Genomic DNA, 56416 nt, shown 5'->3' with positions numbered 1-56416 from the left:
CCACGATGCCGACGCGCCCCGGCTTGTAGATCGAGGGCGGCATCAGCCCGGCGAAGGCCTGTCCGGGCGTGATGATCCCCGCGCAGTTGGGGCCAATGAGGCGCATCCGTTTCTCGGCCTTGTAGCGCCGCATGTAGCGTTTCACGTCGATCATGTCCTGCGCTGGGATGCCGTCGGCGATGCAGACGCAGGTCTTGATGCCCGCATCCGCCGCTTCCATGATCGAATCCGCGGCAAAGGGCGGGGGCACGAAGCTGACGACCAGTTCGGCATCCGTCTCGGCCACGGCACCCTTCACCGTGTTGAACACCGGCAGGCCCAGATGCTTGGTGCCGCCCTTGCCGGGCGTCACGCCGCCCACGACGTTGGTGCCGTGGTTGATCATGTCCTGGGCGTGAAAACTGCCGATCCTGCCGGTGATCCCGGTGACCAGAACGCGGGTATCCTTGTCGATGATGATCGCCATCAGCTTGCCTCCGCATATGCGCTGTCGGTGGAGCGCCACGCGGCCACCACCTTGTCCGCCGCCTCCGCAAGAGAAGAGGCCGTTTCGATGTCCAGCCCGCTGTCGGCCAGAAGCTTCATGCCTTCATCGACATTGGTACCCGAAAGGCGCACCACCAGCGGCATCTTCAGGTCCAGTTCCTTGACCGCCAGGATCACGCCCTCGGCGATCCAGTCGCAGCGGTTGATGCCGGCGAAGATGTTCACCAGGATCGCCTCTACATTAGGGTCGTTCAGCACCGACTTGAATGATTGCAACACTCGCTCGGGACTGGCGCCGCCGCCCACGTCGAGGAAGTTCGCGGGCTCGCCGCCGGCCATCTTGATCATGTCGAGCGTCGCCATGGCGAGGCCGGCGCCGTTGACGATACAGCCGATCTGTCCGTCGAGGCCGATATAGCTGAGGCCACGGTCGCCCGCGTATGTCTCGCGCGGGTCCTCTTGGCTCTTGTCGCGCAGCTCGGAAATATGCGGGTGCCGGAACAACGCGTTCTCGTCAAAGCTGACCTTGGCATCCAGCGCCACGATCTCGTTCGAACCGGTCACCACGAGCGGGTTGATCTCGACCATGTTGGCGTCGGTCTCCCACATCATCCGGTAGCAGCCCATGATCGTCTTGGCCGCCTGGTTGATCAGCGCGGGATCAAGGCCCAGCGAGAAGGCGATCTCGCGTGCCTGGAAGTTCTGCATACCCACCGCGGGGTCGACCACCGAGCGGATGATCGAGTCGGGTTCGCTTTCCGAGATCTCCTCGATCTCCATGCCGCCCTGGGCCGAGGCGACGACCACCACGCGCTCCAGCTTGCGGTCCATCACGAAGCCCAGGTAGATTTCCTGCGCGATGTCGGTGGCTTCTTCCACGTACAGACGGCTGACCAGCTTGCCGTTCGGGCCTGTCTGGTGGGTCACGAGCTTGCGGCCCAGCATCCACGAGGCTGCATCCCAGACCTCTTCCTCGGATTTGCAGACGCGCACGCCACCGGCCTTGCCACGGGCGCCGGAATGGATTTGCGCCTTGACGACCCAGCTTTTGCCCGACAGTTCCGAACAGCGATAGACCGCCTGTTCCGGGCTGTAGGCGATGCCACCCCGCGGTATGTTCACGCCGAAGCCGCTCAGCAGCTCCTTGGCCTGGAATTCATGGATGTCCATGCACATGCCCTCCTCGCATCGTGTTGGGTCCGACTGTGCCGGGAAAGAGGGGCGTGCGATACTTTCGCCCGGGTAGCAATGTGCACCCCGGGTTGGGGGACGGGCCGGAACGGGTAGGGCGGGCTACCCGTGGCGGGCGCTGCGGAATGCGGCGGGATGCCGTCAGGGCGCTCGTGTGAAGGTCGAGGCAACCGGAATTTTCGAAAATTCCGGATTGGAAAATAGCATTTTCCAATCCGATTTTTTGCAAAAAATCGGCTCAGAGCACCCGGCGAACCGGTTCTCGATTGCAGAAGATCACAAGCTGACCGGCGTTTTCCATCGCCTGGAAACCTCGTCTTTCGAGTTCGGAAAGAAATGCGGCGCGACCTACATATCGGTCGATATCGCGCAGACGCCGGCGGATGATGCATCCGTCTCTGGCAGCTTTCGCGCGAAAGACATCCGCCATCCACGCATCGGGGGTGATCGGGCCATTCTGACTCATGGCCCGATCCTTTGCACACCTTGGTTAAGGCGCGGTAAACGTCATTTCGGCGTCACGAGGTCGCCGGGCGTGTCGCCCTTGAGAAATGCTTCGAGGTTGTCGATCGCGCGAAAGCCCATGGCCTCGCGCGTGCCGTCCGTGGCGCTGCCCAGGTGCGGGGCCAGAACGATGTTGTCGTATTTCAGGAAACGCGGGGCGAGCGCCGGTTCGTTGTGGTACACATCAAGCCCCGCTGCCGCCAGTTTGCCGGAATCGAGCGCATCGAAAAGCGCGTCTTCGTCCACCACGTCACCGCGCGCCGAGTTCACCAGGATCGCGCCGGGTTTCATGGCGCCGAAGATGATAGCGTTGATCATCTTGTAGGTGTCTGCGCCACCGGGGCAATGCAGCGACAGGAAATCGGCCTCTGCCGCGACCTCGACCATGCTGGGCAGCTGTTCGGCGTTGCCGTTGGCGCTCTTGATGTCCTCGGGCACCTCCCAGGCGTCCTGGAACACGACCCGCATCCCGAACCCGTTATGGGCCCGGCGCGCCATCGCCTGGCCGATGCGGCCGAAACCGATGATGCCCAGCGTGGCCCCCGTGACCTTCTTGCCGATCATGTGCGTCGGCCGCCAGCCTTCCCAGTCGCCCGCGCGGGTCTCGCGTTCGCCTTCGCCGATGCGGCGCGCGGCCGCCAGCAAGAGGCCCATCGCCAGGTCGGCGGTACAGTCGGTCAGCACGTCCGGCGTGTTGGTCACCGTGATGTCGTTCTCCGCCGCCGCGTCGATGTCGATATGGTTGAAGCCGACGCCATAGTTGGCAAAGATCTTCACCTTGCCCTTGGCCGCCGGATAGAACTCCGCCGGGATCTTGTCGGACACGGTGGGCATGATCACGTCATAGGTCTTGGCCGCGTCCATCCACTCGTCATGGCTCATCGGCGTGTCGGGGTGGCGCAGCGTCACCTCGCCCAGCCCGGCATTGGTCAAACGGTCCTCGGTCGCCTTCGGCCAGGCGCGCGTTACCAGAATTTTCATGATGTCTCTTCCCTTGTCGTGATCCGCCCTTGGCGCAGAATGGGCCAAGGGCAGGGCAGTTGCAATCAACCCTTTGGGATCACGCCGCCTTGGCGGGGCTGGCCTTGGCATTGTCGGGTGTCGTGTCGCGGTAATGCGCCTGCGCGGCGGCCACGCCAGAGCCGGGCTCGATCTTGGCGCCGGCATCGACCAGCGCCATTTCGGCGGCCGAGATCGCCCCGCACAGCATCACCGGGTTCAGCGAGCCGAGGTGCCCGATGCGGAACGCCTTGCCCGCCAGCTTGTTCAGGCCGGTGCCAAGCGAGGTCTGGTACTTGTTGTAGGCCGTCGAGATCACGTCGCGGGCATCCACGCCTTCGGGCGCATAGATGGCCGAGACCGTGTCGGATTCCCATTCGGGTCCGCGTGCCACCAGTTCGCAGCCGTCCCAGGCCTCGACCGCGGCGCGCACGCCCTGTGCCAGCCGCTTGTGACGTGCCCAGATGCACTCCATTCCGGTCTCAAGGATCATGTCCAGCGAACAGCGCAGCCCGCGCAGAAGCTGGGTGGCGGGCGTGTAGGGGAAATAGCCCGTGTCGTTCAGCTTGATCATGTCCTCGAAGCTGAAATAGCAGCGCGACATACCGGAATTGGCCAGCCGCTTGTTGGCCTCAAGCGCCTTGTCGCTGACACCGAGAAAGCCAAGGCCCGCCGGCAGCATGAAGCCTTTTTGCGAGCCGGAAACAGCCAGGTCGACGCCCCATTTTTCCATCTCGAACTCGATCGAGGCGATGGAACTGACGCCATCGACGAACAGCATCGCCGGATGGCCCGCATCGTCGAGAACCTTGCGCACGCCCTCGATATCCGAGGTCACGCCGGTCGCGGTTTCGTTCTGGGTGGCGAAGACCGCCTTGATCTCGTGGTTGGTGTCCGCCTTTAGGTGTTTGGCGTATTCCTCCAACGGCACGCCCTTGCCCCACTCCACCTCGCACAGCACCACGTCCAGGCCCAGGCGCTCGGCCATGTCCACCCAGAGCAGCGAGAACTGACCGAAGCGCGACATCAGGACCTTGTCGCCGGGTTGCAACGTGTTCTGGATGGCACTTTCCCACGCCCCCGTGCCCGAGGACGGGAAGATGAAGACCCGGCCATTCTCCAGCCGGTAGGCCTTTTTCATGTCGGTCAGCAGGCCGGTCACCAGGTCGGGGAAGTCGGGTGCGCGCATGTCCTCCATCGGCACGTTCATGGCCTGCCGCACGGGTTCCGGCACATTGGTGGGGCCGGGGATGTAAAGATGCTGGTAACCGTTCATGATGTTCTCGCTCCCTGTCACATGACTTGACGCAGGGTCGTAGCACGCAATTCGTGTCTGTGAAGACCCGTTCGCGGCAAAACAGGGAGGAAACCGCCCATTGGGTGGGTAATTCCTACCCGCCCGGGTGACATATCGGGCGGTATGGCGCCTCGGCATACACCGGCATACAGAAATTTCCTTTGATTTCAGTCATTTCTACTGGTGTTATGACTGAACGAGGTCCGTCTGTTGGGGAGCTGACGGTGAGGAGGAACAAGGAGCCGGCGCATGAAAGCTGCCCCCGGAACGATCATGACATCAGCTGAAAAAACAAGTCATACCACGGCCTTGCCGCAGGTTATCGTCGCCGACCGGCAGCTGATCGTCTGCCAGGGAATCGGGTCGCTGGTGACGCAGATTCCCGAGGTCGAGCTGGGGCATTACGCGACCGACAAGGCCAGCCTGCGCAAGCACCTCGCCCATGCCACCGGCAAGACCATCCTGATCCTCGGGGTGCGGCTGGCCGATGGCGATTTGACGCAGGTCCTGTCGATCGTGCGCAAGGATTACCCCGATGTGATGGTCGTCGTCGTGGCCGAGGAAACCGAGTTTGCCTTCATCCGCACGGCGATCAAGGCCGGGGCCAACTCGGTCTGCATGATGGGTCAGATCCTGACCAGCCTGCCGCGCATTCTGGGTAAGCTGATCGAGGGGCATTCCATTGTCCCGACCGAGATCCTGCGCCGCCTCACGTCCGAGAACACCGACGCCCTGTCGCGACGCGAGCACGAGATCCTGGCGCTTCTGGGCGACGGGCTGACCAATTTCCAGATCTCCGCCCGGCTGGGCCTCAGCGAGAACACGGTCAAATATTACCTCAAGGCGATCTACCAGAAACTGTCGGTCAACTCGCGCGGTGCGGCCATCGCCAAATACGTGGCCGGGAATTACTGATACCGCCCAAAATGATATCTTGCGAGCCTCCGCGTGCCGTATGACCCGGCTGTCCGGCGGATGACCCGCGACCAAGGACAGCGGGTCGCATCGCCGGGGAGGTGTCGCGGTGATCGAGGCGGCCCGTCGCCCAGGCAGGCACAGCCGAGGTCACCAACTGCCCAAAATCCGGGCTAACAGGGCTTCCAGCTTGAACAAACTGTGCTGTGCCGCTTTCATCGAGCCGGCTGATATGCTCAATACGGGGGCGGACCCGGCCCGATACCGCCGGGCCCGCGGGACAAGGTCAGGGGAACATCCGGGCGTGCACCAGGAACACAAATTGCTGAACGCGCGGCTGCGCGAGCTTCTGTCCCGAATCTATCCCGACGAGTCCGCACCGGACCTTGCGCGCGCCATCATCGCCGCGTTCTGGCCCGAAGGCTCGGTACCCCGCAAACGCGCCCGCACGCCCAGCAACCGGCTCTGGTCGGAAAAGGACGCCTTCCTGATTACCTATGGCGACAGCATCATTGACGGCGCGCACAAACCGCTCGACCTGCTGGAGGATTTCCTGTCGCGCTACATGGGCGGCGTGGTCGATGGCGTTCATGTCCTGCCGTTCTTTCCGTTCAGTTCGGATGACGGGTTCGCCGTGACGGATTACTGCGCCGTCAATCCGCGCCTGGGGGAATGGAGCGATATCAGCCGCATCGCCTCGAATTTTCACCTGGTGTCGGACCTCGTGCTCAATCACGTCTCCAGCCAGGGCAACTGGTTCAACCAGTACCGGCAGGGCAACGCGCCCTATGACAAGTTCTTTTACGAGGCGGACCCCGACCAGGACCTGAGCGCGGTCGTGCGTCCGCGCACCACGCCGCTATTGCAGAAGATCGAGACGCGGAACGGCGACCGCCATGTCTGGTGCACCTTCAGTCACGACCAGATCGACCTGGACTTTTCCAACCCCGAGGTGCTGCTGGAGATGCTGCGCATCATCCGGATGCATATAGACAAGGGCGTGCGCACCCTGCGGCTGGATGCCGTGGCCTTCATCTGGAAGGAGCCGGGCACCTCCTGCATCCACCTGCCGCAGACCCACGCCATCGTGCAACTGATCCGCCTGTTGGTGGATTACACGTTTGAAACCGTGGTGCTGCTGACCGAAACCAACGTGCCGCGCAGCGAGAACCTCAGCTATTTCGGCAATCGCAACGAGGCGCACGCCGTTTACAATTTCCCCCTGCCGCCGCTGATCCTGCACGCGATGCAGTCGGGCTCGGCGGAATACCTCAACCGGTGGCAGGCCACGATGCCGCCCGCGCAGCTGGGCTGCGCCTACCTGAACTTCACCGCCAGCCATGACGGGATCGGGATGCGCCCGGCCGAGGGCGTTCTGCCCCTGGACGAAAAGACCCGCATGATCGAAACCGCCCAGGCGGCGGGCGCGCTGGTGTCAATGCGCACCATGCCCGACGGCACCGAACAGGCCTACGAGTTGAACTGCTCGCTGTTCGACGCAATGCGCACGACCTTCAAGGGCGAGGATGACCACCATTTCGACCGCTTCATCTGCTCACAGACGATCCCGATGTCGCTCGAGGGCATTCCGGCCTTCTATATCCATTCCTTCCTTGCCACGCCCAGTGATCACGAGGCTGTGGACCGTCGCGGCATGAACCGCGCGATCAACAGGCATCGCTGGCATTACCCTGACCTGCTGGAACGGATGGAGGACGAAGGTTCGGACCAGGCGCGGGTGATGAAGGCCCTGTCGGAGCGTCTGCGCATTCGCGCCCGCCAGCCGGGGTTTCATCCAAACGCCACGCAGTTCACCCTGCGCCTTGATCCGCGGCTCTTCGGGGTCTGGCGGCAAAGCCTCGACCGCTACCAGTCGATCTTTGCCATCCACAATGTCAGCGACGAGGCGGTGACCGTAGACCCTGCGGACCTCAACATGATCGAGGATGACACCTGGCGCGACCTGTTGTCCGGCGACGTGATCGACTTTGACGCCGAAACGGTCTCCTTCGCGCCTTACCAGTGCCGCTGGATTTCCAATCGCCGCGGAGCGGCAGAGCGCGACGCCCTCAGCTGAATTCCTCGGTGTCCTGAAACGCCGCCGCCTTGAGATCCGACAGGAATTCCGGATCGGCGGCATGGACACGGCTCCATGTCGGGATGAAGGGCGTCGCCTGCGGGTTTTCCAGGAACACGGTACCGGCGCGGATGATGTTCTCGGCGAAAAGCTCGACCGATTTCTCTTCCTTGTGGCGGTCCACGTTCAGGCCGTTCATCTTGGCATCGGCGTAGTAGCTTTCCAGTAGGTCCAGCGCGATGCGGTAATAGGTGGCCTTCAGCGTGCGGAAGAGGTTGGGGGTGAACACCGTCCCGTCCGAGGCCAGCTTGCGGAAGATGGCCTTGCAGATATCCGTCGACATCCGGCTCAGGCCTTTCGAGGCGTCCTCGGGCGACAGGTCCTGGTGCTTGTGGTCGTAGGCATCCGAAATCTCGACCTGGCAGACCGATTGCGGCGCCAGGTTGCGCCACGCTTCGGACAGCACGCCGATCTCAAGCCCCCAGTCCGAGGGCACCCGCAGGTCGGGAAGCATCGGCGTACGCATGGCAAACTCGCCCGACAAGGGATAGCGGAAACTGCGCAGGTAATCGAGGTAATCGCGATCCCCGATCACCTTCTTCAGCGCGATCAGGAGAGGGCTGACCAACAGGCGCGTCACGCGCCCGTTCAGCTTGGTGCCGTCGACGCGCGGGTAGTATCCCTTGACCATCTGGTAGCGAAAGCCGGGGTGGGCGGCGGGATAGACCAGCCGCGCCAGCAACTCGCGGTCATAGGTCAGTATATCGCAATCATGCAGCGCCATGACGGAGGTATCGGCACAGGCGATCAGGTACCCCATGCAGGTCCAGACGTTCTTGCCCTTGCCCGGCTCTTCGGGGGCGATGCCCTTGTCCTCCAGCCGGGCGCCAAGCGCCTTCATCCGGGGGCTGTCGTTCCACAGAACCATGTGCTGCTGCGGCAGGCGGCCGAAGAACTCGATGGCGTGGCGGTACTGCGCCTCGTCGGCCTGGTCGAGCCCTATGATGATCCGGTGCAGATAGGGCACCTCGCGCAACTCGTTGATGATGTGGTGCAGCGCGGGACCTTCCAGTTCGGAATACAAGCTGGGCAGGATCAGCGAGATCTTCCGCGTCTCGGCAAACGCCGTCAGCTCGTAGGTCAGGTCGTCCAGACTGCGGGTGCGCAGGTTGTGCAGCGTCGTGATATTTCCGTTCTGATGAAAATCGGCCATGTGGTCAGGGATCTTTCGTGGTGGTTAACTCGTCCAGAAGCGCGGTCATGGCCTCGGCCCAGCCTTGGGGGCCGGGCAGGCGGGTGCGCCGGATGCGGCCCGCGTCCTCTCCGGGCAGGGGCGGGATGCCGGGCGCGGCCGGGTTGGCCACCACGACGCCGAAATCGGCCCGGTTCAGCATCTCGACATCGTTCGGCGCATCGCCCAAGGCCACCGTTCTGGCCGGGCGATAGCGGGCGATCAACGCATCCATGCGATCGGCCTTGGTGCCGCCGAAGGACAGGGTCAGAAACCGCCCGCCCTGTTGCGCCGCCAAGCCGGCTTGTCGCGCCTTGTCGATGAAAATCTCTCGGTCCGCGTCGTTGCCTGACCATAGCCCCGGCTCGCTGAATTGCCGCGCCCGCGCCAGTTCGGCAGCCTTGGCCGACAGCCCGGTATGCGCCGCGATGTCCTGAGATGTCATGTCGCCAAACCCGGTAAACCCTGTCGGCAAACGCGCGATTGCGGCACGAAGTTCCCGGTAGGCGGCGTCGTCGCCCGTGCCGTCCGCGCCCGGATCCAGCACGCCGCTGCCGTTTTCCACGATGGCAGGCCAGGCGCGCAGACCCATTGCGTCGCGCAGGGGGGCGATCTCGGCCGCGGTCTTGCTGCTGGCCAGGATCACGCCGCAACCCGCAAGCTCCAGCCGCCTCAGAACCCCGGCTGCCGGCTGCCAGGAATAGCTTGCGTGATCCAGAAGCGTTCCGTCGAGATCCGAGAAAACAAGAAGGCGCGGGCCAAGGGTCATGCCCCGACAGTAGAACACAAATTTCGGCATGGCGACCGCATAGCGCAGGACGGGCCCGCATAATCGCCACGGTGCCGCGAATTCAGGCGGGGCCTTTTCCCGGGCGGTTTTCGCGGGCAATCTTGCTTGGCGCACAGGCGGCGGTTGGGCCTGTGGCACACAAGTCCGCTTTGCCGCTGTGACCCGATGGCAAAGCCGACCGAGCGCCCATCAGCGAATGAACGCCAGTCATAAAAAAGTTGATTGAACTTGCATCTTACGGTTCTAGCCTTACACGTCAGGTGCTACGGCTTTATGCCGTCGTGCGGACACGGAATGACAACAAAGCGAGTGATTATGAAACGTATTCTCGGAACGACTTGCGCTATCGCGTTCAGCGTGGTCCTGCCGCTTCAAGCGGCGGCTCAACAAAGCGGTCCTCCGCTTCTTCCTGGTGAAACCGCCCAGGCATATGCCGTCCGCGTCAACGCATGTGGTGGCGCGGAACTGCTCGGCGCGCAATTCGGCGCGGGCGGCGACGTCGTGCAAGCACGCTGTGCCAGCGCCGGCATGGGCATGGGCCAAGGCCCGGCGGCAGCCGCGGCAGCTGCGGCCGGGGTCGGGGTTCTGCTCATCATTGCACTCGACGGGTCGAGCAGCACCACCACGTCGAACTGACGCGACCACGACCTACCCGGCCATCTGCGAAGGTTGGCCGGGCCCGCCATTGAACTGCCGACAAGAAAAGGCCACGTCCTGCCCGGACGTGGCCTTTTCTTATTGCTGCGCGGTTTCCGTGACGAAGGCTATTCGGCGGCTTCCACCGGCGTGTCGTCCGTCACCGGCAACGACGGCTCACCGTGATTGCCGGTCTCCAGCGCCTTGCGCACGCCTGCCTCATAGTCGGGATGCACCTTCCTCAGGACGGCCAGCCAGCGTTCCTTGACGTCCTCCGACACGGGCGCCATGCCGCCGGCCATGTTCTTGTGCAGGCGGTCGCGCTCTTCGTCGCTCAGCACCTCGGCATAAAGCGCGCGGGGTTGAACGTAATCGACGTCGCTTTCCTCCTGCTTGAACCGGCCCACCACGGCCTCGGGGTCGATCCGCAGGGGCGGCTCCTCGGCGCTTTCGTCGGCCACGGGACCGTCATACTGGTTCGGCTCGTAATAGGCGTTCGGATTGCCGAAATCGTTGCTGAAGAACCGCATCGCGCCGTCCTTGTGATAGTGGCGAACTTCCGCGTTCTTCGGCGCGTTCGCCGGTAGCATCTCGTAATGCGTGCCCAGCCGATAGCGATGCGCGTCGGCATAGGCAAAGAGCCGCGCCTGCAGCATCTTGTCGGGCGAAAACCCGATGCCTGGCACCACGTTGTTGGGGCTGTACGCGGCATTCTCGACCAGCTGGAAATAGTTCTCCGGGAAGGTGTGCATTTCCAGCTCGCCCACCTCGATCAGCGGAAACTCGTCATGCGGCCAGACCTTGGTCAGATCGAACGGGTTGAAGTCGGTCTCCAGAGCCTGCTCCTCGGTCATGACCTGAATGAACAGCGTCCACTTGGGATGGTTGCCGTCCTCGATCATGTGCCACAGCTCTTCCTGATAGCTTTCGCGCGTGTGCCCGATGATCTCGGCCGCCTTGTCGTCGGACAACGTCTCGTGGCCCTGATGCGTGCGGAAATGGAACTTCACCCAATGCCGCTCGCCCTTGTCGTTCCACATCGAGAATGTGTGGCTGCCATAGCCGTTCATATGCGCCGGGCTGCGCGGGATACCGCGGTCCGACATCAGGATCGTCACCTGGTGCACGCTTTCTGGCTGCGCCGACCAGAAATCGAACATCGCCTCGGGCGAGCGCAGGTTGGTTTTGGGGTGACGCTTCTGCGTGCGGATGAAGTCGGGAAACTTGAACGCGTCCCGGACAAAGAAGATAGGGGTGTTGTTGCCCACCATGTCCCAGTTGCCATCCTCGGTGTAGAACTTCAGCGAAAAGCCCCGCACGTCCCGCTCGGCATCCGCCGCGCCGCTTTCGCCGGCCACAGTGGACCAGCGCGACAGGACCTCGGTCTGTTTGCCGACCTCGGAGAACAGCTTGGCGCAGGAATACTGGGTGATGTCCTTGGTCACCGTGAAGGTCCCTTGCAGCCCCCAGCCCTTGGCGTGCACCACGCGTTCGGGGATGCGTTCGCGGTTCTGGTGCGCCAGCTTCTCGATCAGCTGGTGATCTTCCAGCATCACCGGACCCCGCGCACCGGCGGTACGCGAGGTCTCGTTGGTGGTGTAGGGGCTCCCCGAGGTGGTGGTCAGTGTCTTGCGTTTGGTCATCGTTACTCTCACATGTTCCGTTTCGGTGGGGTGGCAGGCCGGATCAATCCAGCCAGATACCTTTGATGTTGACGAACTCCCGCACGCCGAAGCCACCATGCTCGCGGCCATAGCCGGAGTCCTTGACGCCGCCGAACGGCATGTTCGGGTGTGCGGCGCCAAAGCTGTTGATCCGCACCATGCCGGTGTCGAAGTACTTCTTCGCCATCTCGGTCGCGCGTTCGGTATCCTTCGAGAAGATGCCGCCACCCAGTCCATACCGGCTGTCGTTGGCGATGCGCATCGCGTCCTCGTCGTCCTTGGCGCGGATGACCGAGGCGACGGGGCCGAAGATCTCGTCGTCATAGGCCGGCATTCCGGGCGTCACGTCGCCCAGCACGGTCGCGGGATAATACGCACCGTCGCGGTCCAGCTTCTTGCCGCCGCAGAGGATCTTGGCGCCTTTCTTGACGCTTTCCTCCACCTGCTCCATCACGGTCTCCAGCTGGTCCTGGCTGCTCAGCGGGCCAAGCTCGGTGTCGTCGTCGTCGGGCGCACCCACCCTGATCTTGTCCATCGCGGAGACGTAGGCGTCGACAAACTGATCATAGACCTTGTCTGTCACGATGAAGCGCTTGGCGTTCACGCAGGTCTGGCCGTTGTTGTAAAGCCGCCCCTGAACCGACAGTTTCACCGCCTGCTCCACATCCGCGTCTTCCAGCACCAGGAATGCGTCGTTCGACCCAAGCTCCAGCACCGTCTTCTTCAGGGCCTTGCTGGCGACCGAGCCGATATGGCTGCCGGCGGCGTCCGAGCCGGTCATGGTCACGCCGCGCACCTTGTCATGTTCGATGACCTTGTCCGACGTGTCGTGGTCGATCAGCAGAACCCGGAAGATATCCTTGGGCAGACCCGCCTTGATACAGATTTCACGCAGGCGCAGGGCGCTGCCGGTGCAGATCTCGGCATGTTTCAGGACGCAGCCATTGCCCGCCATCAGTGCAGCGGCCAGAACGCGCACCGGCTGATACATCGGGAAGTTCCACGGCTGGATCGAATAGACCACGCCGATCGGCTGATACGTCACCAGCCCCTTGTTGCCGTCACCCAAGTCGCGGGTCTCGTCCTTCAGCTGGCCCGGCCCGTGCTCGGCGGTGTACTCGAAGATCTGCGCGCACAGTTCGATTTCGTCCTTGCCGTCTTTCAGCAGCTTGCCCATCTCCCGGGTCATCACCTGCGACAGCTCGCCAGTGTTTTCGCGCAGCTCCTTCGCAATCGCTTTCAACACTGCGCCGCGGTCTTCATGGCTCTTTTCACGCCAGTCGAGGAACGCGGCATGGCAGGCCTCGACGGCCTCGATCGCCTCGGCTTCGCTCATGGTCTCGTAGTCGGCAATCTTCTCTGCGGTGGCGGGGTTGATGGTTTCGATCTTGGACATACTGGTCTCTCTCGCTAAGTGGATTGGACTTGTTCGACCAACCCGCGCCGCTCGGCACATGTTCCACCCCCTGCGCGCGGATGCCGCGCCACCGGCTGGTCTGCGCGGAATTGTCCAGGCCGGGGTGGTGAACCACTCTTGCAATCCGGCAAGAATGTTCTACTTTTGTTCACATGCGCAAAAGCCTGTCAGACAAGCTCGCCATTCTCGCCGACGCCGCCAAGTACGACGCCTCCTGCGCGTCGTCGGGCACCACCCGCCGCGACAGCCGCAATGGCGGTATCGGCAGCGCGGGGGGCAGCGGCATCTGTCACGCCTACACGCCCGACGGGCGCTGCATCAGCCTGCTTAAGATCCTGATGACGAATTTCTGCATCTACGACTGCGCCTATTGCATCAACCGCGTCAGCAGCGGGGTGGAGCGCGCGCGTTTCACGCCCGAAGAGGTCGTGACCCTCACTCTGGAATTCTACCGCCGCAATTACATCGAGGGTTTGTTCCTCAGTTCCGGCATCATCAAAAGCCCGGACGATACCATGGCCGACATCACCCGGATCGCCCGGATGCTGCGTGAGGATCATGGCTTCAAGGGCTACATTCACCTCAAGACCATCCCCGAGGCCAGCCAGGAGCTGATCGACGAGGCCGGACGCTATGCCGACCGCCTGTCGGTCAATATCGAGCTTCCCAAGGATGACAGCACCCGGACGCTGGCACCGCAAAAGCGTCCCGAAACGATCCGAGCCGCGATGGCATCGGTCCGGCTCAAGCAGCAGGCCAGCAAGGAACGCTCGCACACCGGCAAGCGCGCGCCCAAGTTTGCGCCGGCGGGGCAGTCCACGCAGATGATCGTCGGCGCGGACGGCTCGAACGACAAGGCGATCCTGACGACCTCGTCGCGGCTCTACACTGGCTACAAGCTGCGCCGCGTCTATTACTCGGCCTTCTCGCCCATCCCCGACAGTTCCGCCATGCTGCCGCTGATCAAACCGCCCTTGGTACGCGAACATCGCCTTTACCAGGCCGACTGGCTCTTGCGCTTCTACGGCTTCGACGTGGACGAGATCACCGATGTGGCGCCGTCGGGCAATCTCGATCTCGACATCGACCCGAAGCTCGCCTGGGCGCTGGCGCATCGCGGGCAGTTCCCGGTGGACGTCAACCGCGCTGGGCGCGACGTGCTGTTGCGCGTGCCGGGGTTTGGGACCAAGACCGTCAACCGCATCCTGACCGCCCGTCGCTCCGGCGCGCTGCGCTATGCCGACCTTTTGCGCATCGGCGCGCGGATGGGCATGGCCAAATCCTTTGTCACCACGCCAGACTGGTCTCCCGGCGGCCTGACCGACAGCGCAGACCTGCGCGCCCGCTTCGCGCCTGCGCCGGAACAGTTGAGCCTCTTCTGATGTACCGCGTCACGCTCCCGACGCTCGGCTTTTTTGAGGCGTGGCGCGACGCCGCCCGACGCCTGCTGACACATGCCGTCCCGCCGGACCAGGTGGAATGGGGCAGGGGCGAGGACACCAGCCTGTTCCCTGCCGATCCGCTGCCCGAGGCGGATGGCCTCCATGCCGCGACCACGACCAAGGAATTTCTGTCTCTGGCCAAGACCGCGCTCTGCCACACCGGCACCGAGGCGCCGACGCTGCTCTACCAGGCGCTGCACCGTCACCAGACAAACCGCCGCGCGCTCGCCAACCCCGCCGATCCCATCGCCCGCAAACTCTCGGTGCTGCAAAAGGCCGTGCGCCGCGACATCCACAAGATGCACGCCTTCGTGCGCTTTCGCGAACTGCCGTCCGAAGGCCAGCGCCGCAGCTTCGGCGCGTGGTTCGAACCCGATCACCTCATCCTGGAAACCGGCACGCCCTTCTTTGCCAAGCGCTTTGCCGACATGGACTGGATGATCGCCACGCCGCAGGGCGTCGCCCGCTTCGAGGATGGCACCCATACGTTCCACCCGCCCGCGGCGCGCCCCGACTTGCCCGAAGACGCGGCCGAGGCGCTTTGGGGCACCTATTTTGCCAATATCTTCAATCCCGCGCGCCTGCATCTTCAGGCCATGCGCTCGGAAATGCCGCTGAAATACTGGAAGAACCTGCCCGAGACCGACCTCATCCCCGGGATGCTCGCCGACGCCGAGGCGCGGGTGGAAAAAATGCGTGCCGCCATGCCGACCGAGGTGCCCACCCATGCCGAACGCATCCTCAGCCGCCTGCCGCAGCCGAGCGTGCCCGACCTGCCGAACACCATGGAAGAGGCCCGCGCCGCCGCAATGCACTGCAAGCGTTGTGGGCTGTGCGAGGCGGCCACCCAGACCGTCTGGGGCAGGGGGCACGCCCAGGCCAAGCTGATGATCGTCGGCGAACAGCCCGGCGATGCCGAGGACCTCGCCGGCAAGCCGTTCGTGGGCCCCGCGGGCCAGTTGCTGACCGACCTGATGGACGAGGCCGAGGTCGTCGACAGCTGGATGACCAACGCGGTCAAGCACTTTAAATTCCGCCCCACAGGCAAGCGCCGGATGCACCAGAACCCGAACCGGCACGAGATCGACCATTGCCGCTGGTGGCTCGACCTGGAACGACGGTTCGTGAAGCCGACCCTGACTGTCGCGCTTGGCGGCTCGGCGGCCTACGCGCTGACGGGCAACGACGCGCCGCTGAAACCGCGCCGTGGCAAGATCGAGACCGCACATGACGGCGGCGCGGTTCTGGTGACATGGCACCCGAGTTATATTTTGCGGCTGGATGGCCCCGCCGCAGCGACAGCGCGGGCAGAGTTGCTCGACGACCTTGCCGCCGCGGCTGATGTCATCCGGGCGGATCTCTCGCGTCCGCCGACGGCGTCGTCTCATGTGTGAGGATGCGGACGAGGGTCAGGCCCCTATTTCCTGAAAATCCGCGTGGAACGGAACATGTCCTCCAGTTCCTCGATCCGGTCGCGCGCCTTGTCCTGGCGCCGGGTCTGGATCGCGGCGATCAGCGCCTCGACGATCAGGTTGATCCCAAGGGTCGAGTCCCAGCTTGACGGCACCTCGACCAGCGCGTTGATGACGTGATCGGCGGTTTGCGAGATCGGCGAGCCCCACTGGTCGGTAAAGAGCACGATAACCACGCCGCGCTCCTTGGCGAGGCTAGCGAGCGTGGCCAGGTCCGCCTCGTAGCGGCGGATGTCGAATATCACCAGGACGGATCTCGGCCCCATGTCGATCAGGTATTGCGGCCACACGTTGGGCGAGGGGGACAACAGCGTCACGCCGGGCCGGACGATCTGAAGGTGATTGAAGAAGTAATCCGCGTTCGAGCGCGTGATGCGCCCGCCCAGCAGGAAGATGCTGCGCCGCGTGTCGGCCAGCACCTTGGCCAGCGCGTCGAACGTGGCGGGGTCGAGCCGCTCGATCGTCTGGTTCAGGTTGTCGAACACCGCTTCGGCGAAATTGCGGAAGGCGGGGGAATCGTTGCGCCCCTGCGGCCATCCCTCGCGCTTCAGGATCGGCTTCTTGATTTGGGCCGAGGCTTCTTCGCGCAGCGCGGCCTGCATCTCGGGAAAGCCGTCAAACCCCAGTTTCCGCGCCAGCCGGATGACTGTCGGCGTCGACACGCCCGAGGCCTCGGCCAGCTTGGTGATGGATTGCAGCCCGGCCATGGGATAGTCGCGCAAGAGCGTGTCGGACAACAGCCGCTCGGCCGGGGTCAGCGCACCGGCCATGTCCTTGAGCCTGTCCTTCACGATGACGGTGCGTGCCACGGATGCCCTCTTTGAAAGCAGTTGCCAAAAGTTTGAAGCAATTGTTACAAGCTACCCCGGAGTCGTAATTTCGTCTACGGAAATTTCTTGACAGTTTTCCGGTCGCCGCCACTAATGACCCGTGTGAGCGGATCGACAGCATACCAGATTCTGGCCCCCGACCATGGGCCTGTGGCCGAGGTGATCAACCCGGGCGGACAGGCGCCTTTGTGCCTCGTGTGCGAACACGCCAGCGCCGTCATTCCGGCCTCGCTTGGCACGCTGGAACTGGCGCCCGAACACCGTCACGCCCACGCCGTCTGGGATATCGGGGCCGAGGCGCTGGCGCGGGAGCTTTCCACCCGGCTGGATGCGCCGCTGGTCCTCGCGACGGTCTCGCGCCTGGTCTATGACCTGAACCGCCCGCCCGAGGCACCGGATGCGATGCCGCACCAGAGCGGCGAAATCCCGGTGCCGGGCAATCGCGACCTGAGCGAGGTCGAGAAAACCGCCCGCACGGTACAGGTTTATGATCGGTTTCATCAGACGCTATCCGACGTCCTCGATGGCTTCCAGACCCCGCCCACGCTGGTCACGATCCACAGTTTCGCGCCGGTCTGGCATGGCACGCCCCGCAGTACGCAGCTGGGCCTTTTGCACGATGCCGATGCGTCGCTTGCCGAAGCGATGCTGAATGCCGCAGACGACACGCTGGTCACCCGCCTGAACGAGCCATACTCGGCCAGCGACGGGGTCACCCACACGCTGGCCCGCCACGCCACCGCGCGCAGTTTGACGAACGTCATGATCGAGGTCCGCAACGACCTGCTGAGCGAGGGGTCTGACGTGGACCGCATCGCCGCCTATCTGACGCATCTGTTGAACACAGCACTGGCCCCGAAGGCCGCGACCGCATGACCGCGGCAATGCTGAAATACGTGGCTGTGGTCGACCGCATGAACCGCTGGATCGGGCGGATCGTCATGTACGGGATCTTCGTGATGATGGCGATCCTGCTGTGGTCGTCCTTTACCAAGCTGGGCAGCGATATCGGGCTCGATATCAACCCCTCGCTCTGGACGCTGGAAATGGCGCAGTTCGCGATGGTCGCCTACTACATCCTCGGCGGTCCCTATTCGATCCAGATGGGCTCGAACGTGCGGATGGACTTGCTTTATGGCGAGTGGAGCGACCGGCGCAAGGCGCAGGTCGATGCGTTCACCGTGCTCTTCCTGATCGTCTATCTTGGGTTCCTGCTGTGGGGCGGCTGGGACAGCCTGATGTATTCCTTCCAGTACGGCGGCGAGCGCAGCAACAGCGTCTGGCGGCCCTACCTGTGGCCGATCAAGCTGATCATGGTCGTGGGCATCTTCCTGATGCTGCTTCAGGCGGTCAGCGAATTCTTCAAGGATATCCTGCGGCTGAAGGGGCACGACATGGGCCCCAAGGACGAGGACAGTTCTGACGCCCGGCCCGATGGGACCCGCACCTGATGCCCTACGAAGCCATCGCCGCGCTGATGTTCGCCTCCATGATGCTGATGCTGCTGACCGGGCAGCGGGTCTTTGGCGCCATCGGATTCGTGGCTGTCGTTGCGGCGTTTTTCCTCTGGGGCGACCGGGGCGGCTATGACCTCGGGTTTGCCGCGGCGATCAAGCTGATGAAATGGTATCCGCTGCTGACGCTGCCGATGTTCATCTTCATGGGGTACGTCCTGTCGGAAAGCCGCATCGCAGATGACCTCTACCGTATGTTCCACGTCTGGATGGGCGGGTTGTCCGGCGGTTTGGCCGTGGGCACGATCGGGCTGATGGTGCTGATCTCGGCCATGAACGGGCTGTCCGTCGCTGGCATGGCCATCGGCGCCACGATCGCGCTGCCCGAGCTGTTGAAGCGAGGGTATGACAAGCGGATGGTCACCGGGGTTATACAGGCCGGGTCCTCCTTAGGAATCCTCGTGCCGCCGTCCGTTGTGCTGGTGCTCTACGCCATGATCGCCCGCCAGCCGGTGGGTCAACTCTGGCTGGCAGGCGTGCTGCCGGGGCTGATGATGGCGGGGATGTTCGTGCTTTACATCGTGATCCGCTGCCGCCTGAACCCGACGCTTGGCCCGATCCTGCCGAAAGAAGAGCGCAACATCCCGATGGGCGAGAAAATTCGCCTGCTGGGCGCGGGCCTGCTGCCGCTGTTCATCTTCTTCACCATGATGGTGCCCTTCGTGAACGGCTGGACCTCCCTCGTGGAATCCTCGGCCATCGGCGCAATCGCCGCCTTCTTGGCCGCTGTGGTCAAGGGCCGGATGACGCGGCAAGTCTTCGAGACCTCGGTGCGCAAGACGCTGGGTATCTCCTGCATGTTCATGTGGATCATCCTGGCCGCGCTGGCCTTCGGCTCGGTCTTCGACGGGCTGGGCGCGGTCAAGGCGATCGAGAGCCTTTTCACCGAACAGCTGGGCCTCAGCCCATGGATGATCCTGATCCTGATGCAGCTGTCGTTCATCGTGATGGGCACGTTCCTCGACGACACCGCGATGCTCGTGATCGTGGCCCCACTCTACGTGCCGCTGGTGGGCGCGCTCGGCTTCGACCTGATCTGGTATGGCGTGCTCTACACGATCACCACGCAAATCGCCTACATGACGCCGCCCTTCGGCTATAACCTCTTCCTGATGCGCGCCATGGCGCCGCCCGAGATCACGCTGAAGGACATTTACACCTCGATCCTGCCCTTCGTGCTGGTGATGGTTGTGGCCCTGTCAACGATCATGATCTTCCCCGAAATCGCGCTTTGGCTGCCGGGGTATGTCTATGGAAATTAAACAAAAGACCTTGGTCACAAGGCGTTCGAGCAACCGAACCTAACAGAGAGGGTATTAAGATGACGACAAGACGTAATTTCCTGAGAGCGGCCGGTGTGGCCGTCCCCGCGACGCTGGCAAGCCCGGCAATCGTCAAGGCGCAATCCGCGATCAAGTGGCGCTTCCAAACCTATGCCGGCAGCGCGCTTGGCGAGCAGGTGACCAAACCGGCCATCGACTACATCAACGCCAACGCCAATGGCGAGCTGGAGATCGAGCTCTTTTACGCCGACCAGATCGTGCCCACCGGTGAGCTTTTCCAGGCGCTTCAGCGCGGCACGATCGACGGCGTCCATTCGGACGACGACTCGATGGCCTCGCCCACGCCGCTGCGCATGTTCGGCGGGTATTTCCCGTTTGCGACCAAGCACATCCTCGACGTGCCGGTGCTGTTCAACCAGTACGGCCTCGCCGATATCTGGCGCGAGGAATACGGCAAGGTCGGCGTGCAATGGCTGTCGGCGGCGGGGCAGGACCCCTGCAACTTCAACACCAAGAAGGAAATCACCTCGGTCGACGACCTTGACGGGCTGAAGCTCTACACCTTCCCCACGGCGGGTCGGTTCCTGGCCAAGTTCGGCGTCGTGCCGGTGAACATTCCCTACGAGGATGCCGAGGTCGCCGTGCAGACCGGCGAGCTTGATGGTATGGCCTGGTCGGGCATCACCGAGGACTACACGGTGGGCTGGGCTGACGTGACCGACTACTTCCTGACCAACAACATTTCGGGCGCGTGGATCGGCTCGTGGTTCGCCAACCAGGAACGTTGGGCCGAACTGCCCGATCACCTGAAATCGGTCGTCATGGCCGGGGTCGAGGCCGGGCACACCTACCGCAACCAGTGGTACTGGGGTGGCGAGGCCGCGCTGCGGGCCAATGGCGACAAGCTGCAACTGCGCTCGGTGCCCGCGTCCGAATGGGCCGAGGTGGAAAACGCAGCCAAGGAGTTCTGGGACGAGGTCGCGCAGGAAGGCGAGGTTCACGAAAAGATCGTCGGCATCTTCCGCGAGTACAACTCGGTCATCAACCAGGCCGGCGTTCCCTACAACTTCGAATAAGACGATACGACGACCCGGAGCGCCTTTTCCCAAGGCGCTCCGTTCATTTCACGGAGACAGACCATGACCGCCAACCTCACCTTCACGGACCTGAAAAAGCTTGCCTCCAAGGGCGAGATCGACACGGTGCTCGTCTGCCTCGTGGACATGCAGGGCCGGCTTGCGGGCAAGCGGTTCCACGTGTCGAACTTCCTCGAAAGCGCCCATGAGGAGACCCATTGCTGCAACTACCTGCTGGCCACGGACCTCGAGATGGCGACACCCGACGGCTATGCCGCGACCTCGTGGGAAAAGGGCTATGGCGACTATGTGATGAAGCCGGACCTTGCCACGCTGCGCCTCGTGCCGTGGCTCGAAGGCACGGCGATGGTGCTGTGCGATATCCTGGACCACCACACCCACGCGCCGGTGCCCCACAGCCCGCGCCAGGTCCTCAAGGCCCAGATCGAACGGGCCGAGGCGATGGGCTTTACCCCGATGATGGCCACCGAGCTGGAGTTCTTCCTGTTCGAGAAATCCTTCGACGAGATCCGCAAGGAAGGCTTTCGCGGCCTGACGCCCTTCAGCGGCTATAACGAGGATTACAACATCCTTCAGACCACCAAGGAAGAGCATGTCATGCGCCCGATCCGCAACCTGCTCTATGCGGCGGGCGTTCCGGTCGAGAACACCAAGGGGGAGGCCGAGACCGGGCAGGAGGAGCTGAACATCCGCTATGCCGACGCGATGCTCTGCGCCGATCACCACACGATCGCCAAGCAGGCCGTGAAGGAGATCGCGAACCAGCACGGACACGCCGCCAGCTTCCTGCCCAAGTGGCACGCCGACAAGGTCGGATCGGCCGCGCATATCCACCAATCCCTGTTCAAGGGCGACACGCCCGCGTTCTACGATGCGGACGCCGAACTGACCATGTCGGGCACGCTGAAAAGCTATGTCGCGGGCCTGCTGAAATACTCCCCCGACATGACCTATTTCCTTGCGCCCTACATCAACAGCTACAAGCGCCTGATGCCGGGCACCTTCGCCCCCACCAAGATCGCGTGGAGCATCGACAACCGCACCGCTTGTTACCGGCTGGTGGGCGATGGCACCAAGGGCGTGAGGATCGAATGCCGGACGCCCGGCTCGGACATCAATCCGTACCTTGCCTGTGCCGCGCAACTGGCCGCCGGGCTTTGCGGCATCGAAGAGGGGCTGGACCTGTCGCCCCCCGTCACCGGCGATGTCTACAAGATGGACGACGTGCCGATGCTGCCCCACACACTGCGTGCTGCAACCGACCTTCTGCGCAGCTCCGACATGCTGCGCCGGGTCATGGGCGACGATGTGGTCGATCATTACACCCGCGCCGCCGAGGTCGAGCAAGAGACGTTTGACGCGGCGGTGACCGACTGGGAAATCGCGCGCGGATTTGAAAGGGCCTGAGGAATGAGCAAGACGGTTGACCTGATTTCGCCGATCGACGGATCGGTTTATATCACGCGGGATGTGCTGCCCCTCGACGCGGCGGCGGCGGCCACCGACAAGGCCCGGGTGGCGCAGGCGGACTGGGCCGCAAGGCCATTGGCCGAGCGCGTGGCCGCCCTGCGCAAGGCCAATGAGATCATTGGGCAGGACACCGACCGCATGGCGCTTGAACTGGCGCACCAGATGGGCCGCCCCGTGCGCTATGGCGGAGAATATGGCGGGTTCAGCGAGCGGCTGTCCTACATGGCCGACGTAGCCGCCGAAGGTCTGGCCGAGGACGTAATCGAGGACAGCGACACCGCCCGCCGCGTCATCAAGCGCGTGCCGTGGGGGGTCGTTTTGGTCGTCGCGCCGTGGAACTACCCCTACATGACGGCGATCAACACCGTTGCGCCCGCGCTGATCGCGGGCAACTCCGTCATCCTCAAACATGCCAGCCAGACATTGCAGGTGGGCGAGCATCTGGCCGAGGCGCTGCACGCGGCGGGCGTGCCTCAGGACTTGTTCCAGAACGTGGTCATCGACCACGACACGACCGACGCGCTGATCGCGGGCCGCCACGTGGATTTCGTGAATTTCACCGGCTCCGTCGGGGGCGGGCAGGCGATGGAACGCGCCGCCGCGGGCACCTTCACGCCTGTCTCGACGGAACTTGGCGGCAAGGATCCCGGCTACGTGCGCGCCGACGCCGACGTCGAGGCCGCCGTCGACGGCCTGATGGACGGCGCGATGTTCAACGCCGGCCAGTGCTGTTGCGGGATCGAACGCATCTACGTGGCTGAACCGCTGTTCGACGCCTTTGTCGAAAAGGCCGTCGCCTGGGTCAAGGCGCAGAAACTGGGCAACCCCTTGGAGGCCGAAACGACGCTGGGGCCGATGGCCAATATTCGCTTCGCTCGCGAGGTCCGCGCCCAGATTGCCGAGGCGCTGGAGGACGGCGCCACCGCCCATATCGACCGGATGCAGGCCGACGACGGCGACAACACCTATGTCACGCCGCAGGTGCTGACGAATGTCACCCACGACATGCGGGTGATGCGCGACGAATCCTTCGGCCCCGTGGTCGGCATCATGTCGGTGCCCGACGACGACACCGCGATCCGCCTGATGAATGACAGCCGCTTCGGCTTGACCGCCTCGGTCTGGACAAGCGACGCCGCTGCTGCGGAAAGCATCGGCGACCGCATCGAAACCGGCACCGTCTTCATGAACCGCTGCGACTACCTCGACCCCGCCTTGTGCTGGACCGGATGCAAGGATACCGGCAAGGGGGCGGGGCTGTCGAAGCTCGCCTACCAGGCCCTCACGCGGCCTAAATCCTACCACTTGAGAAAGATCTGACATGGCTCTTACCGGAAACTGGTCCTATCCCACCACCATGCGCTTCGGCGCCGGGCGCATCGCCGAGATCGGCGAGGCCTGCCGTGCGGCAGGCATCGGCAAACCGCTTCTGGTCACCGACCGGGGGCTGAAATCCATGGATATCACGACCCGCACGCTCGACCTGATGGAAGCCGCCGGGCTGGGCCGCGCGATCTTTGCCGAGGTCGACCCCAACCCGTCGGACGCGAATGTCGAGGACGGGCTGAAGTTCTACCGCGACGGCGGCTTCGACGGGGTCATCGCCTTCGGCGGTGGCTCGGGGCTGGACCTTGCCAAAACGCTGGCCTTTATGGCTGGGCAAACCCGCCCGGTCTGGGATTTCGAGGATATCGGCGACTGGTGGACCCGCGCCGACCCCGATGGCATCCACCCCATCGTGGCCGTTCCCACCACCGCCGGGACCGGCTCGGAAACGGGGCGCGCATCCGTCATCACCAATTCGGCCACCCATGAGAAAAAGATCATCTTCCACCCCAAGATGCTGCCTGCGGTAGTGATCTGCGACCCCGAACTAACGGTGGGAATGCCCAAGCACATCACCGCCGGCACCGGCCTCGATGCCTTCGCCCATTGCGTCGAAGCCTATTCCAGCCCGCATTACCACCCGATGAGCCAGGGCATCGCGCTGGAAGGGATGCGGCTGGTCAAGGACTACCTGCCACGCGCCTATGCGGACGGGGCCGATATCGAGGCGCGTGCGAACATGATGAGCGCCGCCGCCATGGGCGCCACGGCCTTTCAAAAGGGGCTCGGGGCGATCCATGCACTCAGCCACCCCATCGGGGCGCATCACCACACCCACCACGGCACGACCAACGCCGTCTGCATGCCCGCCGTCCTGCAATTCAACGAACCCGCGATCCGCGAGCGTTTCGGCCCCGCTGCGGCCTATCTGGGCATCGAGGGCGGTTTCGACGGCTTCTGCGCCTTCGTGGACCAGCTGAACGACAGCCTCGTCATCCCGAAGACGCTGACCGAATTGGGCGTGACCGACCCCGACCTCGACACGCTGGTCGACGCGGCCCTGCGGGATCCATCGACCGGCGGCAACCCGATCGAGATGACGGAGGAGAATACGCGTAAACTTTTCGAGGCTTGTCTTTGACGCAAAAGGAAAAAGCGATCGGGCAGGGGGCCTGACAAGAAACTGTCAAGAAACTCGGGGATAAGGCACCGACTCTTCAAAGAGTTTGACCAAATGGTCAATGCTGATCATCCTGCACGCAAACAATCATCCACCAGAGGGGGACACCCATGAAAAAGACACTGCTGACGACAACCTGCCTGGCCGTGTTCGGCCTGTCGCAGGCCGCCACCGCGGACACGCTGCGCCTGCTGACCTGGGGTGGCTATGCCCCCGACGAGGTCGTCGAGATGTTCGAGGAACAGACCGGCCACACCGTCGAGGTGACCATGTCCAACAACGAGGAAATGATCGCCAAGCTGCGCGCCACGGGCGGCGGCGGTTTCGACCTCGCCCAGCCCTCGCAGGACCGCATCATGGGCCCGCAGATGGAGTTCGGCATCTACAAACCCATGGACCTGTCGAAAATCGACGAGTCGCTCTTCATCCCCTCCATGCTGGAAGCCACCAAGGGCAACACCACCGTGAACGGCGAAGTCTACGGCGTGCCGCATGTCTGGGGCACCTCCGGCCTGGTGATGAATACCGCCGAGGCGGGCGACGTGGTCAAGGACTACACCGACCTCTGCGACCCGGCGCTGGAAGGCAAGGTGTCCTACCGCCTGAAGCGTCCCACCCTGATCGGCTTTGCCTTCGCCATGGGCGAGGACCCGTTCGCCGCCTATGGCGACGAGGCCAAGTACACCGAGATCATGGAAAAGGTCGAAGCCAAGCTGACCGAGTGCAAGTCCAACGTCAAAGCCTACTGGAGCGGCGGCGACGAGCTGATGAACCTCCTGCGCTCGGGCGAGGTCACGGCGTCCATGGCATGGGACACCGGCGGCTGGAAGCTGAACGAGGACAATGCCGACATTACCTTCGTCGCGCCGGCCTCGGGCGCGCTCGGCTGGATCGACACGTTCGTGCTGCCCGCCAAGGGACAGGCCGACGACGTGGCCTATGAATGGATCAACTTCGTGATGCAGCCCGAGGTGTCGGCCAAGATCACCGCGGCGGCGGGCAACTTCACCGCGTCCGCAGGCGCGGATGAGTATGCCGAGGACGCGCTCAAGGCCAAGTACCAGGACAGCTTCCCGCCTGAAGCGGTCGACAACATCAAGTGGTATCCGCCGGTTCCTGCCGGACTGGAGGCCATCGAAGGAGAGGTTCTTGACCGCGTTCAGGCCGCCAACTGACCGCCCATGAAAACGCGGCACCCTCACGCTGGGGTGCCGCCCAACAAACGGCCCCCTGCATGACCCCTGATCTTGAATGCGTCGAGCTTGTAAAGCGTTTCGGCGACACGATTGCCGTCGACGACGTGTCCTTTTCCGTACCGCCGGGCAGTTTCTTTTCCATCCTCGGCCCGTCGGGCTGTGGCAAGACGACGATCATGCGCATGATCGCGGGGTTTCTCGAGCCCACGTCCGGCGACATCCGCATCAAGGGCGGCACGGTCCTGGACACGCCCCCCAACAAGCGCCCGGTCAACATGGTGTTCCAGCACCTCGCGCTGTTCCCGATGATGAATATCGCCGACAATATTGGCTACGGGTTGAGGCGGCAGGGCATGGCCAAGGCCCAGATCGCCCGCAAAGTGGACGAGGCGCTGGACCGCATCGGTCTGCCGGGTATCGGCGCGCGCAAGGTGGATGAGCTTTCGGGCGGGCAGAAACAGCGCGTGGCCATCGCCCGCTGCATGGTGCTGGAGCCCGATGTGCTGTTGCTGGATGAACCTCTGGGAGCCCTCGACCTCAAGCTGCGCGAGCACATGAAGATCGAGTTGAAGGCGCTTCAGGCCGCGTTCGACACCACCTTCGTCTACATCACCCACGACCAGTCCGAGGCGCTCGTGATGTCCGACCAGATCGCCGTCATGAACGCCGGGCGGTTCGAGCAGGTCGGCACGGGCCAGGATCTCTACTACAGGCCCGACACACCCTTCGTCGCCGGGTTCATCGGCGAGGCGAACCGCTGGACGGGGCGCATCGACCGCGTCGAAGGCTCATCGCTGGAGATGCGCACCGATACCGGCCTTGCCATGCGCGCGACCGCAGCCCAAGCGCTTACAAAAGGCGACGCTGCGGAAATCTTTGTCCGGCCAGAGTCCGTCCATCTGGCCGCCAGTGCCGAGGCGTTGGCGCAATTCGACAACCGCTTGCAGGGCACCGTAACAAGCATCCTGTTCAACGGTGCCGCCTCGCGTGTGTTGGTCGAGGATGATGCGGGCGAAACACTTGAAGTCACGCTGCCCCAGACGGGTGAGTTCGCCAGCCTGAAACGCGGTGACATGGTGCATATCGGCTGGGGCGCGGCACAGGCGACCTGCTTTGCCGGGGCCGCCTGATGCGCGCCGAGGCCCGGATCGGGTTCATCCTGCTGCTGACGCCGCTGTTGCTGTGGCTGGGGCTGCTGATCGTCATCCCGCATATCGACATGTTGATGATCTCACTGCGCGAACGCATCAGTTTCGGCGTCTACGAGCCCAGCCTGACGCAATACGAAAAGGCCCTGACCGAACCGCTTTACCTGCGCACCTTCTGGCGGACGGCAGTGATGTCGGTGCTGGCCACGGGCATCACCCTGCTGATCGCCTTCCCGGTGTCCTATTACATCGCCAAGATGGCCCGGGGCCGATTGCAGCAGGTGCTGTTCATGCTGTGCCTGATCCCGTTCTACGTATCGGAACTGGTGCGCACCTTCGGCTGGATGATCCTGCTGCGCGAGACCGGCCTCGTCTCCAACCTGCTGCAATGGGCGGGGCTGGCCGATCAGCCGGTCGAGATGCTCTACAACGACGCGGCCATGATGGTGGGGCTGGTCTATACCTCGATGCTCTTCATGGTCGTGCCGCTGGTCACGACGCTGGAAAGCCTGGATGACAGCGTGGTCGAAGCGGGCTATGACCTCGGCGGCAACGGCCTGTCGGTCCTGCGCGAGATCATCATCCCGCACGCCATGCCGGGCATCGTTTCGGGCTGCATCGTGGTCTTCATGCTGTCACTGGGCAACTACCTGACGCCAACCATGTTGGGCGGGAAGGACAGCCTGTGGTTCACCGAGATGATCTACAACCAGTTCATCGTCCGCTCCAACTGGGAACTGGGCGCGGCCTTCGGCTTCATGCTGCTGGTGCTGTCCTCGGTGATCGTCTGGGGCATGCTGCGCCTGACGGGCCGCACCCTGCAGGAAACGATGGGGTAGGCCATGATCCCGACCATTCCCCGATCCCGCAGCTTTCGCATCCTCTACGGCAGCTATGTCCTGCTGTTCTTCCTCTACCTCGCGCTGCCCCTGACCGTCGTGGCGGTCTTTGCCTTCAACGACAGCCAGTTTCCGTCACTGCCCTGGGAAGGCTTCACCTGGAACTGGTTCTTCGGCGAGGACCGCCCCCAGATCGGCGTCTTTCACGAACGCGGCATCCTGCGCGCGGTGGGCACCTCGGCCTTCGTCGCCGCCTGCGTCTCGGTCCTGTCGGTCAGCGTCGGCACCACCAACGCCTTTCTCTTCAACCGCTACGAATTCCGCGGCAAGGGCGCGCTTTACGTGCTCATGCTCTTGCCGCTGGTGATCCCCGGCATCGTGCTCGGCATCTCGATCCTTGTGTTTTCCTCGACGCTGGCCAACGGCATCTGGAACGCGGCAGAGGTCGATATCCAGGCCCTGCGCCCCGGCTTGCTGCTGGTGATCCTCGGGCAGTTCTCCTTTATCACGACCATCGCGACACTGGTCATCACCGCCCGCCTGCAAAAGTTCGACCGCACGCTGGAAGAGGCCGCGCTGAATCTCGGCGCCACCCGCCTGACGGCGGTGCGCACGATCACCATTCCCTTCCTCATGCCCGCCATGATCGGGGCGCTGGTCGTGGCCTTCCTGATGAGTTTCGAGAACTTCAACACCACGCTCATGCTGGTCGGCTCCGACGCGCCGCTGACCATCGCGATGTTCGACCGCCTGAAGGAAGGGTCTACCCCGCTTCTCAATGCGGTTTCCCTGCTCTTGATGCTCGGCTCATCGCTCCTGGCGCTGGTCGTGATCCTGTTCCAGCGCCGATAGCGATCGCGTCCCGTGACCCGACCCGTTGACGTAGGCTGACGGCGCCTAGGCCGCCGCCACGCAAGGAAAAGCAGGCTGACTAACAGATGCGGGGCAATTGTTCACCGACCAGGGTGTCGACCAACCGTTGGCCACCAAAGAGCGTGGTCATCACCACCCGGCCCGCACGCCCGGATCGCGCCTTGCCGATCATTGTCGCGCGTCGTCCGGCCTCCAGCTCTTTCATCGCGGCAAGGGCGGCCTCCGCCTCGTCCGGTGGGACAAAAAGCACCAGCGTGCCCTCATTGGCCAGGTAAAGCGGATCGAGCCCCAGAACCTCGCACACGCCCTTGACCTCGGGGCGCAGGGGCAGGGCGGTCTCGTCGATTTCGATCTCCAGGGCAGCCGCCTCGGCCATTTCGTTCAAGGCCGATGCCACCCCGCCGCGTGTCGCGTCGCGGGCCGCGCGGGTGTTGGGGGCGACCGCCAGGACCGCCTCGACCAGCGCGCCGAGACTTTGGCAATCGGACCGGATGTCGGTGCTGAGCGCCATGTCGCCGCGCGCGGCCAAGATGGTCGCGCCGTGATCGCCCAGAACGCCGTTGACCAGCGCCACGTCGCCGGGCCGGATGTTTTCCGCCCGCATGTCGCGCCCCGGCGGAATTACCCCGACGCCGGAGGTCGTGACAAAGACCTTGTCCGCGGCCCCGCGTTCCACGACCTTGGTATCTCCGGTGACGATCCGGACGCCAGCCTTTTCGGCCTCTGCCTGCATCGAGGCCACGATCCGGCGCAGCAGGTCGAACTCGCAGCCTTCCTCGATGATGAACGCCGCCGACAGCCATAGCGGTTTCGCCCCGCCTACGGCCAGGTCGTTGACCGTGCCGCAGACCGCGATCTTGCCGATGTCCCCGCCGGGAAATTCAGGCGGCGAGACCACGAAACTGTCCGTGGTAAGGGCCAGTTGCGCCCCCGGCACGCGCAGGGCGTCCGACGTCAGCCGCGCCTGGTCCTCCGAGCCGGGCGGCAGAAAGACATCCGTGAAGATCTCCTCGATCAGGTCGCGCATCGCCTTGCCGCCGCCGCCATGGGCCATGGTCACGCGGTCGCCGCGCAGGCGGGCAGGCTTGACCGGAGTGCTCATGTTCATTCCACCGCCTCCAGCCGCTCGTCGGTTGCGCCGTACTGGTAATAGGCGGCACAGGCGCCTTCCGAACTGACCATGAGGGCGCCCAGCGGCATCTCGGGCGTGCAGCCCGTGCCGTATTGGGGGCAGCCGGTGGGCTTGATCCGTCCGGTCATCACCTGGCCGCAGGCGCAGCCTTCGGGCTCGGAGACCAGCCGCGGGCCGGCCCCGTAGCCGACGCCGAACCTTTCCTCGGCGTCGAAGGCGGCGTACTTGCTCCGGATGCGCAGCCCGCTTGCGTCGATCTCCCCCAGTCCGCGCCACTCGAAGGTGCGGCGCGGCTCGTAGACATCCTCGATGGCGGCAAGCGAGACCGGGTTGCCATGCTCCGGCACCACGCGCGCATACTGGTTCTCCACCTCGGCGCGCCCGTCGCGGATCTGGTGCAGAACCATCAGCACCGATTGCAGCAGGTCGAGCGGCTCGAACCCCGCGACGACGATGGGCTTGCCATAGGTCTCGGCGATGAAATCATAGGGATGCGTGCCGATCACCATCGACACATGGCCCGGCCCCACGAAACCGTCGAGCACCATGTGCGGGTCGTCCAGCAAGGCCTTGATCGGGGGCGGCACAGTGATGTGGTTGCAGAAGACGCTGAAGTTGCGCAATTCCTCGCGCGCGGCCTGTTGGATCGACAGGGCGGTCGAGGGGGTCGTCGTCTCGAAGCCGAGACCGAAGAAAACAACCTCGCGCTCCGGGTTGCGGCGGGCGATCTCCAGCGCGTCGAGTGGGGAATACACCATGCGGATATCCGCGCCGTCGGCCTTGGCCTGCATCAGGGATTTGCGGGTGCCCGGCACGCGCATCGCATCGCCGAAGGTGCAAAAGATCACCTCGGGCCGCTCGGCAATCTCGACGCATTCGTCGATCCGGCTCATCGGCAGCACGCAGACCGGGCAGCCCGGGCCATGGATAAACTCGATGCCCTTCGGCGTCAGGCGGTCGAGACCGTAGCGAAAGATCGCATGGGTGTGCCCGCCGCAGATTTCCATGATGTGTACCGGCTTCTCGGCGGTCGCGCCGATCTCCTGCACTACGGTTTCAATGGCCGCCAGCACGGCCTTGGCGGCGACCGGGTCCCTGAATTCCTCGACATATCTCATTGCGTTCCCTCCAGGGCTGAGGCGCCTTCGGCCATCGCCTCCAGCGTTTCCTGCGCTTCACCGAGACCCCGCAAAGCCTCCAGCGTCTTTTCGGCCTCGTCGGCGTCGATCACGCTCATGGCAAAACCCACATGGATCAGCGCCCACTCCCCGATCAGGTCGCAAAGGTCGGGCGTGGCCACGCAGGCGACCGATACTTCGCGCCGCACGCCGGATATATCGGCCAGCGCCATCAGGCGGTTCGCGTCGGTGATCTCGACGATTTGTCCCGGTATTCCCAGACACATGGCTCAGTCCTCGTCTTCGGGGGCCTTGGTCTTGCCCGGTTGTTGCACGCCGTAACGATCCAGCTTCGAGCGCAGGCCGACACGGCTCAGCCCAAGCTCGTCGGCGGCGCGGCTCTTGTTCCATTTCAACCGCGTCAGCGTTTCACGCAGGATGCGGGCCTCGATGGCTTCGATCCGCTCTTTCAGCGTGCCTTCCGACACCAGAAGATCGGCTTCGCGCGGGTCGGGTCGGAACGAGACCGACGGATCGGCCTGCAATATGTGGCGCGAGATCAGCTCTGGCCCAAGACGCGGTTCCTGGCTGAGGATCAGCATCCGGGTCAGTTCGTTCGTCAGCTCGGGCAGGTTGCCAGGCCAGTCGTAATTGCCCAGGAATTCCAAGGCGAGTTTCGACAACCCGTCCACCGGTTTGGAATGCTCGCCGGCAAGGTCGCCCAGGATATGCCGCGACAGGATATCGAGGTCTTCCATACGCGACCGCAGCGGCGGCATGGCCAGTTCCGTTGTCGCAAGCGCGTAGTAGAGATCGGACCGAAACGCGCCGTCCGAGACCGCGACCGACAGGTCACTGTGGCTGCCGGTAATCAGGCGCGTGTTCGTGGTCAGGGTTTCGGTGCCGCCGATGGGCTCGAAGCTGCCCTCGGTCGCCACGCGCAACAGGACAAGCTGCATCTGCGGGCTGAGCGTATCGACACCGTTCAGGAAGAGCGTGCCGCGCGAGGCTTTCTGCAGCAGGCCGATCCTGGTGTTGGGCTGGCCGGGCACAGCGCCTTTCTTGGCCCCCAGCACTTCCAGCTTCAGCACGTCATCTGGCAGGCCGGCGCAGTTCAGTTCATAGAACGACTGGTCGGACCGCAGCGAGGCGTAATGCATCGCGCGCGCCATGATGTCCTTTCCGGTACCGGCCTCGCCCGTGATCAGCACGGGCACATCGAAACTGGCTACCTGCCGGGCCAGTTCGACCGCCGCGTTCATCGGAGAGTTGGGCGCGCGCAGGATGCGTTCGAAGCCGAAGCCTTCACGCAAGGTACGCCGCCGCGCCTCGACCTTGCTTTCCGCGGTCTTGCCCAGGAACCGCATTTCCAGCGACAGGCGGTCATGCTCGCGCGCCAGTTGGAAAAGCTGTGCGGCGTTCTTGGCCGCCATCATCAACTGATCCGGGTGCCACGGCTTGGTCAAGAACTGATATATCCCGGCCTCGTTGATGGCCGCGATCATGTCGTTGGTCTCGGTATAGCCGGTGATGATGATCCGCACCGTATCCGGCCAGCGGTCCCGCACATCGGCCAGGAATTCGACCCCCGTCTTGCCGGGCATCCGCTGGTCGCAAAAGATGGCCTGGACGAAATGCGCTTCCATGAGCCGCATCGCGTCGTCCGCGTTGGCCGCCGTCAGGCAGTCGAAATCATCCTCCAGCGCCATGCGCATCGCGGCCAGCGAATGCTCTTCGTCATCCACCAGCAAGATGGTGGGCAGGCCCGTCATTGCGCAGCCTCTGTCACGGATTTCTCTGCCAGTTGGGTGCGCAGCCAGGCCAGCCAGTCCGTCATGCCTTCACCAGTGCGCGCCGACAGCTTCAGGATCTCGATCCCCGGATTGACCCGGCGCAGGTTGGCCTCGTAAAGGTCCAGATCCACGTCGCAATGCGGGGCAAGATCGGTCTTGTTCAGGATCGCCAGCCGGGCCGCGGTGAACATATCGGGGTATTTCAACGGCTTGTCTTCCCCTTCGGTGACCGACAGGATCGCGATCTTCGCGTCTTCGCCCAGGTCGAAGGCGGCGGGGCAGACAAGGTTGCCGACATTCTCGATGAACAGGATCGAACCGGCCTCTAGCGCCAGGTGCTCCATTGCGTGGCCCACCATGTGCCCGTCCAGGTGACAGCCCTTGCCGGTGTTGACCTGCACGGCCCGCGCGCCGGTGGCGCGGATGCGGTCGGCGTCGTTCTGGGTTTGCTGATCCCCTTCGATCACTGACAGCGACTGGTCGCCAAGGGCTTCGATGGTCTTGCACAACAGGGTCGTTTTCCCCGATCCGGGCGACGAGACGAGGTTCAGAGCCAGCACGCCGCGCGCGGCCAGAAATGTGCGGTTTGCCTGTGCATAGCGGTCGTTCTTGGACAGGATGTCGGTCTCTATCTCGATCAGCCGCTCCTGCGACATGCCCGGCACTTCGGTACCGGCCGGACCCTGGCCATAATGGTGATGATGGTGGTGATGCCCGTGGTCATGGGAGTGGCCGTGGGGGTGATGATGCCCGTGATCATGGGTGTGCTCATGATGATGCCCATGGTCGTGCCCATGCACCTTGGTTTCGCCTTCGGAACATCCGCAAACAGTGCACATTATGCCACCTCCAAGTCCTTTATTCGCATTTCATCGCCGCCTTGCGGCATTAGTTTCCCGCCGCCGCAAAGCGGGCAGGGGTCGAGGCGGGCATGGATTTCCACCTCTTTCATACAATCGTAACAAAGGGCCCGTCCGGGCAAATCGAGCGTCACAAGCTCGGCCCCCTCGGCCACCGATCCGCGCATCACCACGTCGAAGGCAAAATGCAGCGCCTCGGTCTCGACCCCGGCAAAGCGTCCGATTTCCACCCGCACCCGTGTGATGCGCGCCACATCGTGCCGGCGCGCCTGCTCCTCGATCACGCTGCGCATCCCCTCGCAAAGCGACATCTCATGCATGGTCCGGCTCCCTTGGCTGGACGGGTTCGAGGGAAACTGGATAGCACGGATCGAGAATTGACAATAGCAGAGGGGCCAGCGCCCGCGCGCGCGTGGCGGGCAGGCTGGCCAGCGACTGTTCGAGGGCGCCGCCCGGGGCCGTCAGGTGATCGGTCGGCGTGAGGCGCCTGAAGGTCGCGACATGACCGTTCTCGACCTCGGCCCTGATCCCGTACAGACCACGCGCCGCCGTGACCACCGCCATGCCCGGTGCGTGCCACAGCCGGGGCGCTTCCCCGGCAAGAAGGGCGTCAAGCTCGTAGGCGACGGCGAGGGCCGACCAGAGCGGACCGCGCCCATGGGTCGTGGCGACGTGGTGCAGGACAGGGTGTCCGGCTCTGCGCGTGGCGACCGAATTTTCCTGTGCCGTGGGGTCGAACACGGTCCTGGCCGATGCAAAGGGCAACGCGGCGCGACAGCCTTCATCGGGTTGGAACAGTTGATCTATCGCGCGAAGGACCGGCGCGACCCCGTTGTTTTGCTCCATAAATCCAGCAAAGCCCTGAACGTCGTGCGGCATTCCCGCACCTGCGCCGAACAGCGCCAGGCGCGCCGCCTGCGCGTCGTGGGTCCAATCCCGGGGCAACGGCACCGCAGGCCGCGACATGAGCGCGGGCCATTTCAGGCACAGCTTTGCCACGTGTTCGCGCAGGATTTCCTGCCGCAACGCCTCTTGCCACCCGGTCGCAAGCTCCAGTCCCAACGCGGCCCGAACCGCCACGCCTTGCGCCACCCGGCAAAGGTTGAAAAGACGCGGCAACAGCGCCGCGACCTCTTCCACCGGCTTGCCCAGCACGACCTGCGCCACCGGCAGGGCGGGGACAGGCCTGCCGCGCAGCGGATATGCAAGGGGCCGGTTCATCGCCTTTCAGGTCTCCGCCAGACCGCCCGAGATCACGGCGCGGCGCGTGGGGGCATCGGTGAGGCTCGGCGCGTCCTCCTCCTCGGGGGCAAGTGCGGCCTCGCGCTCGGCGCGGATGTCGGCGGCGCGGTCCGTCTCGGCGCGATGGCCCGCGTCGAACAGGGCCACCATGATCGCCCGCGCGACCTCTTGTGCCTGCAGCTGGGTCTGGAAATCCCCCATCGGAGAGAACAGCGAGCAGGCCTTGTAACCGCCGATCATGTCGCGCGTGTTGTGGATGAATTCATAGTCCCCCGACGGAAAGGCGATCAGCTCTTTCGCGCCCGGCGTCAGACCCGACCAATCCTCGTCCTCACCGGGCAGTTGGACCAGGTTCATGAACCACGGCGAAACCAGGACACCCAGCGGGCGGCCGTCGACCATGCGAAACCCCACCGCCTCGACCGAGAGCAGCTTGTTGACCATGGGCACGTCGCGCATCTTGGCGTGCCAGATTTCACGGAACTCGGCGACCAGCCTGGCGGTCAGTGCGTCCAGACGGGCGGCGTCCGCCACGGGCTCGGCGCCGGGGTCCTCCAGCACCATGAACTGCTCTTTCGGCGCACCGCAATTGGGGCAGGACCAGTCGTCTGGCAGGGCCAGGAACGGCGTGCCCGGCTCCACCTGCCGATAATCGTCGCCCTCCGCGGGATCGTAGGGCGTCCAGCAGATCTTGCATTCCATGACCGCCTGCGCGCTGATCTTGTCCTCTGCGCCGAGGAAGCTGCCTTCGAACCGGCTCATCGGATCGCCTCCAGCACGCTGGTCAGCCGCCTGGCGCTGTCGCCAAGATCTTCTGGCGCGGCACAGGCCACCTCGGGCATCGTCGTCACTTCGAATGTGTCGAGGATCAGCGTGTCCTGGGAGTTGAAGAACTGCACCCGCCACACATGGGGGATGGCCGTCGCCGTCACCCGGCAATTGCCGTATCCGCGTGACAGGATGGTGACCGCGCCTTCGCCCACGGCCTGATCGAGCCAGGCAAGGTCTTCCTCGGTATGCGGCAAAAGCGAAAGGTTGATCACATGCAGATCCGCCTCCGGCGAAAAGGCGGCCGATTTGTCGAAAAGCTCGATCTGAAGCGGTGGTGCGTTCACGACGCCGTCTGCCAGGGGCGTGTCCTTGCCCAAGGCCTTGCGCACCGGCGTAAACGGAGCCCGGGTGACGCAGGCCGGAATGGCGGCGACTTCGATCAGGTCGGCAGTGGCGGATTTCAGTGACCAGATCCCGGCAAAGACGCTTTCCTGAACGGCAATGGCCGGGATGGCGCGGACCTTGGCCGACACCTCTCCGCTGCCCATCGTTTCCGCGATCAGGGCGCGGTTGGCTGGATCGAGCCCGGCCAGGTCGAACTGCCGTGTGCCGCCGCTGGCACTTACCTCCGCGGCGGCGTCCGCCACCTGTGCCAAAAGCGCCAGCGCCGGTGTCACGTCAGCGCCGCCCAGTTCCTCGATTTCCGGGATGCGCGGAGAGTAGGTGCGCATGTCCTGCGGCAGCGGCATGTATTCCAGTGCTTCATCCTGCTGGTCGAGCGGCTGGGATCCCGGGCCAAAGCCGGTGGGCGGCATCATGAAAGGGTTGGTCATGCTCAAGTCCTCCTATTCGGCGGCAACAGGCAGCGACAGAAAATGCGTGATCCGTTCGACGTATTCGGACCAGTCCCGCACCTTGGGGATCCCGCCGATGCACGCACCATCGCGGAAGAAGATCAGGCTCGGGGTCTTGAAGATGCCGGTGGTGTCGCGCAGCTCGCTTTCGACGGCGTCGGTGGCCACGGCACAATCGAACCGGCCTTGAAATGCCTGGTGCAGCTCGGGAAGGATCACCGCCACATCGGGCGTCTCGAGATTTCGCTGCGCATCGCCGGGCACGAAGATCACGTGCGTGCCGGGACGTTCGGTAAACTCGGCCACATCCGCCATCGTGCTTAGTGCACGGTAGGCAAATTCGTCCATCAATCGGGTGACAAGGGGGTGGGTCATCTGCGGTCCTTCATCGTCAGTGTTCAGCAGGTGCTCTGGCCTGCGTCGAACGCAGCCTGCAGATGCGGTGGCAATTGCGGGGTGGCCGCGTCGAGATCGGCAAACGCATTGCCGACATCGCCGCCCGTCATGACCGCGCGCAGCCCGTCGAGCGCGGCACAGATCTTTTCGGCCTCGTCTTCGGTGATCACCTCGCGGGCCGCGCCGAGAAAGGTCAGCACCCAGTCGCCGGTGCGTGCCTCGGGCGTCAGAGACAGGTCGATCAGCTCGGCACTGTCACGGACGGTCGCGGCGATGCCGGTGATGGATGCGATCTGCATGGGCACTCCGACGCACATCGGTCATTCCGCCGCCGGAAAGAACCGCGCATCGCCGGTGCGACAGGCGTCGTCTTCAGAGGGGCGGCCGTCTTCATAGGCCGTGTGCATGATCGACGGATCGGCCAGAAGATCGCTTTCGGTGCGGCCCGGTTTGACCGCATGGCCCATCTGCGCCAGGCGCGTCAGCGCCACCTGCACCGCCGGTTCGATCATTGCTGCGACCACGTCGCGCAGTCCGCCGCCGTAATCCTCCAGCTCTTCGGGCTGGCACCCGACAAGCAGCAGGCGGGACGGGCAGTATCCCATCAGCTGCGCAGTCGCGATCACATCCTGAAAGCCCGTCTGGTGCAGCGACATCTTCTTGGCGCCCATGAAGCGCGGCACCTCGTCATCCTCCACGACCTTCAAGGTGCCGGGCTCGAGCCCGTAATCGACCGCGTCGAACACGATCAGCGTGTCGGCATCCTCAAGAAAGGGCAGCAGGTAGAGCCCTTGAGTGCCGCCATCCAGAAGGGTTACGCCGTCGGGCAGGTCCCAATGCTCTGCAAGATATTCGACACAGCGCACGCCAAAGCCCTCATCGGCCCACAGCACATTGCCGATGCCCATGATCAGAACATTGTCTGTCATTCGCTCCTCCCTCCTTCGGATGGAAATGCAGGTTTCCGTCCGTCCCTGAAAACGAGGCTAGCTTACCGATTGTCCCGTCGGATAGGTAAAACGCACGTCCTCGGAAAATTAATTAAGTAGCAGAAATAAAACAGTATTCTGTCGTATGGGTATGTCCTGTAGTTGCGCGAGTGATTAGTTGATGACCACATGAATGGCAGTTCGAAACTTTCCTTTCCATAAAAAAGGCGGGCGCCCCGCACCCGCCTTCCCGTCGTTTGCCCGGCCGATCTCAGTTCGGATCATCGTCCTTGAAGGTGCGCGTGCCGGAGATCATCGTCGACACCATCGACTGTCGCGACATGATGTCTTCGCGCACCGCCGCATAGATATGGATCATCACGAAGATGACGATCGCCCACATCCCCAGATGGTGGATCTGGTGCATCGTCTGCGACCCGCCCACGAGATCCAGAAACGGCCCGAACAGCGTATCGAGCACGCCGCCGCGGCCCACACCCTCGGAATAAAGCGCAAAGCCTGTCACGATCATGAAGGTCATCCCCACCGTCATGAAGAAGAACATTGCGATCTGCGCCAGCGGATTGTGCCCCACGTATTTGCGCGGCTTTTTCTTGAGAAAGGCGTACCACTTGATCTCGTCGACCACCTCGGACCACCAGGTCCTGTTCAGAAGCGGCAGCTTGAACATCTGCTTGGCATGGTGATTGCCCACGAACGCCCAGTAGATGCGCCCGAAAAAGCCCACCGTCATGATCATGGCGGCCGCGAAATGGGCAAAACGGATATAGCCGAAAAGAAACTGGTGCGTGGCCTCGGCCATGTCGACAGAGGGCGGTGGCGACCCGATCAGGTAGCCGGTGACGCACAGCACGATGATCGCCAGCGCGTTGATCCAGTGCCAGAGCCGGACAGGCGCTTCGTAGACATAGACGGACGTGTTGCGCGTGACGGTCCGGCGGTCGGCCTCGGTCGCGTCCCCGGTCAGCGTGGAGACGCCGTAGGCGTCGACCTTGGTGCTCGCGCCGCCCGGGGCGGGGGTGGTGATCCTGGTGTTCATGATCCCGCCCTCAGCCGAACATCAGCAGAAGGCCGGAGGCGGCGATCCCTGCACCGATCGATCGCTGCACCGCGGGGCGCGCGGCAATCGACTGGGCAAGGACGATCCCCACCCCGTGCAGCAATGCCGTCGAGATCAGGAACCCCGCGAGGTAGGCCAGGGCGTTGCCCGCGGCCTCGGTGGCGTGGGCATGGCCATGCGCGGTTGCGAAAAGCGCGATAGCACCCAGCGAGGCGGCGGTGACGGCCCGCGCCTGTCCCCGGCGCGACAGCAGGGTCAACAGCCCGAAGGCCACCACCGACGCGACGATCACCGTCTCGACGAAGGCAAAGCCGATCCCGGCCCAGCTCAGCGCCGCGCCGCCGGCCATCGCCGCCATGAAGCTCAGCGCCCCGGCCCAGACGCGGCGTGGCAGGACAAGGCCGGACCACAGCCCCACCGCCAGCATCGCCAGCAGGTGATCGGGCCCGAAAACGGGGTGCGCCAGCCCGTGCAGAAATCCGTTGGCCTCGTGCCCTGCGCTGTGGGCAAGGGCGGGTCCGGCCATCAGGGTCGCGGCCACCAGGGTCGCGATCGGTGTGAGTATGCGTGGTCTCATGGTTCTTCCTCCCTCAGCGAACCTTGACGGTGGTCAACTCGTCGCCATCGGGCGACATCACATGGGTCGAGCAGGCAAGACACGGATCGAAGCTGTGCAATGTGCGCAGGATCTCGACCGGCTCTTCCGGCCGCTCCATCTTGGTGTTCATCAGGCTGGCCTCGAACGCGCCGATATTGCCCTGGCTGTCGCGCGGAGAGCCGTTCCAGGTGGTCGGCACCACGCATTGATAGTTCTCGATACGTCCGTCCTTGATCCGGATCCAGTGCCCCAGCGCTCCGCGCGGCGCTTCGGTCATGCCGACGCCCTTGGCCTCCTTGGGCCATGTGCTGGGGTCCCACTTGGCGACATTCGCGGTGCTTTCGTCGCCGTTCTTGATATTGGCGACCAGCTTGTCGAAGAAATACCTCTGCAGCCGCCCGCAATACTCCGATTCCAGCGCCCGTGCTGCGGTCCGGCCCAGGGTCGAGAAAAGCGCCTCTGTCGGCAGGTCCATCTTTCTCAGAAGGCCAGTGACCTGATCGGTGATCTCCTCGTGGCCCTTGGCGTATCCCACGATGTAGCGGGCCAGCGGACCGACCTCCATGGCGTGCCCGCGCCAGCGCGGCGCCTTGATCCACGAATACTTGGCCCCTTCGTCGATCTGCTTGATGTTGGTGCGTGTCCCCTTCAGGTTCGGACCCAGCTCGAACTTGGCCTCGGTCACGCCGTCCCACGGGTGCAGTCCCTTGCCGGCTTCGCCGTATTCGTACCACGAGTGATCGACGAATTCCTGCACCTGTTCGGGATCGCGCACATCGACGTCATGCACCTGCGACAGGTCACCGTTGATGATCGCGCCGCGCGGCAGATGCAACTGCTCGGGCGAGAAATCATTGGGGTTCTCGGGGATGTCGCCATAGGCAAGGCACGCCTTGGACGACAGACCCCCGCCATAAAGCCAGCTCTTGTAGAACCCGCCGATGGCGATGACGTCCGGCAGGTAGACGTTGCGGTTGAACTCGTCGCATTTCTCGATGATCGAGCTGACGAGGTTCAGCCGTTCCATGTTGATCGCGCCCACGGCCCCGGTGCTGTGCATGTTGATTGGGCAGGGCACACCCCCCACCAGCCAGTTGGGATGCGGGTTCTTACCGCCGAAGATGGTGTGCACCTTCACGATCTCCTTCTGAAGATCGAGCGCCTCGAGGTAGTGGGTCGTTGCCATCAGGTCGGCCTCGGGCGGCAACAGATAGGCCGGATTGTCCCAGTAGCCGTTCTTGAAAAGGCCCAGTTGCCCGCTTTCGACGAATTGCTTCAGTCGGTTCTGGACGTCGCGGAAATAGCCCGGAGACGAAAGCGGGTGAGACGGAGAGACCGCCTGCTGCAACTCGCTCGTGGCCTTGGGGTCGGCGCGCAGCGCGTTGACAGGGTTCACCCAGTCGAGCGCGTGCAGATGATAGAAATGCACGACGTGGTCGTGGATCTCCAGGTTCAGCTGCATGATGTTGCGGATCGAGTTGGCGTTGTCGGGGATCTCGATCCCCAGCGCGTCTTCCACCGCCCGCACCGAGGTCAGCGCATGCGTGCCGGTGCAGACGCCGCAGATGCGCTCGGTAAAGGCCCAGGCATCGCGCGGGTCGCGCCCCTTGAGGATCACTTCCAGCCCGCGCCACATCGTCCCCGTCGAGACCGCGTTGCGGATATAGCCTTCGTCATCGACGTTCACCTCGCAGCGCATGTGGCCTTCGATCCGGGTCACCGGGTCGACGACGATACGCTGGCCGCTGTCATCGAGATCGAAGCCGTTCGGCGTTTGGACAACCATGCTCAGGCCTCCTCATTCTTTGGGGTTGGGTTTTTCTGTGCCTTGTTCTGCGCCGATTTCAGCGCCGACACGGCCGCGTGCAGGGCAACGCCCCCGCCGACGACACCGGCCGCGGCCATGCCGATCTGATCGGCGTTCTTTTCCACGCCGAACTGGGTCAGGTCCGTCACCCGGTCATAGAAGGTGCCCTGGTCCCAGAATCCGTCCTCGGAACAGCCGATACAGCCGTGGCCCGACTGGATCGGAAAGCTGACGCCCTCGTTCCAGCGCACGGTCGAGCAGGCGTTATAGGTCGTCGGACCCTTGCAACCCATCTTGTAGAGGCAATAACCCTTGCGCGCACCGTCGTCGTCCCATTCCTCGACGAACTGGCCGGCATCGAAATGCGGCCGGCGGTAGCATTTGTCGTGGATGCGTTGGCCATAGAACATCGCCGGCCGGCCCTGCCGGTCAAGCTCGGGCAGGCGGTCGAACGTCAGCATGTAGGTGATCACCCCGGTCATGACCTCGGCGATGGGCGGGCAGCCGGGCACCTTGATGATCGGTTTGTCGGTGATGACCTTGTGGACGGGCGTGGCCTGCGTCGGGTTCGGCTTGGCGGCCTGAACACAGCCATAGGACGCGCACGCGCCCCAGCTGATGATGCATTTGGCGTCCTTGGCCGCCATCTTCAGCTTTTCCACGAAGGGCTTGCCGCCCGAGATGCAGAACATCCCGTCCTCGTTCAGCGGCGGGTTGCCCTCGACGGCCAGGATATACTGGCCCTTGTACCTCTCGATCGTGTCCATCATCGCGGCCTCCGCCGCGTGACCGGCCGCGGCCATCAGCGTGTCGTCGTAATCGAGGCTGATCATCGACAGCACCACGTCCTTGGCCAGCGGGTGCGCCGAGCGGATGAACGATTCCGAACAGCAGGTGCATTCCAGCCCGTGCACCCAGATCACCGGCGTGCGCGGCTTGGTTTCCATCGCGTTGGCAATCTTTGGAACAAAGGCGGGGCCAAGCCCCAGCGCACTGGCGGTGAGCGCGCAATATTTCATGAAGCTGCGCCGGGTGATCCCCTGGCTGCGCATGACATCGTAGAAGGTTTCAATATCGGCCAAACCGGTCTCCTCCGCGGTTGAACTGACGAGGCGGGACGTCAGTAAAAGTGGTCCATCTTCTTGATGGCGCGGCCGCGGGGGAAAGGGTTCGAAAAAGTGAGGTCTCGCCAAACGTGGCGTTTTCTATATACCTATCAATGGTTTACTGCGGATTACGGCGGCAATTGCGGCTCTGCGGACGGTTGGGTGATAACCGGTTGTCCCCGGGGGTGGTCGCCCTCTTACCGGTTGCCGGCGCTGGACGCCGCTGCGATCAGCGCCTGTCCCAGGGCAAGACCGCCATCATTCGCGGGAACCTTCCTGTGCAGAAGGCAAGGCACATCCCCTAACGCCGCCATCGTCAGATCAAGCATCAGCGCGTTCTGGAAACACCCTCCCGACAGCGCGACCGCCCTGGCCTTGCCCTCCATCACCAACCCTCGGGCAAGCTCGGCAAAGACCTGAGCCAGACCCGCGTGAAATCGCCGGGCCATGACGTCCTTTCCCACGCCGTGCCGCAGGTCCGCCAGCGCGGCCTCCCACATCGGCGCGGGGTCGATCACTCCGTCCGTTTGACCGAACGGGTAGGGGCCGCCGGCCTCGTGAAGAGCGCGCCGGGCCATGGCTTCCAGCCCCATCGCGGCCTCGCCTTCAAAGCTTTGCGCGCCGGAAAACCCCAACAGCGCGGCAAACGCATCGAACAGCCTGCCCGCCGAGGATGACACTGGCGCGTTCACGCCTTTGGCCATGGCCTGTCGCAGCATCTCGCGCGGGGCCTCCGGCAGCATTTCGTCGGCGATACCCGCAAATCCGGCCTGATCCAACCTCGCCAGCAGGTTACGCCATGGCTCGCGGCTGGCGGCATCGCCGCCGGGCAGGACGACCGGCCGCAAGTGCGCGGCGCGGGTGAACCCGTGATAATCGCCCAACAGAACCTCGCCGCCCCAGATCGTGCCGTCCGGTCCAAGGCCCAGCCCGTCCAGAATGATCCCCGCCACCGGCCCGCCATCCAGGGGCCAGCCGTTTTCGGCGAGACACGCCGCCAGGTGCGCGTGGTGGTGCTGGACCTCGATCAAGCCACCGCCCGCCCGCGCCGCCGCGTGTTGCGAGGACCGATAGCCGGGGTGCAGATCGCAGGCGAACACCTCGGGGTGATGATCGAACAGCGCCGCGTAATCCGCATCGGCCTTGATGAATTCGTCCCAGGTCAGCGGATCGTCCAGGTCGCCAAGGTGATGCGACAGCAGCGCCTGACCGTTCTTCACGAGACAGATCGCCGATTTCAGATGCGCGCCGAAGGCCACGACTTGGGCTGCGTCCTCGAACCCCTCGGGCAGGGACAGCGTGTCGGGCACCACGCCGCGCGCGCGCCGCAGGATCATCGGACCATGCCTTGTGATCTGCATCACGCTGTCGTCAAGCCGCCGGGCAATGTCGCGGTCGTGGGACAGGATGCCATCGGCCAGCCCGCCCAGCTTGGCCGCGGCCTCGTCATTGCCGATCACCTGCGGCTCGCCCGACAGGTTGCCCGAGGTCATCACCAGCGGGCGCCGCACCGCGTCCAGCAACAGGTGGTGCAGCGGCGTATAGGGCAGCATCCAGCCCAAGTGGTCCTGACCGGGGGCCAGCGCGTCGGGCAGGGTGCCGCGGTGGGCAAGCAGAACGATCGGGGCGGCGCTTGACCCAAGCGCGCTGCGGTCCTCGGCCGATGGAGCCGCGTGCGCTTCGATCTCCTCCCAGCGGCCCATCAGGGCCAGCGGCTTGGTTGGGCGGTGCTTGCGAGCCCGCAAGGTCGCGACGGCCCGCGCATTCGACGCGTCGCAGCACAGGTGAAACCCGCCAAGGCCCTTGATGGCCAGGATCTCCCCGGCCGCCAGCCGTCCGGCAGCGCGGGCAATCACATCCTGCCCGTGATCCAGCCAAAGCTGCGGGCCGCAGACCGCGCAGGCCACGGGCTGCGCGTGAAAGCGGCGGTCCGCTGGGTCGGCGTATTCGGTGGCGCAGTCGGCGCACATCTCGAACATGCCCATCGTCGTCCTGGCGCGGTCATAAGGCAGGTCACGCAGGATGGTGAACCGCGGCCCGCAATGGGTGCAGTTGGTAAAGGCATAGCCCTGCCGGCGCGGATCGGTGCCCCGGATGTCGGCCAGGCACGCCGCGCATGTGGCGGCATCGGGGGTCACACGGGTCTCGGCTCCGCTGCCCTGGCTTGCGGTGATCTCGAAACGGGTCGGCACGATCTCGAAGACATGCGCCGAGGTCTCGACCGCATCCACCCGCGCGAGGGGCGGCGCATCGGTGCCAATGCTGCCGACAAAGCGGTCTAGGTCGCCGCCACAGGCATGGATCAGCACACCCTCGGGATCGTTCAGCACCTCGCCCGCGATCCCGAACCGCTGCGCCTGCTGCCAGATGAAGGGCCGGAACCCGACCCCCTGAACCTGCCCGCGCACGCGGATGCGCAGACCCTCGGTCAATGGACCGTGCACACCATGCAGGGGTCGAAGCTGCGCACGATGTGCTGCACCGTGAGGGGCGTGTCCTCGGCCTCGCCGACCTCGGCGCCGACCAGGGCCGCCTCGACCGGGCCGGGCATGCCGGCCGCGTCGCGCGGGCTGAAATTCCATGTGGTGGGTGCGATGATCTGGTAGGCGCTGATCCGCCCGTTTTCGACGCTGGTCCAATGCCCCAACGCGCCGCGCGCCGCCTCGACCAACCCCTCGCCGGAGCCGGAGGCGGGCAGGGGGACATCCTCGATGAACCGCGCCCCGGGGTCCAGCGCGGCCACCCAGCCTTCCAGCAGGATTTGCGTCCGCGCGATCTCGAGCAGCCGCCCCGCCACGCGGGCGCGCACGTTCGATCCTGCCTGCGCCAACCCGAGGGCCGCGGGATGCCCGTCCACCACCTGCCGCGCCAGGGCGCCGGTCTCCATGCTGTGCCCATCCAGCCGGGGCGCCTTGCACCAGCTATAGGCCGGGGCCTGCATGTCCTCGTCAGGGTGCGTCTCGCCCTTGGAGGGATGCGCGGTTTCGCCATGCATCCAGGCGTGGCTCAGGTCTTCGCGGATGGCGCTGGTGTCCACGTCCGACAGCGCCCCGTCCTGCCAGACGCCTTGCGCAAAGGCGCGCCCCTCGGGCAGGGGATAGGCGCCGAAGGACATGTAGCGACCGGGGCCGAAACCGATCTCCGCCAGCCGCAGGTCGGCGGCGATTTCCATGAAGAGGCCCGCATCGCCCCTGTCCCAGCCGCAAAGCGCCTCGGCGGTGCGGAGTTCGGCGAACGCTTCGAGCGGAGCGCCGAAAAGCGTGCTCTCCAAGTACCGGCGGAACGATTTCAGCGTGCTCGCCATGCGAATGCGGTCGCGCGACGTGGGCGCGCGGGTGACGCCACCGGGCTGGATCGCCAGCGTGTGCGGCCACTTGCCGCCCAGGAGGCCGACGATGTGCAGGATCTCGGCCCGCGCGGCCACGCAGGCCCGCGTGGCGGAGCCGTCCATCGCCGTGAACCGCGCCACGGCCCTGTCGTGCCAGGACCGGCCCGCATAGGCGGGGCGGGCGAAATCGGCGCAGAAAAAGAGGTTGAAGTGCGTCAGGTGATCGCAAAGGTTCTCGATCCCGTGCATGATCACGGTCGCAAGCGCCCCTTGCGGCAGTTGCGCACGCCCGGCCAGATCGCCCAGGGCGGCCGAGGCCGCCGCGGATTGGCTGATCGAGCAGATCCCGCAGATGCGCGGCGTGATGGTGAGAGCGTCCATCGGGTCCTTGCCCAGCATCATCGCCTCGAAGCCCCGGAACATCGGCGAGTTGGCGTAGGCCGCGGAAACATGTCCATCCGCAACCTCCAGCCGGATTTCAAGATCGCCCTCGACGCGGTTGAACGGCCCGACAAGCAGGGATCGTGTGGTCATTTCCGCTTGCCACCGAGCGTCGGCGTGACCTTGATCCGATCCGCCACGGCGTTGTCCGAAAGCCGCTTGGGCGTCGCCGCCTTGGACAGCGACGCCAGCGCCATGAACCACGCCTTGGGCATGTCCGACGGCAGGCCCACAGGGATGCCGGCGAACTTAGGCGTCTCGCTGAACGGGTGGTTGGGCTCCTCGAATTCGGGCGCCGTGCAGTTGATGCAGGCATAGCCGGCCCGGGTGCAGGAACTGCCGCCGTTCCAGCCGCGAATGTTGCAATCGCCTACGGCTTGCGTGCCGACACAGCCCAGGTGCTCCATCATGCAGCCCATCTGACCGGGTTTCTCGGCGCTGGCCTTGTATTCGTAGAATTCGTTCTTGGGACAGGCATGGTGCACGAGGTGCTCGGCATAGAAAAGCGGCCTCTGAAGCGCGTCCAGAGCATCTGCGTGCATCTCTCCGGCTGCGATCAGCATCAGGGTTTCGGTCACCCAGTCGGGATGGGTCGGACACCCCGCCACGTTGATCACCGGCAGGCCCGATCGGCTGCGAAAGCTCTGGGGCAGGGCGCCGCCGGGATTGCGGCCGTCATATTGCACGCCGATGGCGCCCGCCGGATTGCCACCCGCCGAGGTCACACCACCATAGGTCGCACAGGTGCCCACCGCCACCACATGGGCGGCGCGCGGTGCCAGGCTCTCGACCCAGTCCAACATGGAACGTCCCGTGCCGGACAGCATCTGGAACCGTCCCGTACCCTTGGGGCCGGTCAGGATCGACCCTTCGACACACAGGATGTCCAGCGGCACACGCCCGGTCTCTGCATCGTCCAGGATGCGCCGCACCTCCCCGCCGGTTTCCTGAGACAGGGCAGGGTGCCAGAGGAACCGAAGCCCGGCATTGTCCAAAAGCTCGAACACGCCCGGAGATTCGGCGTTCAGAAGGGACATCGTGCACCCGCCGCAGCCAGCCGATTGCAGCCAGAGAATGTTCATTCAGGGTCTCCTGCGGGCAGGCTCAGCTCGAAACAGCTGCCATTCGGTCCGGTGGCGGCAAGCGTGAGCGTTCCGCCGTTCTCCTGCGCGATCTTTTGCGAGATCGACAGGCCCAGTCCGGTGCCCTTGCCGACGGGTTTCGTGGTGAAGAACGGGTCGAAAATGGCCGGGGCATCGCTTTCGGAAATGCCGGGCCCGTTGTCCCTGACCTGGAGGACCGTCTTGCCGTCGCGCGCCTGTGCATGCAGCGTAACCAGCGGGTCGGCAGTGTCTGCCAGCGCGTCGATGGCGTTCTGCACCAGGTTCATCACGACCTGCTGCGCGTGGCCGGGATTGCCCATGGCGAAGGCCTGCGCCGCGCCATCCATGGCGATCCGAACCGGGGTCTTGGTGCCGCGCACCACCCAGTCGGCTGCGGTCCGTGCGGTCTGGACCATGTCGAACCGCACCTTTTCGCCGGTTCCGTCGGCGCTCAACCGGCGCAGATCCTCGACGATGTCGCGCACCCGTTCGGCCCCCTCCTTCGCGCCGTCAATGGCGCCCCGAAGGTTCTTTACCGTCCGGTCCAGTTTCAGCTCATCCCGCAAAGCCCCCAGTTCAGGACGGCTCGCCCCGGACTGCACCGCGTCGAAATAGGTCTCGAACCGTCGGGTGTATTTCTCCAGGGCGTGGGTGTTGGCGTAGACAAAGCTGATCGGGTTGTTCAACTCATGCGCCACCCCCGCCACCAGCCGCCCCAGCGAGGCCAGCTTTTCGTGCTGCACCAGCTGCGCCTGGGCGTTCTGCAAGGCGGTGTGGCTGGCCTCCAGCTCGCGGTAGGCGTTGCGCAACTCGCCCAAGGGGCGCCCCACCAGAACGACGCCCTGGCTCCGGCCGCGCGGGTCCAGCCGGGGGCTGACGCTGACGTCCAGGGGAGTCGGGCCATCGGGGGTGAGGAAACTCACCTCGATGACGCGGGGGCGGCGGTCGCGCATGACCTCGGCAATCGCGTCCGACAGCGCCTTGCCCGCGCCGGCTTCCAGCAGATCGGACAGCGGTGTGCCGATCATCGACGCCGTGTCGATGCCGAGGATGTCGGACAATGCGCCCCCGGTGCGTTCGATATTGTGCGCCCGGTCTATGACGATCAGCATTTCCGAGATCGACGACAGCACGGACGCCATGAACTGGCGCATCTCGTCCAGTTCCCGGTTTTGAGCCTCCAGCCGTTCCTGATAATCCACCAGTTCCGAATACGTCCGGTCGATGGCGGTGACCACGTCACGCCATGTCTCGTCGTCCAGCGCCTGCAAGGGCTCATTCGGCGTCTGCGTGTTCATCCGTCCTCCGTAGGGACTACAGTAATGCCAGCTGTCCGCGTCCTGCAACAGGCGCCTTCCGAGTGGGGGCTTTGCCGCCTCCATTCTCGAGCACCGACGCAGAAGGTGCGAGGCCCGCGCATGACCTGCCTGCGACGCCGTTTCAGCGCGGCGGACATGGCTTGTGCCGGGGCACAGCTTGGACCTGCCCGACGTGCTGACTGCGGCCCTGTCGTCGCCCGCAGAGAGCGACCTAGACGTGCTGGCAGGCGAGGGATTGGCCGATATCGACCTGAAAGCCGTGGCCTGCCTCTGCGGGCCCCTGTGGGTACTGCCCGCCGATCTTCGACCGACCGTCGCTGACCTGTGCAAACTCGCGTGACGGCAAGAGATTGCGATGGCGCGGAATAGCCTGCGGCCTGTTTCCCTTCGCATAGGCGCGACATGGACCGCGCCGGGGCTGCGTCTCATAGAGGCGCAGTCTTTTTACATAGCTCCGCCAAGCTTTTGGTCCTACTCTGCACATAGACCACTAACGCGTACAGAGTTGATGCTGCAATGAATTCGGCCACCGCCATTTCGCCCGAAATACTAGCGATGCTTCGAGTAGCTGTGGCTGTCGCACAACTTATCGTGGCGGGAATCGTAGGGTTTGCCGCCATTCAATTTTACAGGTGGCAAAGGTCGTCCAAGGATAAGGAAAGTTTCGTAAATTCGGTCGCAAGGTATCATGCAATCAATAAACTGGTTATAGACAACCCTGACATTCAAGATATTGAGCGCCATAACCATTTCGTATCATCCGAACTAAGCCGCGAAGACGTTATTAAGATGTTCTACTATTTTGAGAACTTGAACGGCATGGGTTCAATTCTAACGCTCAAGGGCGGCAAGCTTGTTATCCCGGAGTCCGACAAAGGCACATATCACGTGTCCGTTGTGAGAAACATTGGCCGCGCCATGTACAAGGATCGTGAATTCATACGGAGGCACTGTTTGCCTCGTGGCTACACCGAAACGTTTGTCGAATTTTTAGACGGGCTTTGGGACGAAATCGGCAGCGAGTTGAAAGCACAGCAAGTCGCAGAGACCGCGTAGCGCTTAGATCGGGTCGTCTGGATGCGGTGCCTGCGGAACCCGGTAGGACCAGTACGGCGCATCTCTAGCTTCCGCTTCGCCCGGCTCATACTACTTGTGGCCGGTCCACATCCAAACTTCCCAATCAGTACTGCGTTGCGCTACGCTGTCTGGCGATGAAGCAAGCGCCGCTTCTCGATTGTCTTCTGTTTGATCTTCGTCGTCTGAGGATGGTGTCTGCCCTGCCAAAGTAGACGTCGGCCGGGGTCAGGTTCCCGAGGCTTGCCCAGCCCGTTCAGCTTGTCACGTTCGACATAGGCCCGGCGCTCGATTTCAATCAGGCCATCCGACCTCATGAAATGCGCGTCACCGTGGATCGAGGGCGGGTTCTGGATGAGGTTGGAGCGTTCTACCGCACCCTCATGATACCGCTTGCCTGTAGCCGTCCAAGGCGGTGGCGTTCCGTGCTGCTCATGCCATCACCGATCCCGCCAAGACCGATAACCGGACGAGAAGAAATACAGCAATCTGGAAGGCAATGATCTTGGGTCTGGCAACGGTCCTGCGGCGCTCCGGAAGTGAGGCAGCCGAAGGAATATCCGGCCTTTCCATCATCTTGGCCGGATTTCCCGTATCAGTCGAGAATAATTTCCCCTTACAACCCAATCCAAAGCTCTTCGCTGGAGTTAGCTGGGGTTAAAGGTCTGGCGCGGCCGCTTCGATCTCTGCGGCACTATTGGCCTCAAGCATAGCGTCGAATGTTGCCGACAGGACTTTGTCCAACGCTGAAGCGAGACCGGCTTTCATAGCGGCATCCTGGGCAATAGCCCGCGATGAAATCTGGACATGAGCCATCGCCGGAACACTGCCATCTGACGGCAACATGGAGTATTGTACCTCTACAGAGCAACTGCGGATCGGGTCGGAAGAAAGGCGCAGGTGGCGACTGAGCATATAATCAATATGCCGAAATTCGAACGCATCGATAGTCGGCAAGCAGGCGTCTGTGACCCAGGGATATCCGGCACCGCCCACCAACTTTTTGGGGTCCACTTCTTTCCCATTTCGCCCGAATAGGGCCACGCGCTTGATCTTGGCTCCCTTCAAAATCGGCACGCCGCCGTCCGCGCCGGTGCCGTACTTGAGGGCCAGATCAGACTGGAATTTTTCAAAGATACTTTGATCGAAGGGGATCACGCGCGAAATCGATGCAACCGTCTCACCAATCGTGATGAGCTGGATAGTGTCCGGCAAATGGTTGATCGGCGTTTTGCTGTTCGCCTTGTAGGCGTTGTAGCCTTCAGGATCGCGCGTCAGGTTCGTGACCGAGTAAAAGGGGGCCTGCTCTTGGAGGATCGGGTCTATCGCGTATTGGGCGCTTATGCCGTTGAGGTACCCACCCTGAGAGGTGAAAACGTGCCTAGATGGCAGAAAGTCGGTTTCTTCAATCACTGAGTATCCGGTATTGGAAAGCATGGTGATCACGTCGCTCTCGCCCATTCCAACCGTTGCGCCGAGAATGGTCAGGTTGTCCGGAAGGCGCGGGTGTAGTCCCAGGGGCGTTGTGTAGCTGACAAGCTTAAGCAGCGTCCCCTCAAATTCATGCGCGCCGACCGTTAGGTTCAGCGTCCGGGTGCCACCGGGATCGATCGGACCAACCGACATCTGAACCATGTCCGCAGGGCATGCCTCTTGGTAATCAGGTCCGAAAACAGCATCCAGTTCAAGCAGACCGCTTTGCGGATATTCGTCTTGCGAAGGCAAATTGAACGCCGCACGGCAGGAATACTGCTTTCTGCTGTCAGGAAGTTTCCACCAGATCGAACCACCCCCGAAACGGTCAGAGAACACCAGTTCCCCTCCAAAGGATTTGTCGAACTGGACCTGCCAGACGCCGGAGTCATAGTCTTTCAGATCGTCGGCGGCGATCTGTGCCGACGCAAGGGACGGAGTGCAGAGCGCAAGCGCTGCGTATCCCAAGGCAGCAAGGGCTTTTGTGCGGAAAAATGTCATGCGGGTGTCCTCTTAAAAAGAAGGGGAAGCGCGCCCGCGTGGAGCGCGCTTGCAGATGTCAGGATTGGTCAGGATGCACGTTGCTGCGCGGGGCACGGGTCCGAAACGCTAGGTAGATAATGCCCAGGGGCGCGATGATAGGAGAGAAAATCCAAAGAAGAACATTGATGACAATTTTGGCACCGTACAGAAAAACTGCATTAAATACGATCAGTGTTTCTCCCAAAATAAGGTTCCTAACCTCATCCCACGAGAGCTTGGCAAACGGGAATAGAACAGCCGCCGCCGGAATAAAGAAAAAATCGAAAGCTGTTGGAAAACGGAAGTTGGCATTGGCCCAGATCATCCAGCCAACCATAATCACTGTGCTGATCAGATAGGCCCGTACAAGATAGCCGCGATCCACAGCTCCAAAAATACGTTTCACGAAATTCATCAAAGTTTGCTTGACATGTGGTAGATGAAATCCTTCAAGCCGCTGCGAGTAAAGGATTTTTATGGCTCCGGCGGTAGGGATCGAACCTACGACCAATTGATTAACAGTCAACTGCTCTACCGCTGAGCTACGCCGGAATACCGGGGGCGGATATAGCAACCTACTCCGGTGGCGTCCAGAGGGTTTGTGACAAAAAATTCCTGCAGGCTCAGCCAAGGCTGAAGAGCGCGGTCGCCGTAAGGGGGCCGGCTGGCGCGACCATGTTTTTCCGATGCAAATCAATGAGGTGGGCGAGGACGTTGCGGGCCGCTGCTCCCATCAGGGCCTCTGGCGTTTCGGTGTAGATTCGCCGCGCGAGGTCCCGGGCGTCCGCCGGGCCAGTCCGCAGCGCCTCGAGGATCGACGCCTCGCGCCCCTCGCGATGCGCGATCAGCCAGTCGAGCCGCGCCATCGGTTCGGTGATCGGCGCGCCGTGGCCGGCGTGAAAAACCTTCCCGCCACGATCCCGCAACCGACGGCAGGAGGCCATGAAATCTGTCAAGTCGCCGTCGGGCGGCGCCACCAGCGAGCTGGCCCAGCCCATCACCAGATCGCCGCAAAAGACCGTGTCGCCCATGGCGAAACTCAGGTGATTGCCCAGGTGCCCCGGAGTCCATAGCGCCTCGAGCGTCCAGTCGCCGCCCTCGATCACGTCGCCATCGTCGAGCGTCACGTCCGGCGCGAAACCGGCCTCCACGCCTTCGCCCGCATCCTCGAGCCCTGCCGCGGCCAGCCGGGTCATGATATCGCTGCGCCCGACGCCGGAGGGGCCGAAGGCGTGCACCCGCGTGCCGGTCTTTCGCGCCAGCCGATGCGCCAGCGGCGAGTGATCCACGTGGCTGTGCGTGACCAGGACGTGCGACACCCGCTGTCCGGGCTCCAGCGCCGCCAGGATGGCCGCGAGATGGGCCGGATCGTCGGGTCCGGGGTCGATCACCGCGATGTCGCGTGATCCCACGAGGTAGGTGTTCGTCCCCCAACAGGTCATCGGCGACGGGTTGTCGGCCAGCACGCGGCGCAGGCCTGGGGCCAGTCGCTCTGCGATCCCCGGCGTGGGGCGTTTGTCCTGCATGTGCTTCGCTCTTTCCGATCCTGCCCGTCATGGCTAGGTTTAGCGCATGTCCTTCCGCTGGCTCAAACCCTATATGCCCAGGTCGCTCTATGGCCGCGCCATCGCGATTCTTCTGCTGCCGGTGATCACGCTGATGCTGGTGGTCTCGATCGTCTTCGTGCAGCGTCACTTCGAAGGCGTCACCAAACAGATGACCCGGTCCGCCAGCCGCGAGGTCGGGGTGCTGCTGGACGCCGGGATGCAACCCTCCGAGATCGGCGCCTCGCGCCTTGCACGGATCCTGCAGATCTCGGCCGAGACGGTCCCGCTCGAGGAGATGCCGCGCCAGGACAGCCGCCGCTGGTACGATTTCACCGGCGCCTACGTGATTGGCGAGTTCAACCGCCTGCTGCCGAACCTGCAGGCGCTGGACCTGCCGAATGACGGCGTTGTCCATCTTTACTTCACCATGGCCGACACCGGCCTGCGAATGACGTTCGACCGGCGCCGGGTGTCGGCCTCGAACCCGCACCAGCTGTTGGTCTACATGTTCTTCTGCGCCACCCTCATGACGGTGATCGCCTATTTCTACCTGCGCAACCAGTTGCGTCCGATCACCCGCCTGGCCGATGCCGCCGATGCGTTCGGCCGGGGCCGCCACGTCGAGTATCGCCCGGCAGGCTCGACAGAGGTGCGCGCGGCCGGGGCGGCCTTTCTCGACATGCGCGCCCGGATCGAGCGCCAGATCGAGCAGCGCACACTCATGCTGTCCGGCGTCAGCCACGACCTGCGCACGCCGATAACCCGGCTCAAGCTCGCGTTAACGATGCTCGAGTCGGAGGACCGCGCCCCGATGGAACAGGACGTCGCCGACATGGAACGCCTGATCACCGAGTTCCTCGATTTCGCGCGCGGTGCGCAGGAAGGTGCGCCCGAACCCGTCGATCCGCACGCGTTGGTGGCCCGCATCGTCGAGGATTACCAGCGTGGCGGCAAGGCGGTGACATTGGCCGAGCGCGAAGGACAGGGCACCGTCGCGCTGCGCTCCGGCGGTATCCGGCGGGCGGTGGAAAATCTCGTCGGCAACGCGGTGCGCTACGGCAGCCGCGCCGAGGTGTCGGTGCACCTGACCGACCGGGCCCTGCGCATCCGGGTCGAGGATGACGGCCCCGGCATCCCGCAGGCGCAGCGCGAAGAGGCGCTCAAACCCTTCGCCCGGCTGGACGAGGCCCGCAACCAGAACCTCGGCACCGGGGTCGGCCTGGGGCTGGCGATTGCGATGGACATCGCCCGCGCCCACGGCGGCACACTGCGCCTGGGCGAAAGCGCCCGACTGGGCGGCCTGCAGGCCGATATCGTGATCGGGCGCTAGGGCGCGCGGAAATTGTCAAAATTTCCGGACTGGAAAATGCGCATTTTCCAGCCCGTTTTCTGCGCAGAAAACGGTCCCGAATCCGGGGCCTCGCGCATGGTCAGGAGCGGGGCCGCAAATAGGTCTCCGAGGCATATCCCGTCAGCCCCGGCGCCCGGTCCAGCGCCACATCGCACCAGCGCGTGCCGCCGACCCGTTTACAGTCCCGCACGCGCACCAGCGTGCCGTTGGGCAGCCCGACGCGCGTCTCGAACCCAAGGCCCGGACCTCCGCGCAGCTTCAGCATGTCGCCCTCTTCCACGCCGTAAACCTCGTAGATACTGGAGGTGAACGCGGTCACCGGTGTCGTCTCCGAACAGGCGGCGAGCAGGCCAAGGGCGGCAAGTATGAAAAAGGGTCTGCGCATGGTACCTCTCATTGACGTGGAACTGGTAGGCCCGGAGGGACGCAAACCGGGCAAGCTATGATGTTGTGATTAGGCGGTTTTTTCGGATTGTGGACCCGTTTCTAAACGGGTTGGGTCCACATTACCAGTCCAAACCCGCCAATTTCGATGCGCCCATTTCGCCAAGGCGCATCCGTTCGACCGTTTCCGTGTAGACCTGTGATGTCGCCGCGTTCGCGTGACCGTGTATCGACATGATTTCGTATTGCGTCGCGCCGTGCAGGGCCAGCAGATGCCCGGCGGCTTTGCGGATGCCGTGCGACGATCTGTCGGGCAAACCGGCGGCGACGCACCATTTCTTGAACCTATTGCGCAGGGCTTCGGGGCTGGCGAAGGGCTTGCCCTGTTCCGTGGTCAGGTAGGTTGTGCCGATCACTGTTCGCAGCTGCAGCGCCTTTTCCAGCGGTGGCAGGATCGGGATTTGAACAAACCTCGATCCTTTCTTCGACGGTTGCCAAGCAAGCCATTTCTGATCGCCGTGGCGCTGTTCGTGTTGCCGTCCCAGCTGGTAGGCGTCGCCGATCCGGCAGGCCGTGAACATGAACAGGGTCAGGGCAAGATGCGCGGTCGTGCCGGGCGGGTGTGCTTCGCGGTAGCGCGACAGGTCATCGATCGACCACGGCTGCGCCCCGCCTTGCGACCTGTAGGCCGGGCGCGGGACCGCGCGAAACGGGTTGACCGTGACGTGACCGCGTTCGATGCCGAAATCATAGGCCGCGACTCCAAGCTTCCACACATTCCGCGCCTTGCCTGGGGTCGCCGCCATGCGATCCTTGAAGGCCGTCACTTCGCCCGCCGGGATCGTGGCGGGCAAGGTCGCATAGGGTCGGCCCCGCGATCGCTGTTGTTCCGATGTCTGGTCGAGGACGAAGCGCGACAGGTTGCGGCGCTCTTTCAGCGTCAGGGGCGAGGCCGCGCCCGCGTCAACCTGGCGCGACAGGTGGTCGAGATAGAGGCCGAACAGCCAAGCCATAGACCCGCGATCGGGGCTAACATCCTTCGGCGCGTCCAGTTTGTAACCGGCACGGGCGGCGGCGTAGTGTTCGGGGAAATCCGGATGATCCGGCCCGACCGAAATCGTGATCTTGCGGTTCGGGTTGCCTTCGACCCGGACGCGCCACGCAACTCGAGTCCCGCGCTTGCGGGCCGTCAGGCCGGGATAATTCACCTTCATTTTCACCATCCGTCTACGGGCCCCCCGCCTTCATAGGGCAGATCGCTGGCGTAGGCGTCAAGGTCGAAGCGGTCGTAGAGGCGCTTTGAGCCTAGT

55 protein-coding genes and 1 tRNA gene (2 of these 56 cut by a window edge) are annotated in these 56416 nt (G+C 63.8%); 19 read left to right on the top strand and 37 right to left on the bottom strand.

The genetic code is table 11. From position 1 onward, the window contains the following. The 5 genes from sucD to FIU89_RS11480 form a co-directional block, all read right to left on the bottom strand. A protein-coding gene (sucD, locus tag FIU89_RS11500) for a succinate--CoA ligase subunit alpha (protein ID WP_152492725.1) crosses the window boundary here: on the bottom strand, positions 1-466 show its 5' portion. The gene continues 416 nt to the left of window position 1, outside the view; the window shows 466 of its 882 coding nt (coding positions 1-466); its start codon is at positions 464-466; the stop codon falls past the left edge of the window. Next, positions 466-1656: a malate--CoA ligase subunit beta gene (locus FIU89_RS11495; protein WP_152492724.1), complete on the bottom strand. Its 1191-nt coding sequence runs from the start codon at positions 1654-1656 to the stop codon at positions 466-468. The genes sucD and FIU89_RS11495 overlap by 1 nt, the downstream gene beginning before the upstream one ends. Before the next feature lie 259 nt (positions 1657-1915). Continuing rightward, positions 1916-2143, bottom strand: a complete 228-nt coding sequence (locus FIU89_RS11490) for an N-(5'-phosphoribosyl)anthranilate isomerase (RefSeq protein ID WP_152492723.1) — start codon at positions 2141-2143, stop codon at positions 1916-1918. A gap of 41 nt (positions 2144-2184) precedes the next feature. Further along, complete coding sequence (locus FIU89_RS11485) at positions 2185-3162, bottom strand: D-glycerate dehydrogenase (protein WP_152492722.1); 978 nt, start codon at positions 3160-3162, stop codon at positions 2185-2187. 79 nt (positions 3163-3241) lie between these two features. Next, positions 3242-4456, bottom strand: a complete 1215-nt coding sequence (locus FIU89_RS11480) for an alanine--glyoxylate aminotransferase family protein (protein WP_152492721.1) — start codon at positions 4454-4456, stop codon at positions 3242-3244. A 270-nt stretch (positions 4457-4726) separates the two neighbouring features. Between FIU89_RS11480 and FIU89_RS11475 the strand changes: the two genes are divergently transcribed. After that, the gene (locus tag FIU89_RS11475) at positions 4727-5392 is read left to right on the top strand and encodes a response regulator transcription factor (protein ID WP_254701653.1); all 666 of its coding nucleotides are present in this window, start codon (positions 4727-4729) and stop codon (positions 5390-5392) included. 304 nt (positions 5393-5696) lie between these two features. Next, positions 5697-7469, top strand: coding sequence for a sugar phosphorylase (locus FIU89_RS11470; protein WP_254701652.1), 1773 nt, complete (start codon positions 5697-5699; stop codon positions 7467-7469). On the opposite strand, the gene FIU89_RS11465 is transcribed toward FIU89_RS11470, so the two are convergent. Together FIU89_RS11465 and FIU89_RS11460 are read right to left on the bottom strand one after the other, a co-directional pair. Further along, positions 7462-8682 (bottom strand): glycosyl transferase, encoded by a 1221-nt coding sequence (locus tag FIU89_RS11465; protein ID WP_152492720.1) that lies wholly within the window; start codon positions 8680-8682, stop codon positions 7462-7464. The two genes, FIU89_RS11470 and FIU89_RS11465, sit on opposite strands and share 8 nt — an antisense overlap. A gap of 4 nt (positions 8683-8686) precedes the next feature. Further along, positions 8687-9499, bottom strand: coding sequence for a mannosyl-3-phosphoglycerate phosphatase (locus tag FIU89_RS11460; protein WP_254701651.1), 813 nt, complete (start codon positions 9497-9499; stop codon positions 8687-8689). A gap of 306 nt (positions 9500-9805) precedes the next feature. On the opposite strand from FIU89_RS11460, the gene FIU89_RS11455 reads away from it, so the two are divergent. Continuing rightward, positions 9806-10126, top strand: a complete 321-nt coding sequence (locus FIU89_RS11455) for a hypothetical protein (RefSeq protein WP_152492719.1) — start codon at positions 9806-9808, stop codon at positions 10124-10126. A 128-nt stretch (positions 10127-10254) separates the two neighbouring features. On the opposite strand, the gene FIU89_RS11450 is transcribed toward FIU89_RS11455, so the two are convergent. Next, on the bottom strand, positions 10255-11769 hold the full coding sequence (locus FIU89_RS11450) for a catalase (RefSeq protein WP_152492718.1): 1515 nt from the start codon (positions 11767-11769) through the stop codon (positions 10255-10257). A gap of 43 nt (positions 11770-11812) precedes the next feature. Further along, positions 11813-13186 carry an NAD-dependent succinate-semialdehyde dehydrogenase gene (locus tag FIU89_RS11445; RefSeq protein ID WP_152492717.1) on the bottom strand — a complete coding sequence of 458 codons (1374 nt, stop codon included), beginning with the start codon at positions 13184-13186 and terminating at the stop codon, positions 11813-11815. A gap of 173 nt (positions 13187-13359) precedes the next feature. Between FIU89_RS11445 and FIU89_RS11440 the strand changes: the two genes are divergently transcribed. Further along, positions 13360-14589, top strand: a complete 1230-nt coding sequence (locus FIU89_RS11440; protein WP_152492716.1) for a putative DNA modification/repair radical SAM protein — start codon at positions 13360-13362, stop codon at positions 14587-14589. Then, complete coding sequence (locus FIU89_RS11435; protein ID WP_172978095.1) at positions 14589-16043, top strand: UdgX family uracil-DNA binding protein; 1455 nt, start codon at positions 14589-14591, stop codon at positions 16041-16043. Before FIU89_RS11440 ends, FIU89_RS11435 begins: the two co-directional genes overlap by 1 nt. A gap of 23 nt (positions 16044-16066) precedes the next feature. On the opposite strand, the gene FIU89_RS11430 is transcribed toward FIU89_RS11435, so the two are convergent. Next, positions 16067-16930, bottom strand: a complete 864-nt coding sequence (locus tag FIU89_RS11430; RefSeq protein WP_254701650.1) for a MurR/RpiR family transcriptional regulator — start codon at positions 16928-16930, stop codon at positions 16067-16069. A 123-nt stretch (positions 16931-17053) separates the two neighbouring features. Here FIU89_RS11430 and FIU89_RS11425 point away from each other — a divergent pair, with 123 nt between their 5' ends. From FIU89_RS11425 to FIU89_RS11375, 11 genes are all read left to right on the top strand, one after another. Continuing rightward, positions 17054-17827, top strand: coding sequence for an N-formylglutamate amidohydrolase (locus FIU89_RS11425; protein WP_152492714.1), 774 nt, complete (start codon positions 17054-17056; stop codon positions 17825-17827). Beyond that, positions 17824-18402, top strand: a complete 579-nt coding sequence (locus FIU89_RS11420) for a TRAP transporter small permease subunit (protein WP_152492713.1) — start codon at positions 17824-17826, stop codon at positions 18400-18402. The genes FIU89_RS11425 and FIU89_RS11420 overlap by 4 nt, the downstream gene beginning before the upstream one ends. Beyond that, positions 18402-19727, top strand: a complete 1326-nt coding sequence (locus tag FIU89_RS11415) for a TRAP transporter large permease subunit (RefSeq protein ID WP_152492712.1) — start codon at positions 18402-18404, stop codon at positions 19725-19727. Before FIU89_RS11420 ends, FIU89_RS11415 begins: the two co-directional genes overlap by 1 nt. A 59-nt stretch (positions 19728-19786) precedes the next feature. Next, on the top strand, positions 19787-20824 hold the full coding sequence (locus tag FIU89_RS11410) for a TRAP transporter substrate-binding protein (protein WP_152492711.1): 1038 nt from the start codon (positions 19787-19789) through the stop codon (positions 20822-20824). Positions 20825-20887: 63 nt separating this feature from the next. Then, positions 20888-22252, top strand: coding sequence for a glutamine synthetase family protein (locus FIU89_RS11405; protein WP_152492710.1), 1365 nt, complete (start codon positions 20888-20890; stop codon positions 22250-22252). 3 nt (positions 22253-22255) lie between these two features. Continuing rightward, on the top strand, positions 22256-23635 hold the full coding sequence (locus tag FIU89_RS11400) for an aldehyde dehydrogenase family protein (protein WP_152492709.1): 1380 nt from the start codon (positions 22256-22258) through the stop codon (positions 23633-23635). A 1-nt stretch (position 23636) separates the two neighbouring features. Further along, complete coding sequence (locus FIU89_RS11395; RefSeq protein WP_152492708.1) at positions 23637-24782, top strand: iron-containing alcohol dehydrogenase; 1146 nt, start codon at positions 23637-23639, stop codon at positions 24780-24782. Positions 24783-24931: 149 nt separating this feature from the next. Then, a complete protein-coding gene (locus FIU89_RS11390) occupies positions 24932-25996 on the top strand; it encodes an extracellular solute-binding protein (RefSeq protein WP_152492707.1) in 1065 nt (354 codons plus the stop codon). Positions 25997-26055: 59 nt separating this feature from the next. After that, a complete protein-coding gene (locus tag FIU89_RS11385) occupies positions 26056-27147 on the top strand; it encodes an ABC transporter ATP-binding protein (RefSeq protein ID WP_152492706.1) in 1092 nt (363 codons plus the stop codon). Continuing rightward, the gene (locus FIU89_RS11380; RefSeq protein WP_152492705.1) at positions 27147-28004 is read left to right on the top strand and encodes an ABC transporter permease; all 858 of its coding nucleotides are present in this window, start codon (positions 27147-27149) and stop codon (positions 28002-28004) included. The genes FIU89_RS11385 and FIU89_RS11380 overlap by 1 nt, the downstream gene beginning before the upstream one ends. Positions 28005-28007: 3 nt before the next feature. Beyond that, positions 28008-28856: an ABC transporter permease gene (locus FIU89_RS11375; protein ID WP_152492704.1), complete on the top strand. Its 849-nt coding sequence runs from the start codon at positions 28008-28010 to the stop codon at positions 28854-28856. A 79-nt stretch (positions 28857-28935) separates the two neighbouring features. Here FIU89_RS11375 and hypE read toward each other — a convergent pair whose 3' ends face one another. From hypE to FIU89_RS11275, 20 genes are all read right to left on the bottom strand, one after another. Next, positions 28936-29979: a hydrogenase expression/formation protein HypE gene (hypE, locus tag FIU89_RS11370; protein ID WP_152494490.1), complete on the bottom strand. Its 1044-nt coding sequence runs from the start codon at positions 29977-29979 to the stop codon at positions 28936-28938. A gap of 2 nt (positions 29980-29981) precedes the next feature. Beyond that, positions 29982-31127 (bottom strand): hydrogenase formation protein HypD, encoded by a 1146-nt coding sequence (gene hypD, locus FIU89_RS11365; protein ID WP_152492703.1) that lies wholly within the window; start codon positions 31125-31127, stop codon positions 29982-29984. After that, positions 31124-31414, bottom strand: a complete 291-nt coding sequence (locus FIU89_RS11360) for a HypC/HybG/HupF family hydrogenase formation chaperone (RefSeq protein ID WP_152492702.1) — start codon at positions 31412-31414, stop codon at positions 31124-31126. Before FIU89_RS11360 ends, hypD begins: the two co-directional genes overlap by 4 nt. A 3-nt stretch (positions 31415-31417) precedes the next feature. Beyond that, positions 31418-32899: a sigma-54 dependent transcriptional regulator gene (locus FIU89_RS11355; protein WP_152492701.1), complete on the bottom strand. Its 1482-nt coding sequence runs from the start codon at positions 32897-32899 to the stop codon at positions 31418-31420. Continuing rightward, on the bottom strand, positions 32896-33759 hold the full coding sequence (gene hypB / locus FIU89_RS11350; protein ID WP_152492700.1) for a hydrogenase nickel incorporation protein HypB: 864 nt from the start codon (positions 33757-33759) through the stop codon (positions 32896-32898). Before hypB ends, FIU89_RS11355 begins: the two co-directional genes overlap by 4 nt. After that, positions 33759-34100, bottom strand: coding sequence for a hydrogenase maturation nickel metallochaperone HypA (hypA, locus tag FIU89_RS11345; protein WP_152492699.1), 342 nt, complete (start codon positions 34098-34100; stop codon positions 33759-33761). Before hypA ends, hypB begins: the two co-directional genes overlap by 1 nt. Next, positions 34093-35001 (bottom strand): hydrogenase expression/formation protein HupK, encoded by a 909-nt coding sequence (locus FIU89_RS11340; protein ID WP_152492698.1) that lies wholly within the window; start codon positions 34999-35001, stop codon positions 34093-34095. Before FIU89_RS11340 ends, hypA begins: the two co-directional genes overlap by 8 nt. 6 nt (positions 35002-35007) lie before the next feature. Further along, positions 35008-35784 (bottom strand): [NiFe]-hydrogenase assembly chaperone HybE, encoded by a 777-nt coding sequence (hybE, locus tag FIU89_RS11335; protein ID WP_152492697.1) that lies wholly within the window; start codon positions 35782-35784, stop codon positions 35008-35010. Continuing rightward, on the bottom strand, positions 35781-36626 hold the full coding sequence (locus tag FIU89_RS11330; RefSeq protein WP_152492696.1) for a hydrogenase expression/formation protein: 846 nt from the start codon (positions 36624-36626) through the stop codon (positions 35781-35783). Before FIU89_RS11330 ends, hybE begins: the two co-directional genes overlap by 4 nt. 12 nt (positions 36627-36638) lie before the next feature. Beyond that, positions 36639-37022 (bottom strand): hydrogenase accessory protein, encoded by a 384-nt coding sequence (locus FIU89_RS11325; RefSeq protein WP_152492695.1) that lies wholly within the window; start codon positions 37020-37022, stop codon positions 36639-36641. 23 nt (positions 37023-37045) lie between these two features. After that, entirely contained in the window at positions 37046-37360 is a 315-nt protein-coding gene (locus tag FIU89_RS11320) for a HypC/HybG/HupF family hydrogenase formation chaperone (protein WP_152492694.1), read from the bottom strand. A 3-nt stretch (positions 37361-37363) separates the two neighbouring features. Continuing rightward, positions 37364-37972, bottom strand: coding sequence for a HyaD/HybD family hydrogenase maturation endopeptidase (locus tag FIU89_RS11315; RefSeq protein WP_152492693.1), 609 nt, complete (start codon positions 37970-37972; stop codon positions 37364-37366). A gap of 271 nt (positions 37973-38243) precedes the next feature. Then, positions 38244-39032, bottom strand: a complete 789-nt coding sequence (gene cybH, locus FIU89_RS11310) for a Ni/Fe-hydrogenase, b-type cytochrome subunit (protein WP_152492692.1) — start codon at positions 39030-39032, stop codon at positions 38244-38246. A 10-nt stretch (positions 39033-39042) separates the two neighbouring features. Further along, positions 39043-39630 carry a HupE/UreJ family protein gene (locus tag FIU89_RS11305; protein WP_152492691.1) on the bottom strand — a complete coding sequence of 196 codons (588 nt, stop codon included), beginning with the start codon at positions 39628-39630 and terminating at the stop codon, positions 39043-39045. Positions 39631-39643: 13 nt separating this feature from the next. Then, a complete protein-coding gene (locus tag FIU89_RS11300) occupies positions 39644-41437 on the bottom strand; it encodes a nickel-dependent hydrogenase large subunit (RefSeq protein WP_152492690.1) in 1794 nt (597 codons plus the stop codon). Positions 41438-41439: 2 nt separating this feature from the next. Beyond that, positions 41440-42540 (bottom strand): hydrogenase small subunit, encoded by a 1101-nt coding sequence (locus FIU89_RS11295; RefSeq protein WP_152492689.1) that lies wholly within the window; start codon positions 42538-42540, stop codon positions 41440-41442. 221 nt (positions 42541-42761) lie between these two features. Beyond that, positions 42762-44996 (bottom strand): carbamoyltransferase HypF, encoded by a 2235-nt coding sequence (gene hypF / locus FIU89_RS11290; RefSeq protein WP_172977968.1) that lies wholly within the window; start codon positions 44994-44996, stop codon positions 42762-42764. Continuing rightward, positions 44993-46426: a nickel-dependent hydrogenase large subunit gene (locus tag FIU89_RS11285; RefSeq protein ID WP_152492687.1), complete on the bottom strand. Its 1434-nt coding sequence runs from the start codon at positions 46424-46426 to the stop codon at positions 44993-44995. Before FIU89_RS11285 ends, hypF begins: the two co-directional genes overlap by 4 nt. After that, positions 46423-47415 (bottom strand): HupU protein, encoded by a 993-nt coding sequence (locus FIU89_RS11280; RefSeq protein ID WP_152492686.1) that lies wholly within the window; start codon positions 47413-47415, stop codon positions 46423-46425. Before FIU89_RS11280 ends, FIU89_RS11285 begins: the two co-directional genes overlap by 4 nt. Continuing rightward, positions 47412-48734, bottom strand: coding sequence for a sensor histidine kinase (locus tag FIU89_RS11275; protein ID WP_152492685.1), 1323 nt, complete (start codon positions 48732-48734; stop codon positions 47412-47414). Before FIU89_RS11275 ends, FIU89_RS11280 begins: the two co-directional genes overlap by 4 nt. A gap of 178 nt (positions 48735-48912) precedes the next feature. Between FIU89_RS11275 and FIU89_RS11270 the strand changes: the two genes are divergently transcribed. Both FIU89_RS11270 and FIU89_RS11265 read left to right on the top strand, forming a co-directional pair. Next, on the top strand, positions 48913-49095 hold the full coding sequence (locus FIU89_RS11270; RefSeq protein ID WP_152492684.1) for a hypothetical protein: 183 nt from the start codon (positions 48913-48915) through the stop codon (positions 49093-49095). Between the two features lie 176 nt (positions 49096-49271). Further along, positions 49272-49811, top strand: coding sequence for a hypothetical protein (locus FIU89_RS11265; RefSeq protein ID WP_152492683.1), 540 nt, complete (start codon positions 49272-49274; stop codon positions 49809-49811). A gap of 675 nt (positions 49812-50486) precedes the next feature. Here FIU89_RS11265 and FIU89_RS11260 read toward each other — a convergent pair. From FIU89_RS11260 to FIU89_RS11245, 4 genes are all read right to left on the bottom strand, one after another. After that, on the bottom strand, positions 50487-51803 hold the full coding sequence (locus tag FIU89_RS11260) for a hypothetical protein (RefSeq protein ID WP_152492682.1): 1317 nt from the start codon (positions 51801-51803) through the stop codon (positions 50487-50489). A 58-nt stretch (positions 51804-51861) separates the two neighbouring features. After that, the gene (locus tag FIU89_RS11255; protein ID WP_216647017.1) at positions 51862-52230 is read right to left on the bottom strand and encodes a hypothetical protein; all 369 of its coding nucleotides are present in this window, start codon (positions 52228-52230) and stop codon (positions 51862-51864) included. A gap of 71 nt (positions 52231-52301) precedes the next feature. Further along, a tRNA-Asn gene (locus FIU89_RS11250) sits at positions 52302-52376 on the bottom strand. A 71-nt stretch (positions 52377-52447) separates the two neighbouring features. Continuing rightward, positions 52448-53350, bottom strand: a complete 903-nt coding sequence (locus FIU89_RS11245; RefSeq protein WP_152492680.1) for an MBL fold metallo-hydrolase — start codon at positions 53348-53350, stop codon at positions 52448-52450. Positions 53351-53396: 46 nt separating this feature from the next. On the opposite strand from FIU89_RS11245, the gene FIU89_RS11240 reads away from it, so the two are divergent. After that, on the top strand, positions 53397-54701 hold the full coding sequence (locus FIU89_RS11240) for an ATP-binding protein (protein ID WP_152492679.1): 1305 nt from the start codon (positions 53397-53399) through the stop codon (positions 54699-54701). A gap of 100 nt (positions 54702-54801) precedes the next feature. On the opposite strand, the gene FIU89_RS11235 is transcribed toward FIU89_RS11240, so the two are convergent. From FIU89_RS11235 to FIU89_RS11225, 3 genes are all read right to left on the bottom strand, one after another. Next, on the bottom strand, positions 54802-55107 hold the full coding sequence (locus FIU89_RS11235) for an SH3 domain-containing protein (RefSeq protein ID WP_152492678.1): 306 nt from the start codon (positions 55105-55107) through the stop codon (positions 54802-54804). A 121-nt stretch (positions 55108-55228) separates the two neighbouring features. After that, a complete protein-coding gene (locus FIU89_RS11230; RefSeq protein ID WP_172978094.1) occupies positions 55229-56320 on the bottom strand; it encodes a tyrosine recombinase XerC in 1092 nt (363 codons plus the stop codon). Between the two features lie 2 nt (positions 56321-56322). Continuing rightward, a protein-coding gene (locus FIU89_RS11225; RefSeq protein WP_254701649.1) for a helix-turn-helix domain-containing protein crosses the window boundary here: on the bottom strand, positions 56323-56416 show its end. The gene runs 113 nt beyond the window's last position; only the last 94 of its 207 coding nucleotides appear in the window; its start codon lies off the right edge, out of view; the stop codon is at positions 56323-56325.

Source organism: Roseovarius sp. THAF27 (assembly GCF_009363655.1).
Classification (GTDB): domain Bacteria; phylum Pseudomonadota; class Alphaproteobacteria; order Rhodobacterales; family Rhodobacteraceae; genus Roseovarius.
Note: the sequence above shows the minus strand (reverse complement) of the source record. Positions and strands in the feature narration are given on the sequence as shown.

Bases quoted from the DNA above. Each gene is read 5' to 3' on its own strand.
- FIU89_RS11440 (WP_152492716.1), top strand. From the start codon at position 13,360: ATGCGCAAAAGCCTGTCAGACAAGCTCGCCATTCTCGCCGACGCCGCC.
- FIU89_RS11420 (WP_152492713.1), top strand. From the start codon at position 17,824: ATGACCGCGGCAATGCTGAAATACGTGGCTGTGGTCGACCGCATGAAC.
- FIU89_RS11330 (WP_152492696.1), bottom strand. From the start codon at position 36,626: ATGACCAACCCTTTCATGATGCCGCCCACCGGCTTTGGCCCGGGATCC.
- FIU89_RS11245 (WP_152492680.1), bottom strand. From the start codon at position 53,350: ATGCAGGACAAACGCCCCACGCCGGGGATCGCAGAGCGACTGGCCCCA.
- FIU89_RS11390 (WP_152492707.1), top strand. From the start codon at position 24,932: ATGAAAAAGACACTGCTGACGACAACCTGCCTGGCCGTGTTCGGCCTG.
- FIU89_RS11495 (WP_152492724.1), bottom strand. From the start codon at position 1,656: ATGGACATCCATGAATTCCAGGCCAAGGAGCTGCTGAGCGGCTTCGGC.
- FIU89_RS11300 (WP_152492690.1), bottom strand. From the start codon at position 41,437: ATGGTTGTCCAAACGCCGAACGGCTTCGATCTCGATGACAGCGGCCAG.
- FIU89_RS11385 (WP_152492706.1), top strand. From the start codon at position 26,056: ATGACCCCTGATCTTGAATGCGTCGAGCTTGTAAAGCGTTTCGGCGAC.
- FIU89_RS11240 (WP_152492679.1), top strand. From the start codon at position 53,397: ATGTCCTTCCGCTGGCTCAAACCCTATATGCCCAGGTCGCTCTATGGC.
- FIU89_RS11460 (WP_254701651.1), bottom strand. From the start codon at position 9,499: ATGCCGAAATTTGTGTTCTACTGTCGGGGCATGACCCTTGGCCCGCGC.
- FIU89_RS11260 (WP_152492682.1), bottom strand. From the start codon at position 51,803: ATGACATTTTTCCGCACAAAAGCCCTTGCTGCCTTGGGATACGCAGCG.
- FIU89_RS11435 (WP_172978095.1), top strand. From the start codon at position 14,589: ATGTACCGCGTCACGCTCCCGACGCTCGGCTTTTTTGAGGCGTGGCGC.
- FIU89_RS11455 (WP_152492719.1), top strand. From the start codon at position 9,806: ATGAAACGTATTCTCGGAACGACTTGCGCTATCGCGTTCAGCGTGGTC.
- FIU89_RS11235 (WP_152492678.1), bottom strand. From the start codon at position 55,107: ATGCGCAGACCCTTTTTCATACTTGCCGCCCTTGGCCTGCTCGCCGCC.
- cybH (WP_152492692.1), bottom strand. From the start codon at position 39,032: ATGAACACCAGGATCACCACCCCCGCCCCGGGCGGCGCGAGCACCAAG.
- FIU89_RS11465 (WP_152492720.1), bottom strand. From the start codon at position 8,682: ATGGCCGATTTTCATCAGAACGGAAATATCACGACGCTGCACAACCTG.
- FIU89_RS11410 (WP_152492711.1), top strand. From the start codon at position 19,787: ATGACGACAAGACGTAATTTCCTGAGAGCGGCCGGTGTGGCCGTCCCC.
- FIU89_RS11380 (WP_152492705.1), top strand. From the start codon at position 27,147: ATGCGCGCCGAGGCCCGGATCGGGTTCATCCTGCTGCTGACGCCGCTG.
- FIU89_RS11375 (WP_152492704.1), top strand. From the start codon at position 28,008: ATGATCCCGACCATTCCCCGATCCCGCAGCTTTCGCATCCTCTACGGC.
- FIU89_RS11285 (WP_152492687.1), bottom strand. From the start codon at position 46,426: ATGACCACACGATCCCTGCTTGTCGGGCCGTTCAACCGCGTCGAGGGC.
- hypD (WP_152492703.1), bottom strand. From the start codon at position 31,127: ATGAGATATGTCGAGGAATTCAGGGACCCGGTCGCCGCCAAGGCCGTG.
- FIU89_RS11275 (WP_152492685.1), bottom strand. From the start codon at position 48,734: ATGAACACGCAGACGCCGAATGAGCCCTTGCAGGCGCTGGACGACGAG.
- FIU89_RS11485 (WP_152492722.1), bottom strand. From the start codon at position 3,162: ATGAAAATTCTGGTAACGCGCGCCTGGCCGAAGGCGACCGAGGACCGT.
- FIU89_RS11490 (WP_152492723.1), bottom strand. From the start codon at position 2,143: ATGAGTCAGAATGGCCCGATCACCCCCGATGCGTGGATGGCGGATGTC.
- hypA (WP_152492699.1), bottom strand. From the start codon at position 34,100: ATGCATGAGATGTCGCTTTGCGAGGGGATGCGCAGCGTGATCGAGGAG.
- FIU89_RS11325 (WP_152492695.1), bottom strand. From the start codon at position 37,022: ATGACCCACCCCCTTGTCACCCGATTGATGGACGAATTTGCCTACCGT.
- FIU89_RS11315 (WP_152492693.1), bottom strand. From the start codon at position 37,972: ATGACAGACAATGTTCTGATCATGGGCATCGGCAATGTGCTGTGGGCC.
- FIU89_RS11320 (WP_152492694.1), bottom strand. From the start codon at position 37,360: ATGTGCGTCGGAGTGCCCATGCAGATCGCATCCATCACCGGCATCGCC.
- FIU89_RS11445 (WP_152492717.1), bottom strand. From the start codon at position 13,186: ATGTCCAAGATCGAAACCATCAACCCCGCCACCGCAGAGAAGATTGCC.
- FIU89_RS11395 (WP_152492708.1), top strand. From the start codon at position 23,637: ATGGCTCTTACCGGAAACTGGTCCTATCCCACCACCATGCGCTTCGGC.
- hybE (WP_152492697.1), bottom strand. From the start codon at position 35,784: ATGAGCCGGTTCGAAGGCAGCTTCCTCGGCGCAGAGGACAAGATCAGC.
- FIU89_RS11480 (WP_152492721.1), bottom strand. From the start codon at position 4,456: ATGAACGGTTACCAGCATCTTTACATCCCCGGCCCCACCAATGTGCCG.
- FIU89_RS11405 (WP_152492710.1), top strand. From the start codon at position 20,888: ATGACCGCCAACCTCACCTTCACGGACCTGAAAAAGCTTGCCTCCAAG.
- FIU89_RS11360 (WP_152492702.1), bottom strand. From the start codon at position 31,414: ATGTGTCTGGGAATACCGGGACAAATCGTCGAGATCACCGACGCGAAC.
- FIU89_RS11340 (WP_152492698.1), bottom strand. From the start codon at position 35,001: ATGAACCGGCCCCTTGCATATCCGCTGCGCGGCAGGCCTGTCCCCGCC.
- FIU89_RS11400 (WP_152492709.1), top strand. From the start codon at position 22,256: ATGAGCAAGACGGTTGACCTGATTTCGCCGATCGACGGATCGGTTTAT.
- FIU89_RS11415 (WP_152492712.1), top strand. From the start codon at position 18,402: ATGCCCTACGAAGCCATCGCCGCGCTGATGTTCGCCTCCATGATGCTG.
- hypE (WP_152494490.1), bottom strand. From the start codon at position 29,979: ATGAGCACTCCGGTCAAGCCTGCCCGCCTGCGCGGCGACCGCGTGACC.
- FIU89_RS11265 (WP_152492683.1), top strand. From the start codon at position 49,272: ATGAATTCGGCCACCGCCATTTCGCCCGAAATACTAGCGATGCTTCGA.
- FIU89_RS11305 (WP_152492691.1), bottom strand. From the start codon at position 39,630: ATGAGACCACGCATACTCACACCGATCGCGACCCTGGTGGCCGCGACC.
- FIU89_RS11450 (WP_152492718.1), bottom strand. From the start codon at position 11,769: ATGACCAAACGCAAGACACTGACCACCACCTCGGGGAGCCCCTACACC.
- hypB (WP_152492700.1), bottom strand. From the start codon at position 33,759: ATGTGCACTGTTTGCGGATGTTCCGAAGGCGAAACCAAGGTGCATGGG.
- FIU89_RS11355 (WP_152492701.1), bottom strand. From the start codon at position 32,899: ATGACGGGCCTGCCCACCATCTTGCTGGTGGATGACGAAGAGCATTCG.
- FIU89_RS11230 (WP_172978094.1), bottom strand. From the start codon at position 56,320: ATGAAGGTGAATTATCCCGGCCTGACGGCCCGCAAGCGCGGGACTCGA.
- FIU89_RS11280 (WP_152492686.1), bottom strand. From the start codon at position 47,415: ATGAACATTCTCTGGCTGCAATCGGCTGGCTGCGGCGGGTGCACGATG.
- FIU89_RS11475 (WP_254701653.1), top strand. From the start codon at position 4,727: ATGAAAGCTGCCCCCGGAACGATCATGACATCAGCTGAAAAAACAAGT.